Here is a 56476-nt window from a genome sequence, read left to right as displayed (position 1 = left end):
GCCGCACTCATGAAGAAGGCCGCCGGCGTCACCGTCGACCCGCACGACCTCGAAGCCCGGGTCGACACTCCCTTCGCCGAGTTCGGGCTGGACTCACTCGGCCTCCTCGGCATCGTCGGCGAACTGGAGAACCGGCACGGCCGGGCGCTCCCCACCGACGCGGAACGGAGCAAGACCCCCCGCGACTTCCTCGACCTCGTCAACAGCTCGCTCATGACAGGAGCCTGAAGTGGCCGGACACACCGAGAACGAGATCACCATCGCCGCGCCCCTCGACCTCGTCTGGGACATGACCAACGACATCGAGAGATGGCCGCAGCTGTTCAGCGAGTACGCGGCCGCCGAGGTGCTGTCCCGGCAGGGCGACACGGTGACCTTCCGCCTGACCATGCACCCCGACGAGAACGGCAAGGTGTGGAGCTGGGTGTCGGAACGGACCACCGACCGCGAGAAGCTCACCGTCCGCGCACGCCGGGTCGAAACCGGCCCGTTCGAGTACATGAACATCCGGTGGGAGTACGAGGAGACCCCCGACGGCACCCGGATGCACTGGACCCAGGACTTCGCCATGAAGCCCGACGCGCCCGTCGACGACGCCGGGATGACGGACATCATCAACCGCAACTCGCCCGTCCAGATGGCCCTCATCCGTGACCGCATCGAGCAGGCCGCCGGCGAGCGGCGGACCGCGCCCGTCACGCCCGCCTGAACGACGCCGCCGCGTAAGGAGACCTCATGCACCACGCCCTGATCGTCGCCCGGATGGCCCCGCAGTCGGCTCCGGACATCGCCGAGGTCTTCGCGGCCTCCGACCGCGGCGACCTGCCCCACCTCGTCGGGGTGACCCAGCGCTCCCTCTTCCAGTTCGGCGATGTGTACATGCACTTCATCGAGGCCGAGCAGGACCCGGGCCCCGCCATCGCGCGGGTGGCCGGGCACCCCGAGTTCCTCGACATCAGCAAGAGGCTCGAGGCGTACGTCAGGCCGTACGACCCGCAGACCTGGCGCGGTCCGAAGGACGCGATGGCGCAGTGCTTCTACCACTGGGAGAGGGACCCGGCCCCGGCCACCCGGTGAAGCCGAGGAAGAAAGCCGCTGCCCGCGCGGACGAAGCGCGGGCAGCGGCTTTCTTCTCGTGCGTGCGGCTACGAGGAGGGGCGGTCCAGTACCGGCAGCAGACGCAGGGCGTTGTCCCGGTTGATGCCCCGGAGTTGCTCCGCTGAGAGGGAGGGGTCGCTGTCCAGAGCGGGTGCCGCGATGTCGGCGACGACCTGTGCGGGCGTGGGCGGCCAGTCCGTGCCGAAGAGGATGCGGCCGGGATCCACCGTGGCCAGCAGCGTGGGAGTGGAGGAGGGGGACATGGGGCCCGCCGTGTCGAAGTAGAACCGGTGCAGGTAGTCACGGACCCGGCCCGGCTCGATCTCGGGGGTGAGGTGCCCGCCGAAGAGTTCGAGCCTGGTGGCGATGTACGGAAGGAAGCCTCCTCCGTGCGGAAGGACGAAGCTGAGGTTCGGGTAGCGGTCCAGGGTGCCGTTTTTGATCAGGTTGATGGCCGCACGTGTGGTGTCCATGAGGAAGTCGCACAGGAAGGGCGGCACCCCCGGCAGTCCGGGACCGCCGCCCTTGCCGGCCGGCACTTCCATGGGGTGCGTGCTGATGACGGCGGACCGGTCGTTCAGCTCCCGCAGGAGGTGGTCGTGGGAGTCGTCGCCCAGGTAGACACCGTCCATGCTCGTTCGCGTGCTCACCCCTACGGCGCCGAGCTCGTCGAGTCCGTAGCGGAGGCTCCACCGGGAGAGTTCCAGGTCGTCGAGGAACACCGGGGTGAAGAAGGCGAAGCGTGAGGGACGTTCCGCGACGACATCGGCCGCTGCCCGCAGGGCGATCCGCGCGCTCTCCTGACGCTCCGTGCGCTCGCTGAACCGCCCGAGCATCGCGACGGTCATGACGGCGGTGCCGATGCCCGTCTTGTCCATGACTTCCAGGGCCGCGTTCATGTCCCAGTGCGTCCACCAGGGCAGCTTTCCGCGGTCGACGACGCCGCGTTCCTCGGCCCAGTCCAGCCAGGCCGGCGCGGTGAAATGGTGGTGGACGTCCACTCGGCCCGCGACGGGGCCGTCTTCGAATGCCATTGGCGTGTCCTCGCTGTGGGTGTGCAGGGGGTCTTCAGTCGAGACAGAGCACGGTCCGCAGCACGTTCGTCAGCCCCCCGTCCGCGGACGGCATGCCGGTGTGCGCGCGCCATGCGACGAAGCCGTCCGGGCGCACGAGCACGGCACCGTCCTCGGCCGTGCCGTGCAGCGCTGCCCAGTCGGCATCCGTCTCGGGAACCAGGTCGTGGTCGGGGCCGTCTCCCACGAGGTACGCCTCGACCGGAACGCCCAGACTCCGGGAGGCCTGCTCCGCCGCGCGGCGCCACTCCTGGCCCGTGGGCCCGGCGAGCAGGACGAAGGAACGCTCGTACAGATCCAGGGTGGAGATCCTGGCGCCGTCTCTCCCGACCCACATGTGGGGTGCGCGCGTGCCCGGCTCTCCGCCGAGCCGGAAGGCTTCCGGGACGACCGGCTGCTGAGGGGAGCCACCCACCACGGCATTCGACGCGTACCGGTAGCAGAGCGCGACCGTCATGAGATCCGCCGGATCGTCGTTGCGCCCCGCTGCCGGACTGAATCCGGGGTGCTCCTCCTCGGCTGCCTGCTGAGAGGCCCGTGCGCTCGTCGTGACAGCGACAGGCCGGCGTTCGCACTCGTAGGTGTCGAGCAGCGGCACGCCGGACCATCCACGGAGTACCGCGGCGAGTTTCCAGGCGAGGTTGTGAGCGTCCTGGATTCCGGTGTTGGAGCCGAACGCCCCGGTGGGCGGCATTTCATGTGCTGAATCCCCGGCCAGAAAGACCCGGCCCTGCCGGTAGCTGTCCGCGACCCGCTTCGCCGCATGCCAAGGGGCCTTTCCCGTGATCTCGACATCGACGTCCGGAACGCCGACGGCCGCGCGAATATGCGCCGTGCAGCGCTCGTCGCCGAAGTCCTCCAGGGACTCGCCTCGATCGGGGAACCAAGGGATGTGGACGACCCATCGCTCCTCGTTGTCCACGGGCAGCAGGGCGCCTTCCCCCCGCGGATCGGTGATATAGCAGACGATGAAGCGCTTCGGTCCGACGTATTCCTTGAGCGTCTTGCTCCGGAACGTGACGCTGATGTTGTGGAACAGAGCGCCGGGCCCCGACTGGCCGATTCCCAGGCGCTTTCGAACCGGGCTTCTGGGGCCGTCGGCGGCCACCAGGAAATCGGCGTTCACGGTATAAGTCTCACCGGTTTCCCGGCTCATGACCTGGGCCTGGACTCCGTCTTCGTCCTGCGTGAAGGAAAGCAGCTCCGTGCCGAAGCGGATGTCTCCGCCCTGGCGGGCGCGGGCCAGCAGGACCGGCTCCAGGTCGTTCTGGCTGCACAGGCACCAGTTCGAAGAGCTGATGCGGGAGATGTCCATGCCTGCGGAGATGTCCTTGATGATCCAGCGGCGCTGGTCCCCGGTGAGGGTGTCCACCTGGAGAACACCGTCGTTTCCGGCGAGAGCGAAGGCCGCCTCCCGCACGCTCTGCTCGAGTCCGGCGGTCCGGAAAATCTCCATGGTGCGCACGTTGTTCCCACGGCCGCGTGGGTGGGTCGATGTCTCGGCATGCCGCTCCACGAGCATGTGCTCGATTCCGAGCCGCCCCAGGAACACGGACGTGGACAGACCCACCAGGGATCCGCCTACGATGAGAACTGGTACAGATTCCGCTGCGCGTCCGCTCACTGGTTTCCTCGTCATCCGGCGACTGCCCAGCCCGGGAACGGTGGACTGGCCCGTCCATGATGTTTATCAAGCAGGACTTACGCGCGCGATCCGGGGCGCTCTGGGGTACGCCGGCCGGGTAACCGGAGCGATATTGCGCAGATCCTGCGGCGCCCGAACTCATATGGCCCAGCAGCGTTTGCGGCACAGTGCCGACCGGGAAATCGTGTGACCGACCGACGGAACTCTCGACCCCGGGGACCAGCCATGACGCAAGCGTTCGCATCCGAGGAAATGTCGTCCGAAGAGGCCGCTGCCGCGGCCTCGGCCTGTAGTCGGGAGTTTCGCGCGAACCCGCATCCCGTTTACTCCGCGCTCAGGGCGACAGCACCGGTGTGCCCGCTGTCGCCGCCTCACGGGGTCGACACGTACCTCATCACCCGGTACGACGACGCCCGTGCCGCCTTGGCCGACCCCCGGCTGAGCAAGGACATGTACGGCGCCATCGACGCCTATCACCGCATCTTCGGTGACTCGTCGATCGCGCTGGACGACAACATGCTCTTCTCGGACCCTCCGAAGCACACCAGGCTCCGGAGGATCGTCGGCAGTACCTTCACCCCCAAGAGGGTGGAGTCGCTGCGTCAGCGGGTCCAGGAGATCACTGACGACCTGCTGGACCGGTGCCCGGCGTCCGAGCCCGTGAACCTCCTCCCGGAGTTCTGCTTCCCGCTGCCGCTCCACGTGATCTGTGAGCTCCTGGGCGTCCCGGAGAACGAACGCAAGCAAGCCCAGGAATGGTCCGCCACCGTCGCTCAGACCGGCTTCGGGCCGGAGGCGAGAAAGGCGCTGGAACTGGCCGAGGGAAACCTGCGCGACTATCTGGTGGACCTGATCGCACGGAAGCGCAAGGAGCCGGACGGAGCTCTGCTCAGCGCACTCGTCACGGCGCAGGACCAGGACGGCGCGCTCACCGACCACGAACTCGTCTCCACCGCGTGGGTGCTGCTGTTCGCGGGCCACAAGTCGACCGCGTACCAGATCGGCAACGCCGTCTATCACCTGCTCAGCCAGCCTGAGCAGAAGCGCCTGGCATTCCGGGACCCGAAGGCGACGGCCGCGGCCGTCGAAGAGATCTTCCGGTTCGAGACCTCCGTGGAGAACTCGACATTCCGCTACGCGACGGAAGACATCGAGATCCGCGACACGCGCATCCCCAAGGGCGCGCTGGTGCAGATTTCGCTCACGTCGGCCAACCGGGACCCGGACATGTTCCCCGACCCGGACCGCATGGACGTCGAGCGCCCGAACGTCCAGGCGACGCACCTCGCATTCGGCCTCGGCCCGCACTACTGCATCGGCGCGCCTCTGGCGCGTCTGGAGATGCAGATCGCCCTCGCCACGCTCTTCGGACGGTATCCCCGCATGGCTCTGGCCGGGGAGCCGGAGAACGCACGCTGGCTGACCGTGCCGTTCCCCGCCTTCCGGGGGCTCGCGGAACTCCCCGTCGTCCTCGATCCGTCGTGACGGGGCGGGCTCCGGCACCGGCGCGCGTGCGAGTGGTTCGACTGCTGCGCGTCCGGGAGGGCAGGGAAGCGGATTTCGTGGAGTCCTATCACGGCGTGCTCGAGCGCGCCGTGCGGTCTCCGGGGCATCTCCGCGAACAGCTCTGCCGCTCCGTGGACGACCCCGGCCAATGGCTGCTCACCAGTGAGTGGGAAAGCCTGGAAGCCATCAAACGGTGGCGCACCGACCCCGATCACGCCACGCTGGTCGGGCCGATGAACGCCTGCCTGTATGACGACCGGTGGACAGGGGTCTTCGAGATCATGCCCGAGGGCACCGCTGCCCGAAAGCCGAGACGGGGCTGACCACCATGTGACCGGCCGGTAAGGTCGGCTTCGTGCCGAAGCCGCTCAGTCTTTCCTTCGATCCGATCGCGCGCGCCGACGAACGCTGGAAGCAGCGCTGGGGGAACGTGCCGTCCATGGCCGCGATCACCTCGATCATGCGCGCCCAGCAGATCCTCCTCGCCGAGGTCGACGCGGTGGTCAAGCCGTACGGGCTGACGTTCGCGCGGTACGAGGCGCTGGTGCTGCTCACCTTCTCCAAGTCCGGCGAGCTGCCGATGTCCAAGATCGGCGAGCGGCTCATGGTGCATCCCACGTCCGTGACGAACACCGTGGACCGGCTCGTGAAGTCGGGTCTCGTCGACAAGCGGCCCAACCCCAACGACGGGCGCGGCACCCTCGCCAGCATCACCGACAAGGGCCGCGAGGTGGTCGAGGCGGCCACCCGTGACCTGATGGCGATGGAGTTCGGGCTCGGTGTGTACGACGCGGAGGAGTGCGCCGAGATCTTCGCGATGCTCCGGCCGCTGCGGATCGCCGCGGGGGACTTCGAGGAGGGGTGACCCGGGCCAAGATCTCCCGGAACGGGTCGTTACGCTCGACGGCATGAAAAAGAGCGTGCTGACCCGCTACCGCGTGATGGCCTACGTCACCGGTGTGCTGCTGGTCCTGCTGACCGTCGGCGTCATCGCCAAGTACCTGCTGGAGATGGACGGTGCCGCCGACTTCACGCGCGTCGTCGGCATCGCGCACGGCTGGCTGTACGTCGTGTACCTGATCTTCGCCTTCGACCTGGGCTCCAAGGCGAAGTGGCCGGTGGGCAAGCAGCTGTGGGTACTGCTCGCCGGGACCATTCCGACGGCCGCGTTCTTCGTGGAGCGCAAGATCAGCCACGAGCTCGAGGCCAAGGCCGCGGAGGACTCGCCCGCGACCGCCAAGGCGTAACCGCACCGCCGTACGGACGAACGTACGGCGGTCTGCCATCGACATTTACTTGGACGTCCTAGTAAATTCGAGAGTATGGACGCTGACGCCATAGAGGAAGGCCGCCGTCGCTGGCAGGCCCGGTACGACGCCGCGCGCAAGCGCGACGCAGACTTCACCACGCTCTCCGGCGATCCCGTGGAGCCGGTGTACGGGCCTCGGCCCGGCGACAGGTACGAGGGGTTCGAGCGGATCGGCTGGCCCGGGGAGTACCCCTTCACCCGGGGCCTGTACGCGACCGGCTACCGGGGGCGTACGTGGACCATCCGGCAGTTCGCAGGGTTCGGCAACGCCGAGCAGACCAACGAGCGCTACAAGATGATCCTCCGCAACGGCGGAGGGGGGCTCTCGGTCGCCTTCGACATGCCGACGCTCATGGGCCGCGACTCCGACGACCCGCGGTCGCTGGGCGAGGTCGGACACTGCGGTGTCGCGATCGACTCGGCGGCCGACATGGAGCTCCTGTTCAAGGACATCCCGCTGGGTGATGTGACGACATCCATGACCATCAGCGGTCCGGCCGTGCCCGTCTTCTGCATGTACCTGGTCGCCGCCGAACGGCAGGGCGTCGACCCGTCCGTCCTGAACGGCACGCTCCAGACGGACATTTTCAAGGAGTACATCGCCCAGAAGGAGTGGCTCTTCCAGCCCGAGCCGCATCTGCGGCTCATCGGCGACCTGATGGAGCACTGCGCGGCCGGCATCCCCGCCTACAAGCCGCTGTCGGTCTCCGGCTACCACATCCGCGAGGCCGGGTCGACGGCCGCGCAGGAACTGGCGTACACGCTGGCGGACGGCTTCGGGTACGTGGAGCTGGGGCTGTCGCGCGGGCTGGACGTCGACGTCTTCGCCCCCGGTCTGTCCTTCTTCTTCGACGCGCACGTCGACTTCTTCGAGGAGATCGCGAAGTTCCGGGCGGGCCGGCGGATCTGGGCCCGCTGGATGCGGGACGTGTACGGGGCGAAGTCGGAGAAGGCGCAGTGGCTGCGCTTCCACACCCAGACGGCGGGTGTCTCCCTCACCGCGCAGCAGCCGTACAACAACGTCGTACGGACAGCCGTGGAGGCGCTGGCCGCCGTGCTCGGCGGGACGAACTCGCTGCACACCAATGCCCTCGACGAGACCCTCGCGCTGCCGAGCGAGCAGGCCGCGGAGATCGCGCTGCGCACCCAGCAGGTGCTGATGGAGGAGACCGGCGTCGCCAACGTGGCCGACCCGCTGGGCGGTTCCTGGTACGTCGAGCAGCTGACGGACCGGATCGAGGCCGAAGCCGAGAAGATCTTCGAGCAGATAAGGGAGCGCGGGCTGCGGGCGCACCCCGACGGGCAGCACCCGATCGGGCCGATCACCTCCGGGATCCTGCGGGGCATCGAGGATGGCTGGTTCACCGGGGAGATCGCGGAGTCGGCGTTCCGGTACCAGCAGTCGCTGGAGAAGGGCGACAAGAAGGTCGTCGGGGTGAACGTCCACACCGGGTCGGTGACCGGGGATCTGGAGATCCTGCGGGTCAGTCACGAGGTGGAGCGGGACCAGGTCCGGGTGCTCGGGGAGCGGAAGGCCGGGCGTGACGACGCGCGGGTCCGTGCGGCGCTCGACGGCATGATCGCCGCGGCGCGGTCGGACGCCAACATGATCGAGCCGATGCTGGAGGCGGTACGGGCCGAGGCGACACTCGGCGAGATCTGCGGGGTGCTGCGGGACGAGTGGGGGGTGTACACCGAGCCGGCCGGCTTCTGAGCACCTCTTTCGTCTGTCAGCGGGGCCCAGCACGAAAGGCGCGGCCGGCACGGACTTGCCGGCCCCGGGCCGCTCGCCGGCGTGGCGGGCGGGCACGGTTCAGCCGGCGGCCGTGTGCGCGGCTTCTCCCGCCAGTCCCCGGAGCAGCACCAGGGTGAAGCCGCGTACCCACTCCTCGTCCACCGGCTCCCCGCTCACCAGCGAGCGGTGGACCACCGCTCCCGCGACCATGTCGAAGATCAGGTCCGCTGTGCGGGACGCCGTGGCGGGGTCCGGTTCGGTTGGGAGCTCGCCTCTTGCCTGGGCTCGGGATCTGCCTTCCAGGACCAGGCGTTTCTGGCGGTCGACCACCGACTCGCGGATGCGTTCGCGCAGGGCGTCGTCGCGGGTGGCCTCCGCGACCACTGCCATCAGGCCGCTTCTCGCCTCCGGGCGGGCCAGGATCGTGGCGAACTGGAGGACGACGCCCTCGATGTCGGCGGCCAGTGAGCCGCTGTCCGGCAGCTCCAGCTCGTCGAAGAGCTCCGCGACCGCGTCGACGACCAGTTCGTTCTTGCCCGCCCAGCGGCGATAAAGGGTCGTCTTCGCAACCCCGGCGCGTGTTGCGACGTCTCCCAGGGTGAGTTTGGACCAGCCCAGTTCCACGAGAGCCTCGCGAGTCGCGGCCAGGATCGCGGCGTCCGCCGTGACGCTGCGCGGGCGCCCGGTGCGGCTGGCTGGGCGGCGGCTCTGCATGTCCTGACCATAAACCGGCGGGTCCTGTGTGGCCGTGAGGGAGATCACCGGGGGGTGGTGTTCCGGCGGTTCGGCGTGGCATTACGCTACGTCTCGTAGCGAAAGCCCGTGAGGGACGTACACGGGCTTCGGCGACACGGCGTGGGGTGGGGACCCGGCGCCAAGGGCACCCGACCGGCCCGGCTTTCACACCGTTTTTCACACGCGCGCGCAGTACGGGGGAGGATAGGCGCATGCAGCCACGGAACATGTCCATGAGCGGAGTCGTCGACCTCGCCGCGGTGAAGGCGGCCCAGGAGGCCAAGGCGAAGGCGGAGCAGGCGCGTGCACAAGCCGCCCGGGAGGGCGGCACGGGGGCGATCTCCCCGGCCGATCTCGTCATCGACGTCGATGAGGCGGGGTTCGAGAGGGACGTCCTCCAGCGGTCCGCCGAGGTGCCCGTCGTCATCGACTTCTGGGCCGAGTGGTGTCAGCCCTGCAAGCAGCTGAGCCCGGTCCTGGAGCGGCTGGCCGTCGAGTACAGCGGCCGTTTCCTGCTCGCCAAGATCGATGTCGACGCCAACCAGATGCTGATGCAGCAGTTCGGCATCCAGGGGATCCCCGCGGTGTTCGCGGTCGTCGCGGGGCAGGCGCTGCCGCTCTTCCAGGGGGCCGCGGACGAGGCGCAGATCCGGCAGACCCTGGACCAGCTGGTGCAGGTCGCCGAGCAGCGCTTCGGCCTGACCGGCCTCGCCGTCGACCCCGACGCCGAGGCGGGCGGCGCCCAGCCGGCTCCCGAGCGGCCGGCCGGTCCGTACGACGGGCTCCTCGAAGCCGCCGTGCAGGCACTCGACTCGGGTGACCTGAGCGGTGCCGTCCAGGCCTACAAGAACGTGCTGAGCGAGGACCCGGGCAACGAGGAGGCCAAACTGGGCCTCGCCCAGGCCGAGTTGCTCCAGCGGGTGCAGGGTGTCGACCCACAGCAGGTGCGCAGGGACGCGGCCGAGAAGCCGGCCGACGTGCAGGCGCAGATCGCCGCCGCCGACCTGGACCTGGTGGGCGGCCACGTGGAGGACGCCTTCGGCCGGCTCATCGAGACCGTGGCGCGTACGGTGGGTGACGACCGGGACACCGTACGGAAGCGGCTGCTGGAGCTGTTCGAGGTGGTCGGACCCGAGGATCCGCGCGTGATCGCGGCCCGCAGGGCCCTGGCTCGGGCCCTGTTCTGACCAGTCGTTAAACACGCGGGCCTGTGGTGCCCATGTGAAGAATTTGCTCACGGAGCGTCACCGCGGCCGCGTTTTACCAAAACTTGGTAATCGCGGCCGCTGTTACTGCGAGTAAGGCGCGGGCGTTGATCTGTCGGCTTCTGTCCATCGATCAACAGCTTTGCACCACTGTCCGGCAACACCCTGTGTCGTCGTCCGAGACCGGGGGGTCGTTGTTCGGTTATCCGGCCGTTACTAGCCAGTAACGAACCCCCTTGTGCGGGCGGCCAGAATGGACCACGATCGGCCACGCTCGGTCCATTCCCGTACCCCGGCAGCCGGTTGGGTCGCGGGACGTCCTGGGTCCCCACCGAGCAGAGCCGGCGGCAGTGGCGCCGGCTCTTGGACAGGGGGGTCTTCGCCCACTCGGCGAAGCCTGTCCAGCAGGGTTGTGCGTGATGCGTGTCAGGCGCGACCAGTGGTTGTCGCTCGGGGGTGATCGCCGGTGATTCGGGCGCGAGTTGCGCCGCCGAGTGCAGGCGCTCTCCTTCCCGAGGACGTAGCACTTCTCCCATCCCTGCCCGGCTGAGCCGCGATTCGGGGCGAGCCAGGACAGGAGATGTACGTCCGAGAAGGAGGAAATATGGAGTCCCAGGTGCGTGGCGGGACCAGATGGAAGCGGTTCGCTGTGGTGATGGTGCCCAGCGTCACCGCCGCGGCATGTGTGGGTGTCGGACTCGCGCAGGGGGCGCTGGCCGCATCGTTCAGCGTTTCCGGTCAGCAGTTCAAGGTGAAGGCCTCTCACCTGCACGGTGAGGGTTTCGCCCAGTACGGCGGGATCGACTCCGTCTACACGAAGACCGACGGCAAGGAAAAGACACAGGTTCCCGTCGCGATCTCGTCGTTCGACGACGCGACGATCACCAAGATGTGTCAGTCGGTCGCGACGCCGATCCCCCTCATAGGCAAGACGGTCTACCTCCGTCTTGAGGCGGGGAACAACCCCAAGAAGCCGGTCAAGGCCGAGAACCTCTACATCGATGTCGCCCAGCTCGATGCCGATGCGAAGTTCAAGAACATCGACATCGGTGTGGCGGTCCAGGACAAGACGCGTGGCCCGGAGGTCAAGGACACGAAGACCACGATGCCGGGCGGCTTCGCCCAGCAGGCCGAGACGGCTGACCTCACCAACGTCGAGCAGACGGCGTGGGCGACCACGGCCGGTACGTTCACGCTCAACGGCCTGTCGATGCGTCTCGGCACGGACAAGGATATGGAGTGCTTCTGACAGCCTCCGTGTCACGGGTTCCGCGGGGCGGCTGAGCCGTCTCGAAGGGGCGGGGAAACCGCGGTTTCCCCGCCCCGCGGGCCCGGCCCGGCCGTCCGCCGGGCGCCTTCACAGACTCACACCTTCCGGCTACTGAACGCCTACTTCCGAGCCGGTACGTACCTCCACCGGACCGAGGGAGCTGTTTTCCATGAGTGCCGAGACTCCGGTCCAGAGCGCCGGGACCTTCACCCGGCTGCGTCGGCGATTCCGTGAATGGCGGGGCAGCCGGCCGTTCTGGGCAGGCCTGTTCACCATCCTCGGCGGGGTGCCGATCGCCTACTTCCCCTACGCCACCCTGAAGCTGGGAACCATGTCGCTCACCATGGCGACCACCGCGGGTGCCGGCTCCCTCATCATCGGGGTCCTGCTGATCACGCTGGGCCTGACCATGTGGTTCCAGCAGGCGACGCGGGTCTTCGCCGGTGTCGCGGCGATCATCCTCGCTCTGGTGTCGCTGGTGGTCTCCAACATCGGAGGCTTCATCATCGGCTTCCTGTTCGCGCTGCTCGGCGGCGCGCTCGCGATCTCCTGGGCACCGGGCAATGCGGAGTCGGCGAGGGGCGAAGGCAAGTCGGCGAATCAAGGGCCGACGGGAGAGGGCGCCGTGGACACCGCTCCAGAGGGCGTGGCCGGTGAGCCGAGCCAGTCGCACTCTCCGTACGGGACCGGCGACGGCGGACCGGCGGACGGCGTCCGGCCCGAGGCCCACCACGGGGGGTACCGTGTCGGCTGACGCCCGCGACCAGTTTCCCGGGACCCAGGACCGGCCGAGAACGGGGCCTCGTCACGCGGCCCCCAAGAAGCCGCTGTTCACCCGGTTCCAGATGCCTGCCGGCAAGGCGATAGCCATGGCGGCGATGCCCACCGCGGTCCTCATGGGCATGGGATTCACCCCGACGCTCGCCCTCGCCGACGACCAGCCGTCGACGTCGAACAGCCTGAAGGCCGACGAGTACAAGGAGTGCCTCGCGGCGCTGGAGGCCGCCAAGGGCAAGGACGGCGCTTCTCCGTCGCCCTCGCCGAGCGGCAGCGAGGACGACGGCAAGAAGGACGAGAACACGTCCGAGCCGACTCCCTCGGCGCCCGCGGGCGGCTCGGACGCGGACAAGGGCTCTGAGGACTCGTCGGGTTCGTCGGATTCGGGTTCCGGCGACACGGGCGACAAGACCGAGCCCACGCCGGCCCCTTCGCCCTCCTCGGGCACGTCGGGCGAGGACGACGCGGCAACGCCGAGCCCGTCGCCGTCCCAGAGCCGCGGCAACGTGCTGGAGGACATCGGCGACGCGATCGGCAGCATCTTCGACGGCGGCAAGTCCACCGCGAGCCCGAGCCCCACGCCGTCCCCGTCCGGAGACACGGCCGGGTCCGAGGACACGAGCAAGGACGACGCGTCCGACACCGTCAAGGAGACCACCGACAAGGTCACCGACACGGCGAAGGACACCGTGAAGGACACGACCGACACGGCGTCGAAGGCGGCCGAGGACACCACCGAGGCCGCAGAGAAGGCGGCCGAGGAGGCGGCGGACAAGGCCACCGCCTCCCCCAGCCCGTCCGCGAGCCCCTCCGTGGACCCCGAGAACTGCCCGGCCGCCACGGACGCCGAGGGCGGCGTCGACAACCAGATCCTCGTGCCCGACGACCCCTGGTACCTGGAAGCCAGCTCGTTGACGCTGGACGGTGCCGACTACCAGGGCATCGTGGAGGTGAAAACCGCGAGCGGTGCCACCAAGAAGGTCCTGAAGTACGTCATCAACAAGAAGACCGTCATCGGGGACCTGCACCAGCTCGTCAAGGACAAGCAGTCCGGCAAGACCCACCATGTCCAGGCGGCGAAGGGCTCGGAGTCCACCATCACCGGCGGCAAGACGGTGATGTACACGGAGAAGATCTCGGGCAACCTGCTCGGGCTGGTCCCGGTCACGTTCGACCCGGAGCACCCGCCGCCCCTGAACATCCCGTGGATCTACTTCACCAACGCGAAGGTCACGCAGGCCGGCCAGTTCGGCGGCACGCTGACCGTGCCCGGGCTGCACCAGTACGTCACGGACTGAGGCGCGTAACCAACCGAGCGCCCCTCCGAGCCCGTTCGGGAGCCGCACACAAGCTGAGGGCGCCCCCTGTCGCAGGGGGCGCCCTCAGTGGCGTACAGGGGCCTTCACGGGCCTCCTCGGATCAGCTCTTCGCGCCGCCCAGGTGGTGGACGCGCACCATGTTCGTGGTGCCGGGGACGCCGGGGGGCGAGCCGGCCGTGATGATCACGGTGTCGCCCTCGTTGAAGCGGTTCAGCTTCATCACCTCCTGGTCCACCAGGTCGACCATCTCGTCCGTGCTGTTCACGAACGGCACGACGTGCGGCTCCACGCCCCAGCTGAGCGCGAGCTGGTTGCGGGTGGACTCGTCCGTGGTGAACGCGATGATCGGCTGGACGGCGCGGTAGCGGCACAGCCGGCGGGCGGTGTCACCGGACTGCGTGAAGGCCACCAGGCCCCGGCCGCCGAGGAAGTCGGCGATCTCGCAGGCCGCACGGGCCACCGAACCGCCCTGCGTGCGCGGCTTCTTGCCCGGGACGAGCGGCTGGAGGCCCTTGGACATCAGCTCCTGCTCGGCCGCGGTGACGATCTTCGACATCGTCTTGACCGTCTCGATCGGGTACGCGCCCACACTCGACTCGGCGGACAGCATGACCGCGTCGGCGCCGTCCAGGATCGCGTTGGCCACGTCGGAGGCCTCGGCGCGGGTCGGACGGGAGTTGGTGATCATCGACTCCATCATCTGGGTCGCCACGATCACCGGCTTGGCGTTGCGCCGGCACAGCTCGATCAGGCGCTTCTGCACCATGGGGACCTTCTCGAGCGGGTACTCGACGGCGAGGTCACCACGGGCGACCATCACGCCGTCGAACGCCATCACGACGTCCTCCATGTTCTGCACCGCCTGCGGCTTCTCCACCTTGGCGATGACCGGGACGCGGCGGCCCTCCTCGTCCATGATGCGGTGCACGTCCGCGACGTCCTTGGCGTCCCGGACGAACGACAGCGCGACCAGGTCGCAGCCCATGCGGAGCGCGAAGCGGAGGTCCTCGATGTCCTTCTCGGACAGGGCCGGCACGTTGACGGCCGCGCCGGGCAGGTTGATGCCCTTGTGGTCGGAGATGACGCCGCCCTCGATGACGATCGTCTTCACCTGCGGGCCCTCGACCCCGGTGACCTTCAGCTCGACGTTGCCGTCGTTGATGAGGACCTGGTCGCCCTTGGTCACATCGCCGGGCAGGCCCTTGTAGGTGGTACCGCAGATCGTCTTGTCGCCCGGGACGTCCTCGGTGGTGATGGTGAACTCGTCACCGCGGACCAGCTCCACGGGACCCTCGGCGAAGGTCTCCAGGCGGATCTTGGGGCCCTGGAGGTCGGCGAGGACACCAATGGCCCGGCCGGTCTCCTTGGCGGCGGCACGGACCCGGTCGTACCGGCCCTGGTGCTCGGCGTGCGAGCCGTGGCTGAAGTTGAAGCGGGCCACGTTCATGCCGGCTTCGATCAACGCGACAAGCTGCTCGTGGGAGTCGACCGCGGGGCCGAGAGTACAGACGATTTTCGAACGGCGCATGGGGGCGATCCTATCGGTTTGTTTCGCAACGGAATATTCCGTCTGGCGGAAAATACAAAAGGGCGGGATGCCGCTCAGGTGTGATTCCCCGAACCATTTACCAGCGCGTAGGTCTGTGTCGCGATCTCCAATTCCTCGTCAGTAGGCACCACCGCCACCGCGACCCGGGCACCCTCGGGCGAGATCAGCCGCGCCCCGTCGCCGCGTACGGCGTTGCGCTCGCCGTCCACCGCCAGGCCCAGTTCCTCCAGGCCCGCCAGGGCGGCCTCCCGCACGGGCGCCGCGTTCTCGCCGACGCCGGCGGTGAAGGCCACCGCGTCCACCCGTCCGAGTACGGCGTAATAGGCGCCGATGTACTTCTTCAGGCGGTGAATGTAGATGTCGAACGCCAGCTCCGCCTGCTCGTCGCCCTCGTCGACGCGACGGCGGATCTCCCTCATGTCGTTGTCGCCGCACAGTCCGATCAGACCGCTCTTCTTGTTGAGAAGAGTGTCGATCTCGTCGGCGGACATTCCACCAACACGCATCAAATGGAAGATGACGGCCGGGTCCATGTCTCCCGAGCGCGTACCCATCACGAGCCCCTCCAAAGGCGTCAGTCCCATGGAGGTGTCCACGCAACGACCGCCCCGCACGGCCGAGGCGGACGCCCCGTTGCCCAGGTGCAGCACGATCACGTTCGTCTCGGCGGGGTCCTTGCCGAGCAGCTCGGCGGTGGCCCGGGAGACGTAGGCGTGGGACGTGCCGTGGAAGCCGTAGCGCCGGATGCGGTGCTCGTCGGCCGTCTTCACGTCGATCGCGTAGCGGGCGGCCGACTCCGGCATCGTGGTGTGGAAGGCGGTGTCGAAGACCGCGACCTGCGGCAGGTCGGGCCGCAGCGCCCGGGCCGTGCGGATCCCGGTGAGGTTGGCCGGGTTGTGCAGCGGGGCGACCGGGATGAGCCGCTCGATCTCGGCGAGCACGGCGTCGTCGATCACCGTCGGCTCGGTGAAGGACTTCCCGCCGTGCACCACCCGGTGCCCGATCGCGGCCAGTTCGGGCGAGTCCAGGCCGAGACCGTCCTTGGCGAGCTCCTCGGCGACGGCCTTCAGGGCGGCGTCGTGGTCGGCGATCGCCCCGCCGCGCTCACGGCTCTCGCCGCCGGCCGGGGTGTGCTTCAGGCGGGAGGTCTGCTCGCCGATGCGCTCGACCAGACCCACCGCCAGCCGGCTGTCGTCGCGCATGTCGAGAAGCTGGTACTTCACCGACGAGGAGCCGGAGTTGAGGACGAGGACGCGGGTGGGGCTCACTGGGCGGTTGCCTTCTCGCTCGGGGACGGGGCGGGGGACTGGGCCTGGATGGCCGTGATGGCGACCGTGTTGACGATGTCCTGGACCAAGGCGCCCCGGGACAGGTCGTTGACCGGCTTGCGCAGACCCTGGAGCACCGGGCCGACGGCGATCGCGCCGGCCGAGCGCTGCACGGCCTTGTAGGTGTTGTTGCCGGTGTTCAGGTCGGGGAAGATCAGCACGCTCGCCTGCCCGGCGACCTCGGAGCCGGGCAGCTTGGTCGCCGCGACCGACGGCTCCACGGCGGCGTCGTACTGGATCGGGCCCTCGATCTTCAGGTCGGGCCGGCGCGAGCGGACGAGCTCGGTGGCCTCGCGGACCTTGTCGACGTCGGCGCCGGAGCCGGACGTACCCGTGGAGTACGACAACATCGCGATCCGCGGCTCCACACCGAACTGCTCAGCCGTGGTCGCCGACTGGATGGCGATGTCGGCGAGCTGCTGGGCGTTGGGGTCCGGGTTGACCGCGCAGTCGCCGTAGACGAGGACCTTGTCGGCCAGGCACATGAAGAACACCGACGAGACGATGTCGGCGTCCGGCTTGGTCTTGATGATCTCGAAGGCCGGGCGGATGGTCGCGGCCGTGGAGTGCACCGAGCCGGACACCATGCCGTCGGCGAGACCCTCCTGGACCATCAGCGTGCCGAAGTAGTTCACGTCCGAGACGACGTCGTACGCCAGTTCCACGGTGACGCCCCGGTGGGCGCGCAGGGACGCGTACTTCTCGGCGAAGGCGTCGCGCAGGTCGGAGGCGGCCGGGTCGATCAGCTGGGACTCGCCGAGGTCGATGCCGAGGTCGGCGGCCTTCTTGCGGATCTGGTCGACCGGGCCGAGCAGGGTCAGCTCGCACACGCCCCGGCGCAGCAGCACCTCGGCGGCATGCAGCACGCGCTCCTCGGTGCCCTCGGGCAGCACCACGCGGCGCAGGTCGGAGCGGGCCTGTTCCAGCAGCTTGTGCTCGAACATCATCGGCGTGACGCGGTCGCTGCTCGGCGCGGAGACGCGGCGCGCGAGCTCGGCGGTGTCGGCGTACCGCTCGAACAGGCCGAGCGCCCGCTCCGCCTTGCGCGGGGTGGCCGCGTTGAGCTTGCCCTCCAGGGAGAACAGCTGCTCGGCGGTGGGGAAGCTGGTGCCGGCCACCGACAGCACCGGGGTGCCGGGTGCGAGCCGGTCGGCGAGCGTGAGGATGTCGGTGCCGGGCACCTCGTCCAGGGTGAGCAGCACGCCGGCTATCGGCGGGGTGCCGGCGCTGTGCGCGGCGAGCGAGCCGACGACCAGGTCGGCCCGGTCGCCCGGGGTGACGACGAGGCAGCCCGGGGTCAGGGCGCCCAGGAAGTTCGGCAGCATCGCGCCGCCGAAGACGAAGCCGAGCACGTCCCGGGCCAGCCCCGAGTCGTCGCCCAGCACCACCTTGGCGCCGAGGGTGTGGCCGATCTGGGAGACGGTCGGGGCGGACAGCGCGGGCTCGTCGGGCAGGACGTAACAGGGCGCGGGGAGCCGGGAGTCGAGCTGGCCGGCGATCTCGTCGCGGTCCTCGCGGGCCACCCGGTTGGTGACCATGGCCAGGACGTCGCAGCCCAGCGTGTCGTAGGCGCGGTAGGCGTTGCGCGTCTCGGCGAGCACCGACTCGACGGTCTGCTTGCGGCCGCCCACGACCGGGATCACGGACGCGCCGAACTCGTTCGCCAGCCGGGCGTTGAGCGACAGCTCGTCCGGGAGCTGGGTGCCGGCGTAGTCGGTGCCGAGGACCAGGACCACGTCGTAGTCGCGGGCGACCAGGTGGAAGCGGTCGACGAGCGTGGACACCAGCTCGTCCGTGCCGGCCTCGGCCTGGAGGGCGGACGCCTCGTGGTAGTCCATGCCGTAGACGGTCGCCGGGTCCTGGGTGAGCCGGTAGCGGGCGCGCAGCAGCTCGAAGAGGCGGTCGGGTCCGTCATGGACGAGGGGACGGAAGACGCCCACCCGGTCGACCTGCCGGGTGAGGAGCTCCATGACCCCCAGTTCGACGACCTGGCGGCCGTCGCCGCGGTCGATGCCGGTCACGTACACGCTGCGGGTCACGCGCGCTCTCCGTTTCGTCTCGAGTGGGGATGCATATCAAGCCAATGGCTATCCAGCCACAGGCACAAAAATCGCCCACCGAGGTGAGCAGAACCCTCTTGACAATACCTCCGCCGCTAGATAAGGCGCCCGCCAGCCTCGGGTGCGGCACCGGGCTGTGGAGCGTGAAACAATCGACAGTGGCTCACCGGCATCAACAGCGAGCAGGAGACACAGCGCGATGCGTATCGGAGTTCTCACCGCAGGCGGCGACTGCCCCGGCCTGAACGCCGTGATCCGGTCGGTCGTGCACCGGGCGGTCGACAACTACGGCGACGAGGTCATCGGCTTCGAGGACGGTTACTCGGGGCTGCTGGACGGCCGCTACCGCACCCTCGACCTGAACGCGGTCAGCGGCATCCTGGCCCGCGGCGGCACCATCCTCGGATCGTCCAGGCTGGAGCGCGACCGTCTCCGTGAGGCCTGCGAGAACGCCTCCGACATGATCCATGAGTTCGGCATCGACGCGCTGATCCCGATCGGCGGCGAGGGCACGCTGACGGCGGCCCGCATGCTGTCCGACGCGGGTCTGCCGGTCGTGGGCGTCCCGAAGACGATCGACAACGACATCTCGTCGACCGACCGCACCTTCGGCTTCGACACGGCGGTCGGGGTCGCCACCGAGGCGATGGACCGCCTGAAGACCACCGCCGAGTCCCACCAGCGGGTGATGGTGGTGGAGGTCATGGGGCGCCACGCGGGCTGGATCGCGCTGGAGTCCGGGATGGCGGCCGGCGCGCACGGGATCTGTCTGCCGGAGCGGCCGTTCGATCCGGCCGATCTCGTGAAGATGGTCGAGGAGCGCTTCGCCCGCGGCAAGAAGTTCGCGGTCGTCTGCGTCGCCGAGGGGGCCCACCCCGCCGACGGCACCATGGACTACGGCAAGGGCGCCATAGACAAGTTCGGCCACGAGCGCTTCCAGGGCATCGGCACGGCACTCGCCCACGAGCTGGAGCGACGGCTCGGCAAGGAGGCCAAGCCGGTCATTCTCGGCCACGTCCAGCGCGGCGGCTCACCGACCGCGTACGACCGGGTGCTCGCCACCCGGTTCGGCTGGCACGCGGTGGAGGCCGCGCACCAGGAGCAGTTCGGCAGGATGACCGCGCTGCGCGGGACGGACATCGTGATGGTGCCGCTCGCGGAGGCCGTGACCGAGCTGAAGACCGTACCCAAGGACCGGATGGACGAGGCCGAGTCGGTCTTCTAGAGCGGGCAGGCCTGGGCCGGGCTAGACCGGGCTCTCCTGGATCCTCGTCCAGAAGTGCTCGACGATCCGGTCGAGGAAGTCGCGGGCGGCGTCGCCGGCCTCGCCGCTGCCGCCGCCCCAGCTCAGGGTGGCGGCCATGTGCCCCTGGTAGTCCTGGTGCAGCCCCTGGAGAGCGCCCTCCAGGAACCGCCGGTCCAGGGGCACGACCTTGGCCACCGGGCGTACGTAGGCCTGCCAGCGGGTGGTGACGGCGTTGCGCAGCAGCTCGCCGAGCTTGGCGTCGCGGCCCGTGACGGTGACGAAGTCGGGCAGGCGCAGGCCGAGCAGATCGGCGAGGGCGGCGGACTGACGGTCGGTGCCGCGCCAGGTGTCGGTCTCCTCCATGCGCAGATAGGCGTGGAGTTCGTGTCCCACGGCACGGGCCACGTCCTCCGGGGCGAAACCGCGGGCGATGCGGTGCTCGCGCAGGGTGCGGGGTCTGCCGACGAGTTCGCCGGGCGAGCACCACAACACCCCTGCGAGCGCGGTGAGCTCGGAGCCGGAAGGGGCCGCCGCCCCGCGTTCCCAGGCCATGACGTGGTCCGGGGTGACGTGGGGGTGCCCGTAGGAGACGCGTATGTCGTGGGCGACGTGCTCGGGTGTCATGCCGAGGGCCGCGCGCAGTCGGCGGGCGGCGGGGGCGTTGAAGGGCGGGGGCGTCGGGGTGGCGGGCATGGGGTGAGGTGCGGGCTGGCTCGGGCGGGCTGAAGGTCGGCGCACGGGCCACAAGCTAGGGGCGCGGGACTGCGGTGACTACGGTCTGTTCGGCCAGGATCACGGATTGTAGGAAGCTACGGCTACCGGTGGGTTCGACCGGGGCTGAGGATCGTCTGTCGGCCGGGGCGGAGGTGCGGCGAGGATGGCGCCGGGCCTGGCGATCGCGGGCCCGGAAAGGCGGCTACTCAGGTGAACGGCAAGCTCAACGGGCATATTCGCGAGCGTCTCCTCGCGACGAACTTCTGGCACCTCGCGACGGTGGGTGCGGACGGTGCGCCCCAGGTGTCGCCCATGTGGGCGGACGTCGAAGGGGAGTACGTCATGGTCAACACCTCCATCGGGCGGGTGAAGGAGGAGAATCTGCGGCGCAATCCGTACGTTTCGCTGTCCCACCACGACCCTGAGAACCCGTACGACCGGGCGGAGATCCGGGGGAAGGTCGTCCGTTTCGTGGAGGGCGAGGAGGCGGAGCGGGCGATGGACCGGCTCGCGCGGAAGTACCTCGGGGAGGACCGCTATCCGTGGCTGCTGCCCGGGGAGCGCCGGGTGATGCTGCTGATCGAGCCGACGCGGGTGCGGAGGCTGGAGGGCGTGGAGCCGTTCCGGGCGGGGGTCCTGCCGGACGGGGCGGTCGACGGGGCGGCCGGCTGAGGAGCGCAGTGCACGGCTGGGCGGGGCGGCGGTGCCGGGGCGCTGTGCCCGGGCGGTCGGCCGCTCGCGGGGTCGTGGGGGCGGGTCGGACAGGTCCGACCCGCCCCTCTCGCTCGCAATGCCCCAGCTGCTCTACTCGCTCAGCGACGCCGCGAGACGGGCGGCGGTCTTCTCGCCCGCTCGCTGTTTGATCAAGCCTTCCTTGGCGGCCGCGCGGAGCCTGACGTCCGTGCTGCCCACCCCGCCTTTTGTCACCAGTGCGGTAACCACCACGGGATTCAGGCCGCCGAAACCGCCGCCGGCGACGACCCGGATCGTCTCCTGGTCCACACCATGCTCGACATGTATGGGCCCATCCGCCCGCCCGGCTCGGCCAAGCACTTCGGCGACACGCATGACGGCATCGTCGAACGGCAACGGCATGACGAGGTCGATCTCATGGACGTTCTTCCTCAGCGCCTTGGCGACAAGCCGGGTCAAGCGACCGTTGCCCCCACCCGCGGCGCCCAGAGCGGCAAGCTCGTCGGCCAGGATCTCGTCCTCGTTCTCGTCCATAGCCCCCACCCTTCAGTCGTGTGAGCCGGCTTCACGCCGCGGACACCGCTGCTCTCCTGCGTGCGGCTCATCGTAGGTCCGCGCGAATCCGTGATCACCCGGCCATTGACCCGGCACGTTCACCCACTTAGCCTCCATCTTCATACGTGGACGCCGTCTGCATATAGGGATGGGACACCGGTTCAAAGGGGAACTGCCTTGCCTCTGCTCGTAGTCGGGATCAGCGTTCTGGTTCTGCTCCTGCTCATGACCAGGCTGAGACTGAACGGCTTCGCGGCCCTGCTGCTCGTGGCGGTCGGGGTCGCACTGGTCCAGGGGATCCCGGTGGCGACGATCCCGGACGTCCTCTCCGAGGGCATCGGGGACCAGATCGGCGACACCATGCTGACCATCGGACTCGGCGCCATGGTCGGCCGTGTGATGGGGGACGCGGGCGCCGCGCAGCGGATAGCCGGCAAGCTCCTCGACGCGTTCGGGCCGCGCTGGGTACAGGTCGCGATGGTGGTCACGTCCATGCTGATCGGCGTGACCATGTTCTACGAGGTCGCGTTCGTCATCATCGTGCCCATCGCGTTCACCCTGGTCAGGGTCACCGGCGCGAAGCTGCTGTGGGTCGGTCTGCCGATGTCCATCGCCCTGTCCACCATGCACAGCTTCCTCCCGCCGCACCCCGGCCCCACCGCCGTCGCCGCGACCTTCCACGCCTCCGTCGGACTGACGCTGTTCTACGGCCTGTTCGTCGCTGTGCCCGCCGGTGCGCTCATCGCCCTGACCTGGCCTCGCCTTCCGTTCGTCGCACGGCTGACGCCGACCATCCCCAAGGGCCTGGTCAGCGAGCGCGAGTTCACCGACGAGGAGATGCCGGGCCTCGGCTGGTCGCTGTTCGTGGCGATGTTCCCCGTCGTGCTGATCGTGGCCGCCGCCGTGACCGACATGGCCGCCTCAGGCGAGAGCCCGTTCCTCCACGTCGTCGCCTTCGCCGGCTCGGCGCCGATCGCCCTGCTGCTGACCCTGTGCCTGGCGGTGTGGGTGTTCGGGCCGCGGATCGGGCGCAGCCTGAGCGACGTCGGCGCCTCCTGCGGCTCGGCGGCCCAGGCCATGGCGATGATCCTGCTGGTGATCGGCGCGGGCGGGGCCTTCAAGAACGTCCTCGTCGAAGGCGGGATCTCCGACTACATCAAGGACGTCACCGACGGCTGGTCCATCTCGCCGATCGTCCTCGCCTGGCTCGTCGCCGTCATCCTGCGCATCGCGCTGGGCTCGGCCACGGTCGCCGTCGTCACGGCCTCCGGGGTGGCGCTGCCGCTGCTGGCGGGCAGCGGGGTGCACCCGGAGGTCATGGTGCTGGCCGTCGCCTGCGGCTCCATCGCCTTCTCCCACGTCAACGACCCCGGATTCTGGCTGTTCAAGGAGTACTTCAACCTCTCCGTCATCGAGGCGATCAAGGTCCGTACGTCCTATACGACCGTGCTCGCCGTGCTCGGGCTGGGCGGGGTGCTGGCCGTCGAATGGGTCCTCGACGCTCTGAGTTTGTGAACCGTGTTTCGGTCTGTGAACCGTACTTTTGAACTGAGAAAGGGCACCTGATGAGCAGCAGGCAGCAGCCGACCGTCACGGCGTTCGCCGTCTACCCCGTCGCAGGCCGGGACAGCATGGAGCTGAACCTCTCCGGCGCGCACGGCCCGTACTTCACCCGCAACGTCGTCGTTCTCACCGACTCCGAGGGGCGTACCGGGCTGGGGGAGGTGCCCGGCGGGGAGAAGATCACGCAGACGCTGCGGGACGCCCAGTCGCTGGTCGTCGGGGCGAAGGTGGGTGACTACAAGCGGGTGCTGCGCGAGATCGGTGACCGGTTCGCCGACCGGGACGCCGGGGGGCGGGGTGCCCAGACCTTCGACCTGCGGACCACCGTCCACACGGTGACCGCGATCGAGTCGGCGCTGCTCGACCTTCTCGGGCAGCATCTGGAGGTACCCGTGGCGGCGCTGCTGGGCGACGGGCAGCAGCGGGACTCCGTGCGGGTGCTGGGGTACCTCTTCTACGTCGGTGACCCGGACCGGACGGATCTGGAGTACGTCCGGGAGCCCGGCTCGTCCGTGGAGTGGTACCGGGTGCGGCATGAGGAGGCGCTGTCGCCGGAGGCGATCGTGCGGCAGGCGGAGGCGGCCTACGACCACTACGGGTTCCGGGACTTCAAGCTCAAGGGGGGTGTGCTGGCGGGGGCCGAGGAGGTCGCGGCCGTGCGTGCTCTCAAACAGCGCTTTCCAAAGGCGCGGATCACCCTGGACCCGAACGGGGCGTGGTCGCTGCGTGAGGCGGTCGAGCTGTGCCGGCCGTTGGTCGGCACGCTCGCGTATGCCGAGGATCCCTGCGGGGCGGAAGGCGGTTACTCCGGGCGGGAGATCCTCGCGGAGTTCCGCCGGGCCACGGGGCTGCCCACGGCGACGAACATGATCGCGACCGACTGGCGGCAGATGGCGCATGCCCTGGCTCTCCAGTCGGTCTCCATTCCGCTGGCCGATCCGCACTTCTGGACCATGCAGGGGTCGGTGCGGGTGGCGCAGTTGTGCAACGCGATGGGGCTGACCTGGGGGTGTCACTCCAACAACCACTTCGACATCTCCCTGGCCATGGTGACGCATTGTGGGGCCGCGGCGCCGGGGGAGTACAACGCGCTGGACACGCACTGGATCTGGCAGGAGGGGCTGGAGCGGTTGACCGTCGAGCCTCCCCGCATCGTGGGCGGGGAGGTCGCCGTCCCGGACGCGCCGGGGCTGGGTGTCGAGCTCGACATGGACCGGCTGCTGGCGGCGCACGAGCTGTACCGGGAGAAGGCGCTGGGGGCGCGGGACGATGCGGTGGGGATGCGGTACCTGGTGCCAGGATGGGAGTTCGACGGCAAGCGGCCGTGTCTGGTGCGGTGAGCCTCCGGCGGTTGGGCGGGATGCCTGCGGCGGCCTGTGCGGCTTCGGTGAGGGCTTGTGTCGCGCCTTCGCGGTGGTGGGTCGGGGCCGCGTCGGGGGGTGTCCGTCCTCGGAACGGCGCGATGGGGTCGGACGCCGACTGACTGTCCGTTGACGCGCCAACCGCTGCGGGCGGACACCCCCCGACACGTCCCCTTCTCGCCGTGCGCGGGTGCGGGCGCGTCTCGCCTCAGCTGCCGCAGGCCGTGGCGCTGCTGGCCGCAGGTCCCGCTGAGCTGCGGGCAGTCGTGCCTCCCCCAGTGCCTTAAGGGCCTGGGAGGTGCCCCCAGGGCGGCACAGGTGGGCGCTGGGGGCACCCCCTGCTCGAAGAGCTTGGGGGAGGCACCCCGTTCCGCCGGGCCGCGGACCCACCCGGCCCCGGCACCGACGCCGGTCAGCCCTTCACCGCCCCACCCAGTGCGAAGCCCCCTCCCAAACGCCGGGCGATCAGGACGTACAGCAGGATCACCGGCGTCGAGTAGACGATCGAGAACGCCGCCAGCTGCCCGTACGCCACCATCCCCCGGTTCCCGAAGAAGTCGTTGATGCTGACGGACGCCGGCATCTGGTCCGGTGTGAGCAGGAGCATGAAGGGGACGAAGAAGTTGCCCCACATCATGACGAAGGAGAAGACCGTCACGACGGCCACGCCCGGGCCCATCAGGGGCAGCACGATGCGGATCAGGGACTGGAGGGACGAAGCCCCGTCGGTCCACGCCGCCTCTTCCAGTTCCTTCGGTACGCCGTCCATGAAGTTCTTCATCAGCCAGATGGCGAACGGCAGTTGGGACGCGGCGAAGAAGAAGATCGTGCCCTGCATCGTGTCGATCAGGTCCACCTGGACGAAGAGCGCGTAGACCGGGACCATGATCGCCGTGATGGGCAGGCTCGTCGCGAAGAGGATCGTCAGCAGGAACGGGCGGTTGAAGCGGGAGCGGAAGCGGGAGAGCGGGTAGGCCGCGAGGGCCGCGCAGATCACCGTCAGCAGAGTTGCGCCGCCGCACAGGATCAGGCTGTTGAGGAGGGGGGTGAAGGTGATCTCGGGGGTCAGGATCGCGTCGAAGTTGTCCAGGGTGAGGCCGTCGGGAGCCTTGACCCGGAGGTCGGCGTGGGGGTCCAGGGAGGACAGGACGACCCAGGCCAGGGGGAGTACGAACGCGGCGGCGACCACCAGGAGGCCCGCGTCCGCAGCCAGGCGGCGGGTCGTGCGGCGGGAGGCGAGTGTGACTGCCATCCGGGTCAGACCTCCGTCCGCAGCAGGCGCAGGTAGACGAGGGAGAAGAGGGAGCCGACCAGGAGGAGGAGCAGGGCTACCGCCGTGCCGTAGCCGATCAGGCTGTTCTGGAAGGCCTGTTCGTACATGAAGAGCGGGAGCGTCTGGCTCTTGCCGCCCGGACCGCCCCTGGTCATCACCCAGATCAGCCCGAAGACCGAGAGGGTCTGGAGGGTGTTGAGCATCAGGTTCGTGCCGATCGAGCGGCGGATCATGGGGAGGGTGATGTGCCACATGCGGCGCCAGCCGCCGGCCCCGTCGACCTCGGCGGCCTCGGTGATCTCCTTGGGGATCTCGTTCAGCGCGGCCGAGTAGACCAGCATGGAGAACGCCGTACCGCGCCAGACGTTGGCGAAGGACACCGCCAGGATCGGCAGTGTGAACAGCCAGTTCTGGGAGGGCAGGTGGAGCCAGTCGAGGATGGCGTTCAGGGTGCCTTCGCGGCGGAAGAAGGCGTAGAGGAGGAAGCCGGCCACCACCTCCGGCAGCACCCAGGCCGTGACCACGATGCCGCCGGTCAGCGTGCGGACCGGTTTCGACGCGCGCCGCATCAGCGCCGCCAGGGCGAGGCCGAGCGTGTTCTGCCCGACCAGTGCCGACAGGACGGTGAACACCAGCGTCAGCCATACGGCGTCGAGGAACGCCTCGTCCCCGAAGGCCCGGGTGAAGTTGGCGAAGCCGACGAACGAATCCTGGGCCTGGCCGGTGAGCTGGAGGTCGGTGAAGGCGATGAAGACGCAGTAGGCGATCGGACCGGCGAGGAAGAGGAGCAGGAGGACGACGGCGGGGGTGAGGGGGAGGGCTCGGACCAGCGCGCCCGGGCCCCGCCGAGGGCGGAGCGGAGCCGTGGGGCCGGGCGCCTTTCCGAGGTCGGGGTGTGCTGCTGTGGTGGTCATCCGGGCGTACCGTCGCCTACCGCTCGACGACCTGGTTGTCCGTGGCGTCCTTCAGGGCGTCCACGTAGTTGCTCGCCGCCTCGTCCACCGACATGTCACCCGTCGTCACGCCCTCCATGGCCTCCTGGATGGCCGTGGAGACCTTGGGGTAGGCCGGGTAGGCGGGGCGGTAGTGGGTGCTGCGCACCAGGTCGGTGAAGAACTTGGTGCCGGGCTGGGCGGTGGCGTACCCGGGGTCCTTCGCCACGTCCTCGCGGACCGCGATGCCGGAGTTGGCGCCGTACCACTTCTGCGCGTTGGCCTTGGTCTGCATCGTCTTGATGAACTCGAAGGCCAGGTCCGGGTTGCCGGCCTTGGCCGGGATCGACCAGGTCCAGCCGCCGGACATGCTCACCCTGCCGGGCGCCTGGCCGTGCTGCGTGGGCATGGCGGCGAGGCCGAGCTTCTCGGACCACTCGGGCCACTCGTGACCGCTGCCGGGCAGCCAGTCCTGCGGGAGCCAGGAGCCGTCGAGGGCGATGCCGAGCTTGCCCTGCGGGAGCCACTCGCCGCGGACCCGGGTCATGACGTTCGGGTCGAGCGCGTCGGAGACGTCCGGGCCCAGTTTCTCCTCGTAGACCGTCTCGACGAAGGCGAGGGCGTCCTTGAAGCCCTGGCCGCCGGCGACCCACTTCTTGCTCGTCTTGTCGTACAGGGGGTCCGTGCGGCCGTCGTTCGTGCCGTAGAGCAGCATCTCGAAGGTCTGCATGGTGGCCGCCTCGCCGACTGGTTTGCCCGTGTAGACGTTGAGCGGGATGACGCCGGGGACCTTCTGTTTGATGGTGCGGGCCGCGGTCAGGACGTCCTTCCAGGTCTTCGGCTGCCAGTCGGCGGGGAGGCCGGCCTTGGCGAAGATGCCCTTGTCGAACCAGAGCCCGCGGGTGTCGGTGCCGTCGGGGACACCGTACGTCTTGCCGTCCTCGCCCTTGGCCGCCGCCTTCGCCGTGTCGATGAACCGGTTCCAGTCCGGCCACTTGGCCAGGTAGGAGTCGAGGGGCTTGAGATAGCCGCTGGTGATGTCCGAGTTGATGAGGAAGGTGTCCTCGTAGACCAGGTCGGGTGCGGTCTTGGGGGAGCGGAGCATCTGCTGGAGCTTGGTGTAGTACTCCGAGTCCGGGGCCTTGATCGGGACGAGCTCGACCTTCTTGCCGGGGTGGGCCTTCTCGAACTGCTTCTTGATGTCCGCGAGATAGGTGTCCATCACCTTGATGGAGTTGTCCGTGGACTGTTTGAAGGAGACCTTCACGGTGTCGGGGTCGCTGCCGGAACCGCCACCGCAGGCGGTGAGGGTGGTCACGGCGAGGGCTAAGGCGACGAGAGGTGTGAGAGCGGCGGTGGGGCGCACGGCACGAACCTCCTACAGGCGCACTTCGTTGTGGCCGGGACGGCTGCGTGGTGAACCTAAGTTGAGTGGTCTAGTCAGGTCAATGCGTGTGCGCCGGTTTGATCGAGGCCGACAGCAACTGACGATCCGTCAATTACCTGTGACCCAACGGTACTGCAGCTCCGGTCGTCCCACCGTGCCGTACTGCGGGCGGCGGGCCGCGCGGCCCGCGTCCACCAGGTGTTCCAGGTAACGGCGGGCCGTGATGCGGGAGATGCCCACTGTCTCCGCCACACCGGCGGCCGTGAGGCCCTCCGCACTGTCGCGCAGGGCCACGGTCACCCGCTCCAGCGTCGGTGCGCTCAGCCCCTTCGGCAGCGCGGCCGGGCCCGGGGCGCGCAGGGCCGCCAGCGCCCGGTCGACCTCGTCCTGTCCGCTCGCCTCGCCGACCGAGGCGTGGAACTCGGCGTACCGCACGAGGCGGTCCCGCAGGGTCGCGAAGGTGAACGGCTTCAGGACGTACTGCACGACTCCGAGTGAGACGCCCTCGCGCACGACCGCCAGATCACGTGCGGACGTCACCGCGATCACGTCCGCGTGGTGTCCGGCCGCCCGGAGGGACCGCGCGAGTTGCAGTCCGTGGACGTCCGGCAGGTGCAGGTCGAGCAGGAGCAGGTCGACAGGCGTGCGCTCCAGGGCCCGGCGTGCCTCCGCGCCCGTGTGCGCCTTGCCCACGGCGACGAAGCCCGGGACCCGGCCGACGTACAGGACGTGGGCGTCGGCGGCGACCGGGTCGTCCTCGACGACCAGGACGCGGATGGCCTTCTCGGGGGTGGTGTCGCTCGTCATGCGTTGCCTCCGGCGCCTCTGGACACCGAGACCCTGGATGCCACGCCCTCGGCCACCGCCCCCGACTCCCGCAGCGGCAGCCGTACCTCGAACTGCGCCCCGCCCCCGTCGGCCTCCGACACCGACAGCGTCCCCTCGTGCCGCTGTGTCGCCTGCCGTACCAGGGCCAGCCCCAGCCCTCGGCCGCCCGGCCCCGCCGGTTTGGTCGAGAAGCCCCGCTGGAAGACGGCCTCGGCGTGTTCCGGGTCCACGCCCGGGCCCGTGTCCGAGACCCGTAGTACCAGCTCCGGGGTTTCATCGAGCGCCTCGGGGTCCTCGATGTCCTGGGTGTACGCCGCCACCGTCACCCGAGCCCGCACGCTGCCCTGTGCCGCGTCCACGGCGTTGTCGATCAGGTTGCCCAGGATGGTCACCAGGTCCCGCGACGGGAGGGACTCCGGCAGCAGACCGTCGTCCAGGCTGCTGTCCTCCGACACCATCAGCTCCACGCCCCGCTCGTTCGCCTGGGCCGTCTTGCCCAGCAGCAGCGCCGCCAGCACCGGCTCGCTCACCGCCGCCACGACCTGGTCGGTCAACGCCTGTGCCAGCTCCAGCTCGGCCGTCGCGAACTCCACCGCTTGTTCCGACCGGCCCAGCTCGATCAGCGAGACGACCGTGTGCAGCCGGTTCGCCGCCTCGTGCGCCTGCGAGCGCAGCGCCTGAGTGAAACCCCGTTCGGAGTCCAACTCACCCATGAGCGACTGGAGTTCGGTGACGTCGCGCAAGGTGACGACCGTACCGCGCCGCTCGCCGCCCGACACCGGCGAGGTGTTGATCACCAGTACCCGCGAAGCCGTCAGATGCACCTCGTCCACCCGCGGCTCCGACGCCAGCAGCGCGCCCGTCAGCGGGGCCGGCAGCCCCAGCTCCGCCACCGACCTGCCCACCACGTCCCCGGCCACGCCGAGCAACTCCCTCCCCCCGTCGTTGATCAGCGCCACACGGTACTGCCCGTCCAGCATCAGCAACCCCTCGCGTACCGCGTGCAGGGCGGCCTGGTGGTAGTCGTGCATCCGGCTCAGCTCGGTGGCGTTCATGCCGTGGGTGTGGCGGCGCAGCCGGGCGTTGATGACATACGTGCCGACCGCGCCCAGCACCAGCGCGCCGGCCGCGACGCCGAGCAGGGCCGTCAGCTGGTCCTGCACCCGCTGGGTGATCTCCTCGACCCGGATACCCGCGCTGACCAGACCCACGATCTTCTTGCCGTCCTGGATGGGGGTGACCGCGCGGACCGAGGGGCCGAGCGTGCCGGTGTAGGTCTCGTCGAAGGTCTCGCCCTTCAGAGCCTTCGCGGTATGGCCCCGGAAGGGCTGGCCGATCTGGTCCGGGTCGGGATGCGTCCAGCGGATGCCTCGCGGGTTCATGATCGTTATGAAGTCGACCTCGGTGTCCCGCATCACCCGCAGCGCGTACGGCTGGAGCCGGGCGGTCGGGTCGGAGGTGCGGGCCGCCTCCAGCACCGAAGGGGAGTCGGCGACGGATCGCGCCACCGCCCTGGCCTGGCGCCGCGCCGCCTCTTCGGCCTGGCTGCGGTCACTGACATAAGTGAACAGTGCGTATCCGGCCACGACGACCGCTATCAGGACGGCCTGCATGGCGAAGAGCTGGCCCGCCAGGCTGCGGGGACCGGGGACGGAGAAGCGCATGTCGTCAGTCTGCCTCGTGGCTGATTGTGAACTATATGAACGGAAGGGTGACCGCGCTCACACAGCAGGACATAGTCACGGCATTCCCTATAACGCATCTCCGGGAGCCCCGCTCCCTTTTTCCCGGACGTGAGCCGCACGCCGGTGATGCCGACGACGTCGTCAAGGAGGGCCGCCGTGACCAGCGCAGCCGATACGGCACCTGCCGCACGCAAACCCAAGCGGGACCGTACGCACTATCTCTACATCGCGGTGATCATCGCAGTCGCCGCCGGTATCGCGGTGGGTCTGGCCGCACCCGACTTCGCGGTCGGGCTGAAGCCGATCGGCACGGGCTTCGTGAACCTCATCAAGATGATGATCTCGCCGATCATCTTCTGCACGATCGTGCTGGGTATCGGCTCGGTACGGAAGGCCACCAAGGTCGGTGCCGTCGGCGGTATCGCCCTCGGCTACTTCATGGTGATGTCGCTGGTCGCGCTGAGCATCGGCCTGGTCGTCGGCAACATCCTGGACCCGGGCTCGAGCCTCGCGATGACCGACGCGGTCAAGGACGCCGGTCACGCACAGGTCGACCCCGAGGCCACCACGAACACCGCCGACTTCCTGCTGGGCATCATCCCGACCACGATGGTGTCCGCCTTCACCAACGAGTCGGTCCTTCAGACCCTGCTGATCGCCCTGCTCGCCGGCTTCGCGCTGCAGGGCATGGGCTCGGCGGGCCAGCCGATCCTGCGCGGTATCGAGCACATCCAGCGGCTCGTCTTCCGCATCCTCGCCATGGTGATGTGGGCCGCCCCGATCGGTGCCTTCGGCGCCATCGCCGCCGTCACCGGCTCCGCCGGCGTGGACGCGCTCAAGAGCCTCGCCGTGCTGATGCTCGGCTTCTACGTCACCTGTTTCCTCTTCGTGTTCATCGTGCTCGGCATCCTGCTGCGCGTGATCTCCGGCCTGAACATCCTCACGCTGTTCAAGTACCTGGGCCGGGAGTTCCTGCTGATCCTTTCCACGTCCTCGTCCGAGTCCGCGCTGCCGCGGCTCATCGCGAAGATGGAGCACATGGGCGTCAGCAAGCCGGTGGTCGGCATCACCGTCCCGACCGGCTACTCCTTCAACCTCGACGGCACCATGATCTACATGACCATGGCGTCCCTGTTCATCGCCGACGCGATGGGCACGCCGATGTCGATCGGCGAGCAGATCCCGCTGCTGCTCTTCCTGCTGGTCGCCTCGAAGGGCGCCGCCGGTGTCACCGGCGCGGGCCTCGCGACGCTGGCCGGTGGTCTCCAGTCGCACAAGCCGGCCCTGGTGGACGGCATCGGCCTCATCGTCGGCATCGACCGCTTCATGAGCGAGGCCCGCGCGCTGACCAACTTCGCCGGTAACGCCGTGGCCACCGTGCTGATCGGCACCTGGACGAAGGAGATCGACAAGGACCGCGTGAACCAGGTCCTCGCCGGTCAGCTGCCCTTCGACGAGAAGACACTGCTGGACGACGCGCACGGCGGCCCGGCCGACGGCCACGCCGAGGTGCCCGAGCAGGGCGGCGAGAAGGAGCTGGCGAAGACCTGACGGCCCCGCGCCGCGCCCCGCGAGACTCCGGGCGGCTGAGTGTCCCCCCGTCGCTCAGCCGCCCGGTCCCCGCTCAGACAAGATCAATCGTTCAGCTTCGCCACCAGCTCGGTGGCCTTTGAGGCGGGCACGCCCGCCGCGGTCAGCACCGTGACCGCGGCGCAGCGGCCCGCCTCTTCTGCTGCCACGAGCCCGTCGTTCACCGCTTCCATCAGCGCGACCACCGTCTGCTCGTGCACGTACGCCAGGGCCGGCGCGGGCAGCGGTGAGCTGAAGACGCCCTCGTCGAGGCCGCGCCGGAGCACCCCGGTGGCGACCTCCCGGACCGGGGCGAGCCGCTCCCGGATGCCCTGCATGGTGACCGTGCGCTGGGCGAGCGCGATCAGCAGCCGGTAGCGGTCGGCGAGCTCCCACACCGCCAGCACCGAGCGGGCCACCGACTCCGCCGGGTCCTCCACGCCCTCGCGGCCCGCCGCGTGCGCGGCCGACAGGGCCTCCACCGCCTCGTCGACGAGCGTGCTGATCAGGGCCTCGCGACTCGGGAAATGCCCGTAGACCGTCCGCCGGACGACGCCCGCGGCGCGTGCGATCTGGTCCATGGACGCGTCGGGGTCGCGCAGCAGTTCGCCGAGGGCGACGTCGAGGATGCGGCGCCGGTTGGCGTCGGCGCGGCTGGTGTTGCCCGTGGTCATGGACGCCATTGTGCCCTTCCTTCATCGAGTTGCACAGCAGTGTGCAACGGCGTACATTGCACATCGTTGTGCAAATGCACACCCCTGTGCAAGTCAGTGAGGAAGGCGACCCCTGCCATGCGACTCGTCATGACCGAACCGGCCGAGAGGATGGACCGCCCCTACGCACGCCGCTGGTGGGCGCTCCTCGTGCTCTGCCTGAGCCTGCTGATCATCGTGATGGCGAACACCGCCCTCACCGTCGCCGCGCCCGAGATGACCGAGGACCTGGGCCTGTCCAGCGCCGACCTCCAGTGGGTCATCGACGGCTACACCGTCCCGTACGCCGCGCTGATGCTGCTGCTCGGCGCGGTAGGCGACAAGTACAGCCGCCGGGGCGCGCTCATCCTCGGGCTGGTCGTGTTCGGCGGCGGTGCCGTCTCCGGCTACCTGGCCGACAGCGCCACGGCGGTGATCGCGGCGCGTGCCGTGATGGGCGCCGGTGCCGCGATGATCATGCCCGCCACGCTGTCCCTGCTCGCGGCGACCTTCCCGCGGGCCGAACGCGCCAAGGCCATCACCCTGTGGACCGCCACGGCCGGGCTCGCCATCGCGGCCGGTCCGCTGGTCGCCGGGGCGCTGCTGGAGCACCACGGCTGGTCGTCGACGTTCCTCATCAACGTCCCCATCGCCGTCCTGGCCATCGTCGGCACGCTCGTCCTCGTACCGCCGTCCAAGGCCGGCCACCGCGGGCGCATCGACTACGGCGGCGGACTGCTGTCCGTGGTGTGGATCGGCGCGCTCGTCTACATGATCATCGAGGGTCCGCACTTCGGCTGGGGCACCAAGGCCGTCACAGCGGCCGTCGTCGCGGGCGTCGCGCTCGTGGCCTTCGTGCTCTGGGAGCTGCGCCACCCGCGTCCCGTCCTCGACGTGCGCCGCTTCACCGACCGCCGCTTCGCGGGGTCCAACCTGGCCGTGGCCCTGTTCTTCCTGGCCGTCTTCGGTGCCTTCTACTACCTGACCCAGCACCTTCAGTTCGTCCTCGGCTACGACGCCCTGGACACGGGCCTGCGCATGCTGCCGCTGGCCGGCGCCGTCTTCGCGGGCTCCGCCCTCACCGGTTACCTCACCCCGCGGGTCGGCATGAAGTGGACCGTCACGGCCGGCATGGTCGGCGGTACGGCGGCCCTGGCGCTGCTCACCCAGGTCGACTCCGGGTCGTCGTACGGCGACTTCGTCGCGCCCCTGATCGTGCTCGGCCTCGCGATCGGGCTCGCGCTGTCGCCCTGCACGGACGCGATCATGGGGGCGTTCCCGGAGTCGGAGCTGGGGGTCGGCGGTGCGGTGAACGACACGTCGCTGGAGCTCGGCGGTTCGCTCGGCATCGCCATCCTGGGCTCGCTGCTGGCGACGTCGTACTCCGGGCATCTCTCGGACGCGACGGCCGGCAGCCGGCTCCCCGGCTCCTCTCTGGAGACGGCTCAGGACTCCGTCGGGGCCGGGTACGCCGTGGCGCAGGGCATCGGGGACCGGGCCCGGCAGCTGGCCGAGCGGGCGGCGCACACGAGCGATCCGCAGCAGGCGGAGCGGCTGCGGGCGCAGGCCGGGCAACTGGCCGGCGAGGCCCGGCAGATGGCCGACGCGGTGGGGTCCTCCTTCGCGGACGCGGTCGCGCACACGAGTTTGGTCGGGGCCGTGATCCTGGGTGTGGGTACGGTGGTTGTGGCCGTGTTGCTGCCGCGCAAGGGGAAGCCCGTGGACGAAGGCGCCGAGGAGAGGGAGCTGGAGTCCGTCGGTTAGTGGGCCATGACCTGTGGAGGGACGTATGGGGGAAGCGGGCGAGGTCGAGATCCTGAGCTCGCAGGCGTACCGGGCTCGGTACGGGGCGGAGCGGGAGGCGTCTCCGTTGTCCATGGAGCAGATCGGTGAGCTGTTCCAGGAGTTCCTGATGGCGGTGGCCCGGCCCGGGCGACGGCACGGGGACAGTGACCGTGATCTGTCCGGGCGGCTCCGGGAGCATCTGGGGGCCACCGCCGGGGAGCGGCCCGTGGTCAAGGTGGCCTATCCCTCGTACGACCTGCCCAACGTGCACCTCGCGCTGGAGCGCTGGTTCGCGGGGGAGGGGCGGTCGTTCGAGCTCATCGGTATGCGCGGGGCGCAGCACCACGGTGAACTGACTCTCGGCGACATCCTCGAAGCGGCCGACCGGTACGACAGGTTCACCGTCGGGGCCGTCGACTACGCCCAGCTGCCGGTCTCACCCGATGCCGAACTCGCCTGTGTCTCCTGCGGTTTCTACCTCGGGGCGGAGGGCGAGGAGCGGTTCGCCGTGCTGTTGCGCGGGCCGCAGGACGAGTACGGGCGCAACAAGGTGGAGATCGAGGTGCTGGCCGGGGAGAAGGAGTTCGCCGACCGGCTGCTCGCCGAGATCGACGTGCTCGTGCGCGAGCTCAACATCTTCCGGGGGCAGATTCTGTCCTTCGAGGGCTCGGAGTTCGGCACCGGCCTCGGACCGTTCCGCTTCCACCGCAGGCCCGGACTGACCCGGGACGACATCGTGCTCCCCGAGGGGCTGCTGGAGCGGGTGGAGCGGCAGGTCGTGGGCGTGGCCCGGCGCCGGGAGCAACTGCGCGCGGCCGGCCAGCACCTGCGCCGCGGACTGCTGCTCTACGGTCCGCCCGGCACCGGCAAGACCCACACCATCCGCTACCTCCTCTCCCACCTGCCCGAGTTCACCGTCGTCGTCCTGTCCGGGACGAGCATCGAGGCCATCGGCCCGGCCTGCGCCCTGGCCCGGATGCTCCAGCCCGCGCTGGTCGTCCTGGAGGACTGCGACCTGATCGCCGAGGCCCGTGACTACGGCGGTGGCGAGCAGCCGCTGCTCTTCCAGGTCCTGAACGAGATGGACGGCCTCGGCGACGACGCCGACGTCGCCTTCCTGCTCACCACCAACCGCGCCGACCTGCTGGAACCGGCCCTCGCCCAGCGGCCCGGGCGCGTCGACCTGGCCGTGGAGATCCCATTGCCGGACGCGGTCGGCCGTGCCCGTCTGCTCGGTCTGTACGGCTCAGGACTCGGCCTGGACAAGGAGATCGCCGACGCGGTGGTGGCCCGCACGGAAGGCACCACGGCGTCCTTCACCAAGGAGCTCGTACGCCGGTCCGTACTGATCGCCGCCGAGCGCGAGTCGCCCCGCACCGAGGCGCAGGACGTCCGCGCCGCCCTCGACGAACTCCTCTCCGACCACGACCGGCTGACCCGGCGACTGCTCGGGGTGCGAGGCACCGAGGACGCGGAGGACGAGGCGGAGTGGCAGGACGAAGACGCCTTCGAGTAGTGGACGACGCCTTCGGGCCATAGGTCTCAGGGCCCGGCGGCCTCGTCCAGGCGTGCCCGTTCCTCCGCGCCGAGCAGCAGGTCCGCCGCGGCCGCCGAGTCCCTGGCCGTCTCCGGCCGGCTCGCCCCCGGGATCGGGACGACGGCGGGGGAGCGCGCCAGCAGCCAGGCCAGGCCGACCTGTTGAGGGCTGACGCCGCGGTCCGCCGCGACCTCGTGGAAGGCGGCCAGGCGTTCCCTGCCCTCGGTTCGCGACGGCCCGTCCAGGGAGCTGCGGGCCAGCCCGCCCAGCGGGCTCCACGGCAGGAACGCCAGCCCCAGTTCCGCGCACAGCCGCAGCTCCGGCTCGCTGTCCCGGACGGCGGGGGAGTACCGGTTCTGCACCGACACCAGCTTCTCGCCGAGGACCTCCCGCGCCCGGCGGATCTGGTCCGCGTCCGCGTTGGACACCCCGGCCAGCCGGATCGTGCCCGCGTCGAGCAGCTCGCGCAGGGCGCCGACCGACTCCTCGAAGGGCACCTCGGGGTCCGGCTTGTGGAGTTGGTAGAGGCCGATCGCCTCCACACCGAGGCGCTTGCGGGAGGCCTCGGCGGCGGCCTTGAGATGGCCCGGGGAGCCGTTCACCGTCCAGTCGCCGCCGGCCGGGCGGCCACGGCCGCCCTTCGTCGCCACCAGCACGCCGGAGGTGTCGCCCCCGTACGTGGCCAGCGCGCGGGCCAGCAGACGTTCGTTGTGGCCGGGTTCCGCACCCGGCAGATGGTACGAGTCGGCCGTGTCCAGGAGGGTCACGCCCGCGTCGAGCGCGGCGTGCACGGTGGCCAGGGCGCGCTCCTCGTCCGGCCGGCCCTCGATGGACAGCGGCATCGCGCCGAGCCCGATCGCGCTCACCCGCAGTCCGCCAAGTGTCCTGTACCGCATGTCAGCCGCCCTTCCCGAGCGTCTCGGCGACGGCACGCGGCAGCCACTGCCGTGCGTCGGTGAAGGTGAAGCCGAGCCGGGCGGCACGGGCGTTGTCCATGCCGTAGGCGCGGCGGAAGGAGAACGGCGAGACCTCGCCGACCTCGACGGGCCGGAACACGGCCCGGCCGCCCGGGATGTGCGCGGCCACCGCCTCGCACAGCTCCTCGGTGCTCAGCGTCCCGTGCGAGGCGGCGTTCACCGGCCCGGTGAAGTCCTCGCCGGCCGCCCAGGCGAGGAAGCGGGCGATCTCCTCGACGTGCACGTACGTGGCGGGCCGGTTCACCACCGGCACGGCGACCGGCTCGCCGGCGCGTATCCGCTCGGCGTAGTGGGCCAGCCGCCCGGTGAAGTCGTCGGCCCCGCCCAGCACATGGGCCACCCGCACCGCCGTGTACGGGAACGCCGGGCCGTCGGCCGCGAGGACCGCCTCGGCCTGCCGCTTGCCCTCGCCGTAGTTGGCCTCCAGGTACGCCGGGTCGTCCCAGGGCAGCCCGAGGTCCACGGTGACCGTGGCCGGGTCGACGGCTTCCTCGCGCACGAGGGCGGGGGAGTCCTCGTACTCGTACACCTCGACCGTGGAGGTCATCACATAGCGGCGGGTACGGCCGGAGAAGACACGGCGCGCGAGTGCCGCCTGGCGTGGTGTGTAGCAGACCTGGTCGACGACGACATCGAAGACGCGCGAGCCGAGCGCCTCGGTCAGGGACCGCTCGTCGTCCCGGTCGGCGACCAACTGCGCCACTCCGGCGGGCGGCGGGGAGGACCCCCGGTTCAGCACGGTGACGCGGTGCCCTTCGGCGAGCAGCCGTGCGATCAGACGCTTTCCGACGTAACGGTTCCCGCCGATGACCAGGACTTCCAGGGCCTTTTCCATGACCATAATTCTCCTGGCGCACAGCCACGCCTTGAAGGGGGAACCATGGGAGTTCAGGCCGCAACGCCGAAAGAACCACGGCATCTGCGCACCGCCGCCGACGAAACATCGGTGGCCTTCGACGCGCTGGACCGGCAGATCCTCGAGCTGCTCCAGACCGACGGCCGGATCAAGCTCAGCGAGCTGGGCCGACGGGTCCGGCTCAGCCCGGCGGCGGTCACCGAGCGGGTGCGGCGACTGGAGACGGCGGGCGTGATCAGCGGCTACGCGGCCCGGGTCGTACCGGCCCGGCTCGGCTACGGCATCCAGGCGTTCATCCGGGTCGACCCGCACGGCGGCTACAACCTGAAGCACCCCAGAACCCTGGAGCTGATCGAGCGGCCCGAGATCATCGAGGTGCACCACGTGGTCGGGGAGGACTGCTGGATCCTCAAGGTCGCCGTCCGGGACACCGTCCACCTGGAGGAGGTGCTGGAGGCGGTCTCCGCGCTGGGCCGCACCACGACGTCGATCGTGCTGACCTCCCCGGTGGAGCGGAAACCGCTGTTGCCTTGACGTCGGCGTCAAGGACTACGTTCGACGGCATGCGAATCGGCGAGCTGGCCGCACGGGCCGGGACCACGACGCGGACGCTCCGGTACTACGAGTCGCGGGGGCTGCTGCCCGCGCGGCGTGAGGGCAACGGTTACCGGACGTACGACGAGTGCGACCTGAAGCTGCTGGAGCAGATCAGGACGTTGCAGGACTTCGGGTTCGACCTGGAGGAGACGCGTCCCTTCGTGGAGTGTCTGCGGGCCGGGCACCCCGAGGGCGACACATGTCCGGCGTCGCTCGCGGTCTACCGGCGCAAGCTGGACGAACTCGATTCCCTGATCGGTCAGCTGACGAGCGTGCGGGAGACGGTCGCCCGGCAGCTGGCGCGGGCCGAGCTGGCCGCCGAGGCGGAGGTTCCGGGGGGTCCGGAGCCTGGTTGCGAGCTGGGGAGGCACACGTGGTGATCGACGTGACGGACGCGGACTTCGAGGCGGAGGTGATCGGCGCGGACCTGCCGGTGCTGGTGGAGTTCACCGCCGACTGGTGCCCGCCCTGCAAGCAGATGGGGCCGGTGCTGAAGGCCCTCGCCTCCGAGGAGGGCGACCGGCTGAAGGTGGTGCAGCTCGACGTGGACTCCAACCCGGAGACCACGAACGCCTACAAGGTGCTGTCGATGCCGACGTTCATGGTGTTCCGCGGCGGTGAGCCGGTAAAGGCGATGGTGGGGGCGCGGGCCAAGCGGCGGCTGCTGGAGGAGCTCGTCGACGTGCTGTAGCCGCCGACCCTGACAACGGCCCGGAAACGAGGAAATCCCCCGAGCAATTGCGCCCGGGGGATTTCCTTGCGTATATTTGTCTGTTCGTGACTTCAAGTCGATTGAAGTCACAGTTAAGTTCAGTGAGCACAGTATATCCGGGCGGGAGCGGAATTGTCAAACACCGAATTTCCGGACGATGAATTGCGGCACGAGCAGGAATTCATCGACGGGTTGTACGCGCGCGTGGACGCGCTGCGCGGCGACACCGAGACCTCCGTCACTGACGCGCTCGCGCAGGGCAACACGCCCATGCAGGCCAGACTGGAGCGGGACATCCTCGTCGCCGAGCGATCCGGGCTGCTCGCCGCGCTGAACGCGGTGGACGGCTCCCTGTGCTTCGGCCGGATCGACCTCACCTCGGGCGTGACCCACCACATCGGACGCATCGGCCTGCGCAGGGACGACGCCGAGCGCACACCGGTCCTGATCGACTGGCGCGCCGACGTCGCCCGCCCCTTCTACCTGGCCACCGGCCACACCCCGATGGGGCTGAGGCGCCGGCGGCACATCGCCACCGACGGCCGGCGGGTCACCCACCTGCACGACGAGATCCTCGACCTCGGCGACGAGACCCGTACCGGCCACGAGGACCCGACGGGCGACGCCGTGCTGCTCGCCGCGCTCAACTCCGCGCGCACCGGCCGCATGAGCGACATCGTCCAGACCATCCAGGCCGACCAGGACCGCATCATCCGCGCCCCGCACCGCGGCGTGCTCGTGGTGGAGGGCGGCCCGGGCACCGGCAAGACGGCCGTCGCCCTGCACCGTGCCGCGTACCTGCTGTACGAGCACCGGGAACTGCTCGCCAAGCGGGCGGTGCTGATCGTCGGGCCCAACCCCGCGTTCCTCGGCTACATCGGCGAGGTGCTGCCCTCCCTCGGCGAGACCGGTGTGCTCCTCGCGACCGTCGGCGAGCTGTTCCCCGGGGTGAAGGCGACCGCCACCGACACGCCCGAGGCCGCCGCCGTGAAGGGCCGCGCCGAGATGGCCGACGTCCTCGCCGAGGTCGTCCGCAGCCGGCAGGCGCTGCCCGACCCGGTGATCGCCATCGAGCACGAACGCGAAGTGCTCATGCTGGACGACGGCCTCGTCGGCGTCGCCCGTGAACGCACCCGCGCCGCGAAGCTGCCGCACAACGCGGCCCGCGAGCACTTCGAGGGGCACATCCTCAACACCCTCACCGAGCTGTACGCCGAGCGGATCGGCACCGACCCCTTCGACGGGTCCAGCCTGCTCGACCCCAGCGACATCACCCAGATCCGCGACGACCTCGCCGAGAACCCCGAGGTCTGGGCAGCCATCGACCAGCTGTGGCCGCTGCTGACCCCGCAGGGGCTCGTCGCCGACTTCCTCGCCGCGCCCGAGGAGTTCCTGTCCGCCGAGGACGCCGGGGCCGTACGCCGCCCGGTGACCCGGCGCTGGACCGTCGCGGACGTGCCGCTGCTCGACGAGGCCGCCGAACTCCTCGGCGAGGACGACCGGCTGGCCCGGGAGCGCGCGCAGCGCGAGCGGGAGCGGCAGATCGCCTACGCGCAGGGCGTGCTGGACGTGTCGTACGCGTCCCGGACGTACGAGTTCGAGGACAAGGAGGAGGACGACCCCGAGTCCTCCGAGGTGCTGTCCGCGCACGACATCATCGACGCCGAGCGGTTCGCCGAGCGGCACGAGGAGGACGACCACCGCAGTGCCGCCGAGCGCGCCGCGGCCGACCGCACCTGGGCGTTCGGGCACATCATCGTGGACGAGGCGCAGGAGCTGTCGCCGATGGCGTGGCGGCTGCTGATGCGGCGCAGTCCGACCCGCTCGATGACCCTCGTCGGCGACCCCGCACAGACCGCGGAGGCGGCCGGTGTCGGCTCCTGGGCGGGCATCCTCGCCCCGTACGTCGAGGACCGCTGGGAGCACACCCGGCTGGGCGTCAACTACCGCACCCCGGCCGAGATCATGGACGCGGCCGCGGCAGTGGTCCGCGCCGAGCACCCGGGGTTCGAGCCGCCGAGCTCGGTCCGCTCCACGGGCGTACGCCCCTGGGCACGCGCCACCGACGACCTCCCGGGCGCCGTCGCCAAGGCGGTCGAGGAGCTCACCCCGGCCGAGGGACGGCTCGCGGTGATCGCGCCGCGCGACCTCCACCGCGGCCTCGCGGCACGGCTGGACGGCGTGACGGCGGGCGCCGAACCCGACCTCACACAGACGGTCGTCCTCCTCGACCCGCGCCAGGCCAAGGGCCTGGAGTTCGACTCCGTCCTCGTGGTCGAGCCCGGCCGCTACGGCACCAGCGACCTGTACGTCGCCCTGACCCGGGCCACCCAGCGGCTCGGGGTGCTGCACACCGGGGAGCTGCCGGAGGCTCTGGCCGAGCACTTCGTGTAGGAGAGGTAACAGTTCGTGTCGTAGTCACTGCCTGTGCACGGCCGGTGCGGTAAGCGTTGCCGTATGGAAGCCCAGCCCTTCGCGGCCGCGCCGGCCGACAGCCCGGCGCTCGGATCCCTGCCCGTCGAGCCGCTGCTCACCTCGGAGTTCGACGCCGACCCCGGCGCGGTCTACCGGCGACTGCGCCGTCAGCACGGGCCCGTGGCACCGGTCGGGCTGATGGGTGTGCCCGTGTGGCTGGTGCTCGACTACCGCGAGGTCCTCGACGTCCTGCGCAACGAGTGCCAGTGGCGGCGCGACATCCGCTACTGGCGGGCCCGCGCGCAGGGCGAACTGCCGTCCGAATGGCCGCTGCTGGCCGGGTACGAAGTGCGGCAGACGATGTTCATGGACGACGAGGAGCACCGCGCCGCCCGCCAGACCCTGCACTCGGCGCTGCGCCCCTTCCAGGAGGCGCGCGGCCCGCAGGGCTGGGAGCTGCGGGCGGCCGTCTCCCGCTACGCGGACGACCTCGTCGCGCTGCTGGCCGCCGAGTCCGGCACGGCCGGCTTCGCCGACCTGGGCGCCCAGTACACCCGGCCGCTGCTGCTCATGGTCACCACCAGGCTCTTCGGCTGCCCGGTGGAGCTGGGCGACGAACTGGTCATGGACCTGTGGCGGATGCTCGACGGCGGCCGGGGCGCCGAGCCCGCCACCGCCCGCGCCCTGGCGGCCTTCACCCGGCTCGCCGCCCACCGCCGGGCCCGTCCCGGGGACGACCTCACCTCGTACATGCTGCTGGCCGACCCGCACCTGTCCGACGAACAGCTCGGCCGGGAGCTGTTCATGAACGCGGTCTATCTCAACGACATCACCGGCAACATGGTCCTCAACACGCTGCTGGAGGTCATCCGGGGCAACGCCACCGTCCGCCGCAGCCTGTCGGCGGGGCAGCTGGGCGAGGCGGTCGACCGGGCCGCCCTCGCCAACCCGCCGGTGGCCAACATGTGCTTCCGCTTCGCCGCGCGGGACGTCCCGCTGGGCCACTACTGGATCCGGGCCGGGGACGCCGTCTCACCGTCCGCCGCTGCCGCCCACCGGGACCTGCTGGCGATCGGCACCTCCCACCTCGTCGACCCGGCCCTCAGGACCCGCTCCCACCTGGGCTGGGGCGCCGGTCAGCACCAGTGCCCCGCCGCCGCGCGCGAACTCGCCGGCGTGCTCGTGACCCACGCGGTGGGCCGGATCCTCGACCACTTCGCCACCGTGGAACTCGCCCTGCCGCACGACCAGTTGCCGTGGCGGACGGGCCCGGTGGTCCGGGGCCTGCGGCTGCTGCCGGTGCGGTACGAGTTGAGCCGGCCCGCACGGCAGCACCGGGCCGGCGTGTTCCAGGAACCGGACCGCCAGGGCACGGGCCTGCTGGCCGGGCTCAGGAGGTTGATGTTCCGAAGCCAGGGCTGAACGCCGAAGCCACTCCTCCCGTCACAGCGGCGTCACAGGCGCCCGTGCTCAACCCCGGTCGCCCGCCGGTGGATTCGGGGGCGGCTCGGGCAGCCAGTCGCGTGCCGGGTCGTACTCCAGCCATCGGCTCCGCACCGCTTGAGCGGCGAAGGCGGTGGTGAGGCCGCTCAGCCCCGGGTGCCCGCTGCCGGTGCGCCACAGCAGCGACCAGGCGTACAGCGGCGTGGGATCGACCAGCGGAACGGACCGCAGCCCGGGCACGTCCGGCAGGGGCACGTCGGCGGGCAGCAGTGAGAAGCGTCGTGGGTTCTGCGCCACCTCGGTGAGGAAGTGGGCGAGGCCCAGGTTGATGGTCATGGCCGTGGTGGGGATGCCGAAACGCTCGGCGAACTGGTGGAGGAAGTCGAGGCGGTCCAGCGCGCCGGGGGCCAAGAGCACGCTGCCGCTCAACCGGCCGGGTCGCAGGGCCGGCTCGGAGGCGAGCGGATGGTCCGCGCTGAGTACGGCGTCCACCGGTTCGAGGCGGACCAGGCGGTGCGCCAGCCCGGAGTCCAGTGGAGGGTGGACCCGGCCGAAGGCCGCGTCGATGTCGCCGTGCAGCAGTGCCGCCGACACCGACGGCAGATCGCGCCCGTGCCCCAGCACCAGATCCCCGGCCTGCCCGGCGACCCGGGCAAGCGTCCGCATCGGCGCGTAGAGGTGCCCCCAGACATCCACGCGCAGGGGACGGTCCGTGCCGGCCGCCGCCGCGACCGCGGCATCGGCTGCGGCCAGGGCCTGCCGGGCCGGCGGGAGGAAACGCCGTCCGGCCTCGGTGAGGGCCACGGCCTTGCCGCTGCGCCGGAACAACTCGGTGCCGAGCAGGGATTCCAGCCGCGCGATCCTCTTGGACAGCGCCTGCTGGGAGATGGCGAGCGTCCCGGCCGCCCGCCCGAAGTGCAGTTCCTCGGCGGCGCGGACAAAGCCACGTACCTGCGCCATGTCGAGATCCATGGCCCCTCACCTTAGGTGACAACCGAAAGTTGTCGTTCTCGCCTGTCCGTTGTTGGATCACCGGGGTGCCACGGGGGTTGCATGCCCGGCATGCGAAGACTGATTCCCACGGGAGAGGCGGCGCGTCCGGTCGCCTTCGCCGAGGTCCCACCGCCGGTCCCGGAGCCGCATGAGGCACTGGTCAAGGTCGAGGCGTTCGCACCGAACCGGGGCGAGACGTTCCTGCTGGAACACCCTCGCCCGGGGCTGCTGCCCGGAAAGGACATCGCGGGGCTCGTCGTGCAGGCGGCGGCCGACGGCTCGGGCCCCGCCGCAGGCACCCGCGTCGCCGGGCACCCGGCACAGGGCGGCTGGGCCGCATACGCGGCCGTGCCCACGCATTCCCTCGCCGTACTCCCCGACAGCGTCGACAGCGTCCGGGCAGCAGCCCTGCCCCTCGCCGGCATCACCGCTCTGCGCCTGCTGCGTACGGCCGGTTCCCTGGCCGGCAGGCGGGTGCTGCTGACCGGTGCCTCGGGCGGGGTCGGCCACTACGTCACCGAACTGGCCGTCGGCGCCGGAGCCGAACTGACCGCGGTGACGGCCACGCCGGTGCGCGGAGAGCGGCTCGCGGAGCTCGGTGCCCGGGTGGTCCACGAGGTGGCGGCGGCCGAAGGGCCGTTCGACGTCGTACTCGAGTCCACTGGCGGACCGGACCTGCCCAGGGCGCTGGCGAAAGCGCGCCCGGGCGGCACGCTCGTCTGGTTCGGCCAGGCGAGCCGCACTCCGGTGACCCTCGACTTCTTCCAGCTCCTCGGCGGGCCCGAGCGCGTCACCCTCCAGCACTTCCATTACGCCGGTGCCCCCTACGGCCCCGACCTCGCGGCCTTGGTGCGCCTTGTCGAACAGGAGCGGCTGCACCCGGAGATCGGCCGGGTCGCCGACTGGACGCGTACCGCCGACACACTGATCGATCTGCGCGAGCGCCGCATACGCGGCAAGGCCGTGCTGCTGACGGAAGGAACCCCGTGAACGTCCCCGAGTTCGCCGCCGCCCAGTGGACACGCGCCACCGGCGCGGGCGTCGATCCTGATGAGTACCGCCGCGTCACCGCCGGCCTCTCCTCCGTCACCGACTGGGGACCGGCCCTCTCCCGCGCCGGGCACGCCTGCCTACGGCGTGCGGAGACGGCCGGCTCGTCCGTCTCGGCGGGTGAACACCTCCTGATGGCGGCCCGGTGGTTCCACCTCTCCACGCTCGCGCCGTACGCGGAGGCGGACCGTGCCGCAGCCGACGCGGACCATGCCCTGAGCCGGGCGTTGACCCTGCTGGAACCCGAGGCGCGGCGGGTGAGTGGTGAGGGCTTCACCGGCTGGCTGCGCGGCGGCCCCTCCGACGCCGGCACCGTGATCGTCGTCCCCGGCCTGGACTCGGCCAAGGAGGAGTTCCTCGGCCTGGTGTCCGCGCTGCTGGCCAGGGGGCTGGCGGTGTTCGCGATGGACGGCCCCGGGCAGGGTGTGCTCGCGGCCACGACCACCCTCACGCACCACTACGAGAGGGTCGTCGGCCGGGTCGTCGACGCGCTCGGCGTGGCGCGCGTCGGGCTCGTCGGCCTCAGTCTGGGCGGCTACTACGCGGCCCGGACCGCGGCGCTGGAACCCCGCGTGGCGGCCGTCGCCACCGTCAGCGGCCCCTTCCGCCTGGACTGGGACGAACTCCCGCCGCCGGTACGGGACATCATGACCCGACGGGCCGGCGGAGCCGGCGCCGCCCGCGACTTCGCCCGCCACGTGGACCTCGCCGACCTCGCACCGCGCATCGCCGCGCCCCTGCTCGTCGTGGACGGTGGCCAGGACGTCATCCCCGGCGTCACGAACGGCGAGCCACTGGCCCGCCTGGCACCGCACGGCACCCACCTGTCCGTCCCCCATGGCGACCACCTGCTCGGCAACGCACGGAGCGACTGGCTGTCCCCCCTCACCGACCACATCGCGCACACACTGACCTGGAGCGACCGCAGCAGCCGCCCCACGCCGTCCTCCTAGGCCGGCCGCAGCCACACCGTCGACAGCGGCGGCAGGGTCAGCCGGATGCTCGCCGGACGGCCGTGCCAGGGCTGGGCCTCCGGCTTGACCGGGTCGGGGTTGGTGACGTCGCTGCCGCCGTAGGCGGCGGCGTCGGTGTTGACGGCCTCGTGCCAGGCGGGGACGTCCTCGGGCACGCCCAGGCGGTAGTCGGGGCGGACGACCGGCGCGAAGTTGGACACCGACAGCAGCGGGTTGCCCTCCGGGTCGAGCCTCAGGAACGCCAGGACGTTGTCGTCGGCGGCGTCCCCGACCACCCACTCGAAACCGGCCGGGTCCGTGTCGAGCCGCCACAGCGCGGGCGTCGCGCGGTAGACGGTGTTGAGGTCGCGGACCAGGTCACGCACGCCCCGGTGCTCGGCCTCGGCCCCGTAGCCCGGATCGAGGAGCCACCAGTCCGGGCCGTGCGCCTCGGACCACTCGGCGCCCTGGGCGAACTCCTGCCCCATGAACAGCAGTTGCTTGCCGGGGTGGGCCCACATGAAGCCCAGGTACGCCCGGTGGCCCGCGCGCTGCTGCCACCAGTCGCCGGGCATCTTCGACACCAGGGAGCGCTTGCCGTGCACGACCTCGTCGTGGGAGATCGGCAGGACGTAGTTCTCGCTGTACGCGTACACCATCGAGAACGTCATCTCGTGGTGGTGGTACTTGCGGTGCACCGGCTCGTGGCTCATGTACTGGAGCGAGTCGTGCATCCAGCCCATGTTCCACTTCAGCCCGAACCCGAGCCCACCGAAGCCGCTCGGGCCCTTGTGGTGGGTGGCCCGGGTGACCCCGTCCCAGGCGGTCGACTCCTCGGCGACCGTGACCACGCCGGGCACCCTGCGGTAGAGCGTCGCGTTCATCTCCTGCAGGAACGCCACCGCGTCCAGGTTCTCCCGGCCGCCGTGCTCGTTGGGCGTCCACTGGCCCGGCTCACGCGAGTAGTCGAGGTAGAGCATCGACGCCACCGCGTCCACGCGCAGCCCGTCGATGTGGAACTCCTCGCACCAGTACAGGGCGTTCGCGACGAGGAAGTTGCGCACCTCGTTGCGCCCGTAGTCGAACTCCAGCGTGCCCCAGTCGGGGTGCGCGGCCCGCAGCGGATCCGCGTGCTCGTACAGGGGCCGGCCGTCGAACTCGGCCAGTGCCCAGTCGTCGCGCGGGAAGTGCGCGGGCACCCAGTCCATCAGCACGCCGACGCCGGCCCGGTGCAGCGAGTCGACCAGGTACCGGAAGTCGTCGGGCGTGCCCAGCCGGGCCGTCGGCGCGTAGAAGCCGGTGACCTGGTAGCCCCAGGAGCCGCCGAACGGATGCTCGGCGACCGGCATCAGCTCCACGTGCGTGAAGCCCAGGTTCTTCACATACCCCGGGAGCTGCTCGGCCAGTTGACGGTACGTCAGTCCCGGTCGCCAGGACGGCAGATGCACCTCGTACACAGAGAACGGCGCCTCGTGCGCCGGTGCCTCCGCACGCCGGGCCAGCCACTCGGCGTCGCCCCACTCGTACCGCGAGGACGTGATGACCGACGAGGTCGCGGGCGGCACCTCCGTGCGGCGGGCCAGCGGGTCGGCGCGCATCGTCTTCGAACCGTCGGAACGGGTGATCTCGAACTTGTACAGCTCGCCCTCGCCGATGTCCGGCAGGAACAGCTCCCACACGCCCGACGCGCCCAGCGACCGCATGACGTGGCCGGTGCCGTCCCAGAAGTTGAAGGTGCCGGCCACGCGCACGCCGAGCGCGTTCGGCGCCCACACCGAGAACCGGGTGCCGGTCACGCCCTGGTGGGTCATCGGGTGCGCGCCCAGCGCCGTCCACAGTTCCTCGTGCCGGCCCTCGCCGATCAGGTGCAGGTCGAGGTCGCCCAGCGTGGGCAGGAAACGGTAGGCGTCCTCGGTGTCCAGGACCGTCCCCTCGTACTCCACGAGTAGCCGGTACTCCGGGACCTCCCGCAGCGGCAGCAACCCGGAGAAGAACCCCTCCCCGTCGTCCTGCAGCTCCGCCCGCACCTCACCGGCGACGACGGTCACCGACAGGGCGTACGGCCGGAACGCCCGGAACGCGATCCCGCCGGGCACGGGGTGTGCGCCGAGCACGGAGTGCGGGTCGTGATGCGTGCCGCTGAGCAGCCGGTCCCGGTCCGGCGTGCCGAGGGCGGGCGAGACGGCGATCTCCATCTCCGGCGGGACGGTCTGAGCCGGGGCGGCGCTGGCCTTCCCCGCGGTGGCTGTCCCTGCGGTGGCCTTCTTGGCTGTGGCCTTCTTCGCGGGTGCCTTCTTGGCGGGAGGCTTGGCGGCGGTGGCCTTGCTGGCGGTCGCCTTGGTGGCCGCCGCCTTCGCCGTCGTGGCCTTCTTCGCGACCGCCTTCTTGGCTGTCGCCTTCTTGGCTACCGCCTTCGTGGCCGTCGCCTTGGTGGCTGTGGCCTTCGCCGTCGTGGCCTTCGTCGCGGTCGTCTTCTTGGCGGCAGTCTTCTTCGCGGTCGTCTTCTCGGCCGTGGCCTTCGTCGCGGTCGCCTTCTCAGGAGCCGCCTTCTTCGCGACGGCCTTTTTCCCGACGGCCTTCTTCGCGGTCGTCTTCGCCGGGGCCGCCTTCTTGGCCGTGGACTTCGCCGCGGGTGACTGCGTTGCGGCCGTCTTCTTGGCGGCGGCCTTCTTCGCGGGGGCCGTCGCCTTCTTGGCCACTGCCTGTTTCGGCACGGCCGTCTTCTTCGCGGCACTCTTCTTCTGGGCGGCCGTGGGCTGCTCGGGGATCTTCTCCCCGGCCGTCCCCTTGGGACGGGAACCGCTGGACTCAGGGCGGGGGGTCACGGGCGGAGCCTCCAGGGCGCAGGTGGGTCAGTCAGGTCAGGTGGCCGGACGAGGCGAGGCGGTCTATGGCGGCCAGGGGCACCGGCAGCCAGTCGGGGCGGTGCCGGGCCTCGTACACCACCTCGTAGATCGCCTTGTCCGTCTCGTAGGCGCGCAGCAGCACCGGGTCGGTGCGCGGATCGAGGCCGGAGGCCTCCGCGTACCCGGAGCAGTAGGCGGACCGGCAGGTCTCGGCCCAGTCCGGCTGGGGCGGATCGGCCGAGCGTGCCGCGTAGTCGAAGGACCGCAGCATGCCTGCGACGTCCCGCACCGCCGGCTGCGGCATGCGCCGCTCGGCCAGCGGCCGGGCCGGCTCACCCTCGAAGTCGATCAGCCACCACTCGCCGGCCGGCGAGCGCAGGCACTGCCCGAGGTGCAGATCGCCGTGCACACGCTGCGCGGTCCAGGTGCGGCCCTCGGCGGCCAGATCGCCCAGCGCCGCGAACGCCGACCGCAGCCCGTCGGCGTACGGCCGCAGCGCGGGCACAGCCTGGACGGCCGCCTCCAGCCGCTCGATCATGCCGTCCACCATGAGCTGGAGCTGCATGTGACCGAGCGTGGCCGTCGGCAGCGCCCGGGCCAGCGCGGTGTGCACCTCGGCGGTGGCCCGCCCCAGCGCCCGCGCCTCGGCGCCGAAGTCCTCGCCCTTGGCCAGCTCGCGCAGCGCCAGCTCCCAGCCGTCGGAGGCGCCCTGCACGAACGGCTGGAGCACGCCCAGCACATACGGCTGGCCGGCCAGGTCGGCCGGACCTCCCGAGATCACCGGGTCCGCCGTGGGATCGACGTCCGCGACCATCCAGGCCGTCGGCGCGGGCACCCGGGGGCAGCCCTCGCGCGCCAGCGCCAGCGGCAGCTCCAGGTCCGGGTTGACCCCGGGCACTATCCGGCGCAACAGCTTCAGGATGAACGTATCTCCGTAGACGATCGACGAGTTGGACTGTTCCGCGGTCACCAGGCGCGGCACCAGACCGGGCCGGATGTCCTGGGCAAGGTCCCGCTCGAAGCGGAGCCCGCCGATCCGGGCCTGGGTGCGCAGCGCCTCCAGGAGCAGCTCGGCGGGCCTGGCGTCGTGCAGGGCGTCGTAGACCGTCCGTCCGGCCAGCGGCCCCGTCGACAGGTGTCCGATCAGCGCGGGCGCCAGCCGAGGCGGCAACGCCTCGCGCACGCCTATCAGCAGTTGGTAGCAGTCGCCGGGATGGCCGGGCGCGCCATGGGACGGCACGAGCGGCTGATGGGCGCGGACGAGCAGGTGGTACAGGCCGAGCTTGCCTGTGGCCGGGAGCAGCTCGGTGGCGTCGACCAGCGTGAATCCGGTGACCGGACGTCCTTTGCCCGCGAACCAGCGCTGCCGCGGCAGCCACTCCCGCAGCAGCGGATCGAGGGAGGCAAGGAGGCCGGGCGGGGTGGTGACGGTGCGTGTGACGGCTTCCGACATGGCGTCGCGTCCTTTCACCCATGATTGGTGCGCCTCCGGGGCCTTCAGCAGGTGCCGGCGGCGCCCCTCCGGCTCACGCGGGTGGGCGGGGTGTTACTGATGCGTGCCCCGGGCGGGGCGGGAGAAACGCCCCGCCACGGGGGTTTGCGTCCCGCCCCGTAATTCAGGCCGAGTCAGGCCGTCTCAGGCCGTCTCAGGCCTCACAGGGCGTCCCGGCGGAGCCGGAACCAGTAGAAACCGTGGCCCCCGAGGGTCAGCAGATACGGCAGCTCGCCGATCGCCGGGAAACGGACCCCGCCGAACAGCTCCACCGGGTGCCGCCCCTCGAAGGCGCTCAGATCCAGCTCCGTGGGCTGCGCGAAACGCGAGAAGTTGTTCACGCACAGCACCAGGTCGTCCTCGTACTCCCGTAGGAAGGCCAGCACCGCCGGGTTCGTCGACGGCAGCTCGGTGTACGAGCCGAGGCCGAAGGCAGGGTTCTGCTTGCGGATCTCGATCATGCGGCGGGTCCAGTGCAGCAGGGACGACGGCGAGGCCATGGACGCCTCGACGTTCGTGACCTGGTAGCCGTAGACCGGGTCCATGATCGTGGGGAGGAACAGCCGTCCCGGATCGGACGAGGAGAACCCGGCGTTGCGGTCCGGGGTCCACTGCATCGGCGTGCGCACCGCGTCCCGGTCGCCGAGCCAGATGTTGTCGCCCATGCCGATCTCGTCGCCGTAGTACAGGATCGGCGAGCCCGGCAGCGACAGCAGCAGGGCGGTGAACAGCTCGATCTGGTTGCGGTCGTTGTCCAGCAGCGGGGCGAGGCGCCTGCGGATGCCGATGTTGGCGCGCATCCGTGGGTCCTTGGCGTACTCGGCCCACATGTAGTCGCGCTCTTCGTCGGTGACCATTTCGAGCGTCAGCTCGTCGTGGTTGCGCAGGAAGATGCCCCACTGGCAGCCCGAGGGGATGGCCGGGGTCTTGGCCAGGATCTCGGAGACCGGATAGCGGGATTCCCGTCGTACGGCCATGAAGATGCGCGGCATGACGGGGAAGTGGAAGGCCATGTGGCACTCGTCGCCGCCGCTCGGATAGTCGCCGAAGTAGTCGACGACGTCCTCGGGCCACTGGTTGGCCTCGGCGAGCAGCACGGTGTCCGGGTACTGCGCGTCGATCTCCTTGCGCACCCGCTTCAGGAAGTCGTGCGTCGCCGGGAGGTTCTCGCAGTTCGTGCCCTCCTCCTGGTACAGGTACGGCACCGCGTCCAGCCGGAATCCGTCGATGCCCAGGTCCAGCCAGAACTTCAGCGCGGAGATCATCTCCTCCTGCACGGCCGGGTTCTCGTAGTTGAGGTCCGGCTGGTGGGAGAAGAACCGGTGCCAGTAGTACTGCTTGCGGACCGGGTCGAAGGTCCAGTTGGAGGCCTCGGTGTCGACGAAGATGATCCGGGCGCCCGGATACTGCTTGTCGTCGTCGGCCCACACGTAGTAGTCGCCGTAGGGCCCGTCGGGGTCCTTCCTCGACTCCTGGAACCAGGGGTGCTGGTCGCTGGTGTGGTTCATGACGAAGTCGATGATCACGCGCATGCCGCGTTGGTGGGCGGCGTCGACGAACTCCACGAAGTCGGCCAGGTCACCGAACTCCGGCAGCACGGCGGTGTAGTCGGAGACGTCGTAGCCGCCGTCGCGCAGGGGCGACTTGAAGAACGGGGGCAGCCACAGGCAGTCGACGCCGAGCCACTGGAGGTAGTCGAGTTTGGCGGTCAGGCCCTTCAGGTCACCGACGCCGTCACCGTTGCTGTCCTGGAACGAGCGGACGAGCACCTCGTAGAAGACGGCGCGCTTGAACCACTCCGGGTCCCGGTCCCTGGCGGGAGTGTCCTCGAAGGTGTCCGGCACGGGTTCGTTGACGATCATGTTGTGGGTGACCCTCCGATCTGCGGGGTGGACGGTCGCAGAACCGAGAAGACATGCGCGGGCCTATGGCCCGGTTCGAGGCGCACATAGTTGGCCCTGCCCCAGTGATAGGTCTCGCCGGTGAGCTCGTCGCGCACCGGCACCGACTCGTGCCAGTCCAGGCCGAGTTGCGGCATGTCCAACGAGACCGTGGCCTCCTGGGTGTGGTGCGGGTCGAGGTTGGCGACCACCAGAACCGTGTTCGAACCCTGCCGTTTCGAATAGGCGATCACCGCTTCCTGGTCCGCGTGGTGGAAGTGGAGGTCGCGCAGCTGCTGGAGGGCCGGGTTCTCCCGCCGGATGGTGTTGAGCCTGGTCAGCAGCGGGGTGATGGTGCGTCCCTCGCGCTCGGCAGCCGCCCAGTCGCGGTGCCTGAGCTGGTACTTCTCCGAGTCGAGGTACTCCTCGCCGCCCTCCCTGAGCGGGGTGTTCTCGCACAGCTCGTAGCCGGAGTAGATGCCCCAGGTCGGCGACAGCGTGGCGGCGAGGACGGCCCGGACCTCGAAGGCGGGGCGGCCGCCGTGCTGGAGGTAGGCGTGCAGGATGTCGGGAGTGTTGGCGAAGAAGTTCGGCCGCATGTAGGAGGCGGCCTCCCCCGACAGCTCCGTGAGGTATTCGGTCAGCTCCTCTTTGGAGTTGCGCCAGGTGAAGTACGTGTAGGACTGCTGGAAGCCGATCTGGGCGAGGGTGTGCATCATCGCCGGGCGGGTGAACGCCTCGGCCAGGAAGATCACGTCGGGGTCGGTGCGGTTGATGTCCGCGATGACCCGCTCCCAGAAGACGACCGGCTTGGTGTGCGGATTGTCCACCCGGAAGATCCGCACGCCGCAGTCCATCCAGTGCCGCAGCACCCGGCAGGTCTCGGCGATCAGGCCGTCCAGGTCGGCGTCGAAGGCGATGGGGTAGATGTCCTGGTACTTCTTGGGCGGGTTCTCCGCGTAGGCGATGGTGCCGTCCGGGCGGTGGTGGAACCACTCGGGGTGTTTGTGCACCCAGGGGTGGTCCGGGGAGCACTGCAACGCGAAGTCCAGCGCGATCTCCAGCCCCAGGTCGCGGGCCCGGTCCACGAACCAGGTGAAGTCCTCCAGGGTGCCCAGGGCGGGGTGCACGGCGTCGTGGCCGCCCTCGGGCGAGCCGATCGCCCAGGGCACGCCGACGTCGTCGGGGCCGGGGGAGAGGGTGTTGTTCCTCCCCTTGCGGAAGGTCGTGCCGATCGGGTGGATCGGGGGCAGGTAGACCACGTCGAAGCCCATCGCCGCGATCGCCGGCAACCGGCGGGCGGCGGTGCGGAAGGTGCCGTGCGGCTGCTGCCGGGTGCCCTCCGAGCGCGGGAAGAACTCGTACCAGGAGCCGTACAGCGCCCGCTCCCGCTCGACGAGCAGGGGCAGCGGCTCGGAGGTGGTGAGCAGGTCCCGCAGCGGATGCCGGGCCAGGACCTCGTCCACCTCCGGCGTCAGCGCCGCCGCCAGCCGCGCCGCAGCCGGGCGGTTCTCGTCCCGCAGGGATTCGACGGCCGCGAGAATCACGGCCCGTCGGCCCCCTTCCTCGGGCACACCGGCGGCCGCCCTCTCGTGCAGGCGCGCACCCTCCTCCAGGACGACGTCCGTGTCCATGCCCGCCGGGATCTTGATCTGCGCGTGATGGCGCCAGGTGCTGACGGGGTCGCCCCACGCCTCCACGGTGAACGTCCACAGACCGGGCTCTCCGGCGGCGACCTCGGCGCCCCACCGGTCCGTCCCGGGGGCCAGCTCACGCATCGGCGTCCACGGGCCGGGGCGGCCCTCGGGGTCCCTCAGGACGACATTGGCGGCGACCGCGTCGTGCCCCTCCCGGAACACGGTCGCCGAGATCTCGAAGGTCTCGCCGGTCACGGCCTTGGCCGGCCGGCGTCCGCGCTGGACGACCGGGCGGACATCGAGAACGGGTATGCGCCCGACGGCGGTCGCGTCGCCCACGAGGGGTGGCTGCGGGACCGGCGGACCGGCATCGGCCGGGCGCGCGGGGCGTGCTTCGCCGCCGGGCGCGCGCGCCCCGGTGGTGCGGCGGTTGGGGGGTGCTGGCGAATGGTGCTTGGCGGGCATGACCGCTCCTGTCCGCGTCAACGTGGGTGGGCGGATGTCTGTGGGGAGGTGGGTCCTGCATGGTGCTCCTGAGAGGGGTACCCGGAGGAGCCTTCCCACCCTATTCGGGTGGGCAATCCGGCACTTTGTTAACTACTCACGCGTATGTCGACACACAAGACCGGCCTCGTCCGCGGCGGACGAGGCCGGCCCCTTCGCGTGGCTGCTCCTTCGCCCTAGGCGTGCGGCACCCGCAGTAACCTGTCCGGCGAACCGGGACCCCGGCCGGAGATCTTCCCGGTCGCCGCTCCCGTGGTCAGGGCCCTTCCGACCTGGGCCGGAGCCGCCCTCGGGTGGTCGGCCAGATACAGCGCGGCCGCGCCCGCGGCGTGCGGTGCCGCCATCGAGGTACCCGAGAACGTGGCCCGTGCGGTGTCGTTCGCGGCGGACGCCGCGGTGATGTGCACGCCCGGCGCGAAGAGATCGAGGGCCGGGCCGTGGTTGGAGAAGGCCGGTTTCGCATCCCTCCGGTCGGTCGCGCCGACCGTGATCGCCTGCTTGACGCTCCCGGGGGAGTACAGGCCGGCCGGCCTGCCGTCGTTGCCCGCGGCGACCGTGTAGGTGACGCCGGCGGCGATGGAGGCGCGGACGGCGGCGTCCAGCCGGTCGTTGCGCGGGCCGCCCAGGCTGAGGTTGGCGACGGCGGGCTTCTTCGCGTGCCGGGTCACCCAGTCGATCCCGGCGATCACCCGGGCCGTGGTACCACCGCCCGCGGCGTCGAGGACGCGTACCGAGACGACGCGGGCCCGCTTGGCGACACCGTGGGTCTTCCCGGAGACCGTGCCGGCGACGTGCGTGCCGTGGCCGTTGGCGTCCGACGCGACCTTGTCGTTCCCGACGAAGTCCCAGCCGTGGCCCGCCCGGCCGCCGAAGTCCTGGTGCGTGGTCCTGACGCCGGTGTCGATCACGTACACGGTCACTCCGGCGCCCGCCGACGCGGGCCAGGTGTAGCTCCGGTCCAGCGGCAGACTCGGCTGGTCGACGCGGTCCAGCCCCCAGGAGGGCGGCTCGGGCCGTGTGCGGTCCAGCCGCACGCGGGTGTCCTGGACGACCGAGGCGACCCGGGGGTCGGCGGCGAGCCGCCCGGCCCGTCTCGCGTCGGTCCTGATCGCGTAGCCGTTCAGGACGGTGCCGTAGGTGTGGCTGATGTTCACCCCGTACTTCTCGGCGAGGGCCCTCCCGGCCGCCGACGGAGCCCGTGTGCCCTCCTTCAGTGTCACCAGGTAACTTCCGTCCACGGAGCCGGGTTGTCCGGCGCCGAGTATCCGCCCCTCCGGTACGGCGTGCGCGGGCAGGGTGATGGCCGAAAACGCCGCGGCACAGATCGCCGCCGCCAGGCCCCCCGTCCAGCGCAGACGCCGTGTGCGCGTCCGTGCCATGGTCCGAGTTCCCCTCCTCGACTCGGCGTACGGCTGCCGCGCAGCACCGCGTGCGGCAGGCGCGGGCCGGTACGCCAGGGGCAGCCTCTCGTGGCGTGTGAAGCGCCACAAGGACGCCTACGGGGGCGGAATCGGCCATATCCGTGGAGGGGGCGGTTCCGGCCGATCGAGGGTCGAGGGGCGGAGCTTCAGCGGCGGCGGCACCGACGCCGGTACTGTCGTAGGTGACGTCGATGAAGCCCTGTGTCAGAACCCTGCGTCATCCTGCGAACGCGCCGAGGTGGAACCAGTGAAGGCGATCCGTCGATTCACC

At 70.3% G+C, this 56476-nt stretch carries 49 protein-coding genes (2 of these 49 only partly in view); 27 read left to right on the top strand and 22 right to left on the bottom strand.

Annotated features, from left to right (window positions below; genetic code table 11):
- The 3 genes in view from ACZ6TU_RS23735 to ACZ6TU_RS23725 are tightly spaced (at most 26 nt apart) and all read left to right on the top strand, a layout consistent with a single transcriptional unit that may run on beyond the window.
- Positions 1-228, top strand: the 3' portion of a protein-coding gene (locus tag ACZ6TU_RS23735) for an acyl carrier protein (RefSeq protein ID WP_467681226.1). 30 nt of this gene lie to the left of the window's left edge; the window shows 228 of its 258 coding nt (coding positions 31-258); its start codon lies beyond the left edge, outside the window; the stop codon is at positions 226-228.
- A gap of 1 nt (position 229) precedes the next feature.
- Complete coding sequence (locus tag ACZ6TU_RS23730) at positions 230-709, top strand: SRPBCC family protein (protein WP_469550822.1); 480 nt, start codon at positions 230-232, stop codon at positions 707-709.
- Between the two features lie 26 nt (positions 710-735).
- Positions 736-1077, top strand: coding sequence for a TcmI family type II polyketide cyclase (locus ACZ6TU_RS23725; RefSeq protein WP_467681222.1), 342 nt, complete (start codon positions 736-738; stop codon positions 1075-1077).
- A gap of 68 nt (positions 1078-1145) precedes the next feature.
- On the opposite strand, the gene ACZ6TU_RS23720 is transcribed toward ACZ6TU_RS23725, so the two are convergent.
- Positions 1146-2132 carry an amidohydrolase family protein gene (locus ACZ6TU_RS23720; protein ID WP_467681220.1) on the bottom strand — a complete coding sequence of 329 codons (987 nt, stop codon included), beginning with the start codon at positions 2130-2132 and terminating at the stop codon, positions 1146-1148.
- A gap of 34 nt (positions 2133-2166) precedes the next feature.
- Positions 2167-3810 (bottom strand): FAD-dependent oxidoreductase, encoded by a 1644-nt coding sequence (locus tag ACZ6TU_RS23715; RefSeq protein ID WP_469550818.1) that lies wholly within the window; start codon positions 3808-3810, stop codon positions 2167-2169.
- Positions 3811-4041: 231 nt separating this feature from the next.
- On the opposite strand from ACZ6TU_RS23715, the gene ACZ6TU_RS23710 reads away from it, so the two are divergent.
- The 5 genes from ACZ6TU_RS23710 (at position 4042) to ACZ6TU_RS23690 (ending at position 8345) form a co-directional block, all read left to right on the top strand.
- Positions 4042-5301 carry a cytochrome P450 family protein gene (locus ACZ6TU_RS23710; protein ID WP_467681216.1) on the top strand — a complete coding sequence of 420 codons (1260 nt, stop codon included), beginning with the start codon at positions 4042-4044 and terminating at the stop codon, positions 5299-5301.
- Positions 5298-5645, top strand: coding sequence for an antibiotic biosynthesis monooxygenase family protein (locus tag ACZ6TU_RS23705; protein WP_469550815.1), 348 nt, complete (start codon positions 5298-5300; stop codon positions 5643-5645). The genes ACZ6TU_RS23710 and ACZ6TU_RS23705 overlap by 4 nt, the downstream gene beginning before the upstream one ends.
- Before the next feature lie 32 nt (positions 5646-5677).
- Positions 5678-6187 (top strand): MarR family winged helix-turn-helix transcriptional regulator, encoded by a 510-nt coding sequence (locus ACZ6TU_RS23700; protein ID WP_467681212.1) that lies wholly within the window; start codon positions 5678-5680, stop codon positions 6185-6187.
- 43 nt (positions 6188-6230) lie between these two features.
- On the top strand, positions 6231-6569 hold the full coding sequence (locus ACZ6TU_RS23695; RefSeq protein WP_467681210.1) for a DUF3817 domain-containing protein: 339 nt from the start codon (positions 6231-6233) through the stop codon (positions 6567-6569).
- A gap of 75 nt (positions 6570-6644) precedes the next feature.
- A complete protein-coding gene (locus tag ACZ6TU_RS23690) occupies positions 6645-8345 on the top strand; it encodes an acyl-CoA mutase large subunit family protein (protein WP_467681208.1) in 1701 nt (566 codons plus the stop codon).
- Positions 8346-8444: 99 nt separating this feature from the next.
- On the opposite strand, the gene ACZ6TU_RS23685 is transcribed toward ACZ6TU_RS23690, so the two are convergent.
- Positions 8445-9080, bottom strand: a complete 636-nt coding sequence (locus tag ACZ6TU_RS23685; RefSeq protein ID WP_467681206.1) for a TetR/AcrR family transcriptional regulator — start codon at positions 9078-9080, stop codon at positions 8445-8447.
- 233 nt (positions 9081-9313) lie between these two features.
- On the opposite strand from ACZ6TU_RS23685, the gene ACZ6TU_RS23680 reads away from it, so the two are divergent.
- The 4 genes from ACZ6TU_RS23680 (at position 9314) to ACZ6TU_RS23665 (ending at position 13651) form a co-directional block, all read left to right on the top strand.
- Positions 9314-10288: a tetratricopeptide repeat protein gene (locus ACZ6TU_RS23680; RefSeq protein ID WP_467681204.1), complete on the top strand. Its 975-nt coding sequence runs from the start codon at positions 9314-9316 to the stop codon at positions 10286-10288.
- A gap of 622 nt (positions 10289-10910) precedes the next feature.
- On the top strand, positions 10911-11555 hold the full coding sequence (locus ACZ6TU_RS23675; protein WP_467681202.1) for a DUF6230 family protein: 645 nt from the start codon (positions 10911-10913) through the stop codon (positions 11553-11555).
- Positions 11556-11745: 190 nt separating this feature from the next.
- Positions 11746-12330: a DUF6114 domain-containing protein gene (locus ACZ6TU_RS23670; RefSeq protein ID WP_467681200.1), complete on the top strand. Its 585-nt coding sequence runs from the start codon at positions 11746-11748 to the stop codon at positions 12328-12330.
- Positions 12331-12421: 91 nt separating this feature from the next.
- Positions 12422-13651, top strand: coding sequence for a hypothetical protein (locus tag ACZ6TU_RS23665; protein ID WP_467681199.1), 1230 nt, complete (start codon positions 12422-12424; stop codon positions 13649-13651).
- 121 nt (positions 13652-13772) lie between these two features.
- Here the strand turns inward: ACZ6TU_RS23665 and pyk are convergent, their stop codons facing one another.
- The 3 genes from pyk to pta form a co-directional block, all read right to left on the bottom strand.
- The gene (gene pyk / locus ACZ6TU_RS23660) at positions 13773-15200 is read right to left on the bottom strand and encodes a pyruvate kinase (protein ID WP_467681197.1); all 1428 of its coding nucleotides are present in this window, start codon (positions 15198-15200) and stop codon (positions 13773-13775) included.
- Between the two features lie 74 nt (positions 15201-15274).
- A complete protein-coding gene (locus tag ACZ6TU_RS23655; protein WP_469550806.1) occupies positions 15275-16489 on the bottom strand; it encodes an acetate kinase in 1215 nt (404 codons plus the stop codon).
- Positions 16486-18588, bottom strand: coding sequence for a phosphate acetyltransferase (gene pta, locus ACZ6TU_RS23650; protein ID WP_467681193.1), 2103 nt, complete (start codon positions 18586-18588; stop codon positions 16486-16488). The genes ACZ6TU_RS23655 and pta overlap by 4 nt, the downstream gene beginning before the upstream one ends.
- A 220-nt stretch (positions 18589-18808) precedes the next feature.
- Between pta and ACZ6TU_RS23645 the strand changes: the two genes are divergently transcribed.
- Entirely contained in the window at positions 18809-19834 is a 1026-nt protein-coding gene (locus tag ACZ6TU_RS23645; protein WP_190054874.1) for an ATP-dependent 6-phosphofructokinase, read from the top strand.
- A 21-nt stretch (positions 19835-19855) separates the two neighbouring features.
- Here ACZ6TU_RS23645 and ACZ6TU_RS23640 read toward each other — a convergent pair whose 3' ends face one another.
- On the bottom strand, positions 19856-20548 hold the full coding sequence (locus ACZ6TU_RS23640) for a helix-turn-helix domain-containing protein (protein ID WP_469550802.1): 693 nt from the start codon (positions 20546-20548) through the stop codon (positions 19856-19858).
- Between the two features lie 231 nt (positions 20549-20779).
- Between ACZ6TU_RS23640 and ACZ6TU_RS23635 the strand changes: the two genes are divergently transcribed.
- Positions 20780-21241 carry a PPOX class F420-dependent oxidoreductase gene (locus ACZ6TU_RS23635; RefSeq protein WP_467681189.1) on the top strand — a complete coding sequence of 154 codons (462 nt, stop codon included), beginning with the start codon at positions 20780-20782 and terminating at the stop codon, positions 21239-21241.
- A gap of 132 nt (positions 21242-21373) precedes the next feature.
- Here ACZ6TU_RS23635 and ACZ6TU_RS23630 read toward each other — a convergent pair whose 3' ends face one another.
- The gene (locus ACZ6TU_RS23630; protein ID WP_467681187.1) at positions 21374-21796 is read right to left on the bottom strand and encodes a hypothetical protein; all 423 of its coding nucleotides are present in this window, start codon (positions 21794-21796) and stop codon (positions 21374-21376) included.
- Positions 21797-21994: 198 nt separating this feature from the next.
- Here ACZ6TU_RS23630 and ACZ6TU_RS23625 point away from each other — a divergent pair, with 198 nt between their 5' ends.
- Together ACZ6TU_RS23625 and ACZ6TU_RS23620 are read left to right on the top strand one after the other, a co-directional pair.
- Positions 21995-23332: a gluconate:H+ symporter gene (locus ACZ6TU_RS23625; RefSeq protein ID WP_467681185.1), complete on the top strand. Its 1338-nt coding sequence runs from the start codon at positions 21995-21997 to the stop codon at positions 23330-23332.
- A gap of 50 nt (positions 23333-23382) precedes the next feature.
- A complete protein-coding gene (locus ACZ6TU_RS23620) occupies positions 23383-24720 on the top strand; it encodes an enolase C-terminal domain-like protein (RefSeq protein WP_467681183.1) in 1338 nt (445 codons plus the stop codon).
- A 433-nt stretch (positions 24721-25153) separates the two neighbouring features.
- Here ACZ6TU_RS23620 and ACZ6TU_RS23615 read toward each other — a convergent pair whose 3' ends face one another.
- The 5 genes from ACZ6TU_RS23615 to ACZ6TU_RS23595 form a co-directional block, all read right to left on the bottom strand.
- Positions 25154-25993: a carbohydrate ABC transporter permease gene (locus ACZ6TU_RS23615; RefSeq protein ID WP_467681182.1), complete on the bottom strand. Its 840-nt coding sequence runs from the start codon at positions 25991-25993 to the stop codon at positions 25154-25156.
- 5 nt (positions 25994-25998) lie between these two features.
- Complete coding sequence (locus tag ACZ6TU_RS23610) at positions 25999-26928, bottom strand: carbohydrate ABC transporter permease (RefSeq protein ID WP_467681180.1); 930 nt, start codon at positions 26926-26928, stop codon at positions 25999-26001.
- 16 nt (positions 26929-26944) lie between these two features.
- The gene (locus tag ACZ6TU_RS23605; RefSeq protein ID WP_467681178.1) at positions 26945-28312 is read right to left on the bottom strand and encodes an extracellular solute-binding protein; all 1368 of its coding nucleotides are present in this window, start codon (positions 28310-28312) and stop codon (positions 26945-26947) included.
- A gap of 129 nt (positions 28313-28441) precedes the next feature.
- Positions 28442-29140: a response regulator gene (locus ACZ6TU_RS23600; RefSeq protein ID WP_467681176.1), complete on the bottom strand. Its 699-nt coding sequence runs from the start codon at positions 29138-29140 to the stop codon at positions 28442-28444.
- Positions 29137-30825, bottom strand: coding sequence for a sensor histidine kinase (locus ACZ6TU_RS23595; RefSeq protein WP_467681174.1), 1689 nt, complete (start codon positions 30823-30825; stop codon positions 29137-29139). Before ACZ6TU_RS23595 ends, ACZ6TU_RS23600 begins: the two co-directional genes overlap by 4 nt.
- Positions 30826-31002: 177 nt before the next feature.
- Here ACZ6TU_RS23595 and ACZ6TU_RS23590 point away from each other — a divergent pair, with 177 nt between their 5' ends.
- Positions 31003-32397 (top strand): cation:dicarboxylate symporter family transporter, encoded by a 1395-nt coding sequence (locus tag ACZ6TU_RS23590; RefSeq protein WP_467681172.1) that lies wholly within the window; start codon positions 31003-31005, stop codon positions 32395-32397.
- A gap of 83 nt (positions 32398-32480) precedes the next feature.
- On the opposite strand, the gene ACZ6TU_RS23585 is transcribed toward ACZ6TU_RS23590, so the two are convergent.
- A complete protein-coding gene (locus ACZ6TU_RS23585; protein ID WP_467681170.1) occupies positions 32481-33098 on the bottom strand; it encodes a TetR/AcrR family transcriptional regulator in 618 nt (205 codons plus the stop codon).
- Between the two features lie 108 nt (positions 33099-33206).
- Here ACZ6TU_RS23585 and ACZ6TU_RS23580 point away from each other — a divergent pair, with 108 nt between their 5' ends.
- Together ACZ6TU_RS23580 and ACZ6TU_RS23575 are read left to right on the top strand one after the other, a co-directional pair.
- On the top strand, positions 33207-34871 hold the full coding sequence (locus ACZ6TU_RS23580) for a DHA2 family efflux MFS transporter permease subunit (RefSeq protein WP_467681168.1): 1665 nt from the start codon (positions 33207-33209) through the stop codon (positions 34869-34871).
- A 25-nt stretch (positions 34872-34896) separates the two neighbouring features.
- On the top strand, positions 34897-36408 hold the full coding sequence (locus ACZ6TU_RS23575; protein ID WP_469550794.1) for an AAA family ATPase: 1512 nt from the start codon (positions 34897-34899) through the stop codon (positions 36406-36408).
- Positions 36409-36434: 26 nt separating this feature from the next.
- Here the strand turns inward: ACZ6TU_RS23575 and ACZ6TU_RS23570 are convergent, their stop codons facing one another.
- Together ACZ6TU_RS23570 and ACZ6TU_RS23565 are read right to left on the bottom strand one after the other, a co-directional pair.
- On the bottom strand, positions 36435-37325 hold the full coding sequence (locus ACZ6TU_RS23570; protein ID WP_467681165.1) for an aldo/keto reductase: 891 nt from the start codon (positions 37323-37325) through the stop codon (positions 36435-36437).
- A gap of 1 nt (position 37326) precedes the next feature.
- Positions 37327-38241, bottom strand: a complete 915-nt coding sequence (locus ACZ6TU_RS23565; protein ID WP_469550791.1) for an NAD-dependent epimerase/dehydratase family protein — start codon at positions 38239-38241, stop codon at positions 37327-37329.
- Between the two features lie 45 nt (positions 38242-38286).
- Between ACZ6TU_RS23565 and ACZ6TU_RS23560 the strand changes: the two genes are divergently transcribed.
- The 5 genes from ACZ6TU_RS23560 (at position 38287) to ACZ6TU_RS23540 (ending at position 43408) form a co-directional block, all read left to right on the top strand.
- On the top strand, positions 38287-38796 hold the full coding sequence (locus tag ACZ6TU_RS23560) for an Lrp/AsnC family transcriptional regulator (RefSeq protein WP_467681161.1): 510 nt from the start codon (positions 38287-38289) through the stop codon (positions 38794-38796).
- 29 nt (positions 38797-38825) lie between these two features.
- A complete protein-coding gene (locus ACZ6TU_RS23555) occupies positions 38826-39239 on the top strand; it encodes a MerR family transcriptional regulator (protein WP_466099069.1) in 414 nt (137 codons plus the stop codon).
- A complete protein-coding gene (locus ACZ6TU_RS23550) occupies positions 39236-39550 on the top strand; it encodes a thioredoxin family protein (protein WP_467681349.1) in 315 nt (104 codons plus the stop codon). The genes ACZ6TU_RS23555 and ACZ6TU_RS23550 overlap by 4 nt, the downstream gene beginning before the upstream one ends.
- A 183-nt stretch (positions 39551-39733) precedes the next feature.
- A complete protein-coding gene (locus ACZ6TU_RS23545; protein WP_467681347.1) occupies positions 39734-41965 on the top strand; it encodes a HelD family protein in 2232 nt (743 codons plus the stop codon).
- Positions 41966-42028: 63 nt separating this feature from the next.
- Positions 42029-43408, top strand: coding sequence for a cytochrome P450 family protein (locus ACZ6TU_RS23540; protein WP_467681159.1), 1380 nt, complete (start codon positions 42029-42031; stop codon positions 43406-43408).
- Positions 43409-43456: 48 nt separating this feature from the next.
- Here the strand turns inward: ACZ6TU_RS23540 and ACZ6TU_RS23535 are convergent, their stop codons facing one another.
- Complete coding sequence (locus ACZ6TU_RS23535; protein ID WP_467681157.1) at positions 43457-44401, bottom strand: LysR family transcriptional regulator; 945 nt, start codon at positions 44399-44401, stop codon at positions 43457-43459.
- A 90-nt stretch (positions 44402-44491) separates the two neighbouring features.
- Between ACZ6TU_RS23535 and ACZ6TU_RS23530 the strand changes: the two genes are divergently transcribed.
- Together ACZ6TU_RS23530 and ACZ6TU_RS23525 are read left to right on the top strand one after the other, a co-directional pair.
- Positions 44492-45412, top strand: coding sequence for a zinc-binding dehydrogenase (locus ACZ6TU_RS23530; RefSeq protein WP_467681155.1), 921 nt, complete (start codon positions 44492-44494; stop codon positions 45410-45412).
- Positions 45409-46425, top strand: a complete 1017-nt coding sequence (locus ACZ6TU_RS23525) for an alpha/beta fold hydrolase (RefSeq protein ID WP_467681153.1) — start codon at positions 45409-45411, stop codon at positions 46423-46425. The genes ACZ6TU_RS23530 and ACZ6TU_RS23525 overlap by 4 nt, the downstream gene beginning before the upstream one ends.
- Here the strand turns inward: ACZ6TU_RS23525 and glgB are convergent.
- From glgB to ACZ6TU_RS23500, 5 genes are all read right to left on the bottom strand, one after another.
- Positions 46422-49250 carry a 1,4-alpha-glucan branching enzyme gene (gene glgB / locus ACZ6TU_RS23520; RefSeq protein WP_469550784.1) on the bottom strand — a complete coding sequence of 943 codons (2829 nt, stop codon included), beginning with the start codon at positions 49248-49250 and terminating at the stop codon, positions 46422-46424. The genes ACZ6TU_RS23525 and glgB overlap by 4 nt on opposite strands.
- Before the next feature lie 31 nt (positions 49251-49281).
- Positions 49282-50724 (bottom strand): maltokinase N-terminal cap-like domain-containing protein, encoded by a 1443-nt coding sequence (locus tag ACZ6TU_RS23515; RefSeq protein WP_467681149.1) that lies wholly within the window; start codon positions 50722-50724, stop codon positions 49282-49284.
- 200 nt (positions 50725-50924) lie between these two features.
- On the bottom strand, positions 50925-52625 hold the full coding sequence (treS, locus tag ACZ6TU_RS23510) for a maltose alpha-D-glucosyltransferase (protein ID WP_469550781.1): 1701 nt from the start codon (positions 52623-52625) through the stop codon (positions 50925-50927).
- Complete coding sequence (locus ACZ6TU_RS23505) at positions 52622-54745, bottom strand: alpha-1,4-glucan--maltose-1-phosphate maltosyltransferase (RefSeq protein WP_469550778.1); 2124 nt, start codon at positions 54743-54745, stop codon at positions 52622-52624. Before ACZ6TU_RS23505 ends, treS begins: the two co-directional genes overlap by 4 nt.
- A 215-nt stretch (positions 54746-54960) precedes the next feature.
- Positions 54961-56163, bottom strand: a complete 1203-nt coding sequence (locus ACZ6TU_RS23500) for a S8 family peptidase (RefSeq protein ID WP_469550775.1) — start codon at positions 56161-56163, stop codon at positions 54961-54963.
- 289 nt (positions 56164-56452) lie between these two features.
- On the opposite strand from ACZ6TU_RS23500, the gene ACZ6TU_RS23495 reads away from it, so the two are divergent.
- Positions 56453-56476: the beginning of a glycosyltransferase family 1 protein gene (locus tag ACZ6TU_RS23495; protein ID WP_469550772.1), read on the top strand. The gene runs 2598 nt beyond the window's last position; only the first 24 of its 2622 coding nucleotides appear in the window; its start codon is at positions 56453-56455; its stop codon lies beyond the right edge, outside the window.

It is taken from the genome of Streptomyces sp. NPDC052064 (assembly GCF_055585925.1).
Note: the sequence above shows the minus strand (reverse complement) of the source record. Positions and strands in the feature narration are given on the sequence as shown.

Excerpts from the sequence above, each read along its gene's own strand:
- ACZ6TU_RS23725 (WP_467681222.1), top strand. The coding sequence starts at position 736 with ATGCACCACGCCCTGATCGTCGCCCGGATGGCCCCGCAGTCGGCTCCG.
- ACZ6TU_RS23720 (WP_467681220.1), bottom strand. The coding sequence starts at position 2,132 with ATGGCATTCGAAGACGGCCCCGTCGCGGGCCGAGTGGACGTCCACCAC.
- ACZ6TU_RS23715 (WP_469550818.1), bottom strand. The coding sequence starts at position 3,810 with ATGACGAGGAAACCAGTGAGCGGACGCGCAGCGGAATCTGTACCAGTT.
- ACZ6TU_RS23710 (WP_467681216.1), top strand. The coding sequence starts at position 4,042 with ATGACGCAAGCGTTCGCATCCGAGGAAATGTCGTCCGAAGAGGCCGCT.
- ACZ6TU_RS23695 (WP_467681210.1), top strand. The coding sequence starts at position 6,231 with ATGAAAAAGAGCGTGCTGACCCGCTACCGCGTGATGGCCTACGTCACC.
- ACZ6TU_RS23690 (WP_467681208.1), top strand. The coding sequence starts at position 6,645 with ATGGACGCTGACGCCATAGAGGAAGGCCGCCGTCGCTGGCAGGCCCGG.
- ACZ6TU_RS23685 (WP_467681206.1), bottom strand. The coding sequence starts at position 9,080 with ATGCAGAGCCGCCGCCCAGCCAGCCGCACCGGGCGCCCGCGCAGCGTC.
- ACZ6TU_RS23680 (WP_467681204.1), top strand. The coding sequence starts at position 9,314 with ATGCAGCCACGGAACATGTCCATGAGCGGAGTCGTCGACCTCGCCGCG.
- ACZ6TU_RS23675 (WP_467681202.1), top strand. The coding sequence starts at position 10,911 with ATGGAGTCCCAGGTGCGTGGCGGGACCAGATGGAAGCGGTTCGCTGTG.
- ACZ6TU_RS23670 (WP_467681200.1), top strand. The coding sequence starts at position 11,746 with ATGAGTGCCGAGACTCCGGTCCAGAGCGCCGGGACCTTCACCCGGCTG.
- ACZ6TU_RS23665 (WP_467681199.1), top strand. The coding sequence starts at position 12,422 with ATGCCTGCCGGCAAGGCGATAGCCATGGCGGCGATGCCCACCGCGGTC.
- pyk (WP_467681197.1), bottom strand. The coding sequence starts at position 15,200 with ATGCGCCGTTCGAAAATCGTCTGTACTCTCGGCCCCGCGGTCGACTCC.
- ACZ6TU_RS23645 (WP_190054874.1), top strand. The coding sequence starts at position 18,809 with ATGCGTATCGGAGTTCTCACCGCAGGCGGCGACTGCCCCGGCCTGAAC.
- ACZ6TU_RS23640 (WP_469550802.1), bottom strand. The coding sequence starts at position 20,548 with ATGCCCGCCACCCCGACGCCCCCGCCCTTCAACGCCCCCGCCGCCCGC.
- ACZ6TU_RS23630 (WP_467681187.1), bottom strand. The coding sequence starts at position 21,796 with ATGGACGAGAACGAGGACGAGATCCTGGCCGACGAGCTTGCCGCTCTG.
- ACZ6TU_RS23620 (WP_467681183.1), top strand. The coding sequence starts at position 23,383 with ATGAGCAGCAGGCAGCAGCCGACCGTCACGGCGTTCGCCGTCTACCCC.
- ACZ6TU_RS23615 (WP_467681182.1), bottom strand. The coding sequence starts at position 25,993 with ATGGCAGTCACACTCGCCTCCCGCCGCACGACCCGCCGCCTGGCTGCG.
- ACZ6TU_RS23610 (WP_467681180.1), bottom strand. The coding sequence starts at position 26,928 with ATGACCACCACAGCAGCACACCCCGACCTCGGAAAGGCGCCCGGCCCC.
- ACZ6TU_RS23600 (WP_467681176.1), bottom strand. The coding sequence starts at position 29,140 with ATGACGAGCGACACCACCCCCGAGAAGGCCATCCGCGTCCTGGTCGTC.
- ACZ6TU_RS23595 (WP_467681174.1), bottom strand. The coding sequence starts at position 30,825 with ATGCGCTTCTCCGTCCCCGGTCCCCGCAGCCTGGCGGGCCAGCTCTTC.
- ACZ6TU_RS23585 (WP_467681170.1), bottom strand. The coding sequence starts at position 33,098 with ATGGCGTCCATGACCACGGGCAACACCAGCCGCGCCGACGCCAACCGG.
- ACZ6TU_RS23580 (WP_467681168.1), top strand. The coding sequence starts at position 33,207 with ATGCGACTCGTCATGACCGAACCGGCCGAGAGGATGGACCGCCCCTAC.
- ACZ6TU_RS23575 (WP_469550794.1), top strand. The coding sequence starts at position 34,897 with ATGGGGGAAGCGGGCGAGGTCGAGATCCTGAGCTCGCAGGCGTACCGG.
- ACZ6TU_RS23570 (WP_467681165.1), bottom strand. The coding sequence starts at position 37,325 with ATGCGGTACAGGACACTTGGCGGACTGCGGGTGAGCGCGATCGGGCTC.
- ACZ6TU_RS23565 (WP_469550791.1), bottom strand. The coding sequence starts at position 38,241 with ATGGAAAAGGCCCTGGAAGTCCTGGTCATCGGCGGGAACCGTTACGTC.
- ACZ6TU_RS23560 (WP_467681161.1), top strand. The coding sequence starts at position 38,287 with ATGGGAGTTCAGGCCGCAACGCCGAAAGAACCACGGCATCTGCGCACC.
- ACZ6TU_RS23555 (WP_466099069.1), top strand. The coding sequence starts at position 38,826 with ATGCGAATCGGCGAGCTGGCCGCACGGGCCGGGACCACGACGCGGACG.
- ACZ6TU_RS23540 (WP_467681159.1), top strand. The coding sequence starts at position 42,029 with ATGGAAGCCCAGCCCTTCGCGGCCGCGCCGGCCGACAGCCCGGCGCTC.
- ACZ6TU_RS23535 (WP_467681157.1), bottom strand. The coding sequence starts at position 44,401 with ATGGATCTCGACATGGCGCAGGTACGTGGCTTTGTCCGCGCCGCCGAG.
- ACZ6TU_RS23530 (WP_467681155.1), top strand. The coding sequence starts at position 44,492 with ATGCGAAGACTGATTCCCACGGGAGAGGCGGCGCGTCCGGTCGCCTTC.
- ACZ6TU_RS23515 (WP_467681149.1), bottom strand. The coding sequence starts at position 50,724 with ATGTCGGAAGCCGTCACACGCACCGTCACCACCCCGCCCGGCCTCCTT.
- treS (WP_469550781.1), bottom strand. The coding sequence starts at position 52,625 with ATGATCGTCAACGAACCCGTGCCGGACACCTTCGAGGACACTCCCGCC.
- ACZ6TU_RS23505 (WP_469550778.1), bottom strand. The coding sequence starts at position 54,745 with ATGCCCGCCAAGCACCATTCGCCAGCACCCCCCAACCGCCGCACCACC.
- ACZ6TU_RS23500 (WP_469550775.1), bottom strand. The coding sequence starts at position 56,163 with ATGGCACGGACGCGCACACGGCGTCTGCGCTGGACGGGGGGCCTGGCG.